Here is a 55597-nt window from a genome sequence, read left to right on the forward strand (position 1 = left end):
GGTCGTCAGCACATAGTGGTCGGCGGGTTTGAGATAGCGGTTGGCAATGGAAAATACCTCCATCGGCCCGGCCATATCGAGCAGGAGAAAGTCGGGGAACAGCACCATTGCCACGGTTTTCATGGGTTTGAATCATCATTGAAATCAAAGAAGGCCAGCGCATCGAACCCGCAGGAGCAAGTCCACAAGGTCGCGCCCGGCATTAAATATGTGTGCTGAGCATTATGGCCAAATTCCCGGCGAACGTCGGTGATTCATTTCGCAAAACTGTCAACCTGAGAGAGACAGTATTTCAATTTTCATCTACTTATTGCATCAGCGAGTAAATATTAACCTTCTCCTCACTCGGACGAATCAACGTCCCCACAGGAGATTTCATCATGCTGACCCTTCGCAAAGCCTCGGATCGCGGCGCCGCCAATCACGGTTGGTTGAAGTCGTTCCATACCTTTTCTTTCGCCAACTACCGCAACCCACGGGAGCAAGGCTTCTCCGACCTGCTGGTGATCAACGACGACCGCGTGGCGGCCGGCAAAGGCTTCGGCCAGCACCCGCACCGCGACATGGAGATTTTCTCCTATGTGCTCGAAGGCGCGCTGGAACACAAGGACACCCTGGGCACCGGTTCGGTGATCCGCCCCGGCGACGTGCAGCTGATGAGTGCCGGCAGCGGCGTGGCGCACAGTGAATTCAATCACTCGGACAGCCGGTCGGTGCACTTTCTGCAGATCTGGATCGTGCCGGACGTCAGCGGCGCCAAGCCACGCTACCAACAGGAGCACTTCAGCACGCAGAAAAAACGCGGTCGCCTGCAGCTGATCATCTCCCCCGACGGCGCACAGGGTTCATTGAAGGTGCGTCAGGATGCGCGGGTGTACGCAGGACTGATCGACGGCAAGGAAAGTGCGACCCTGGAACTGGCCGCCAACCGCTATGCCTACGTGCACGTGGCTCGGGGCAGTGTCGAACTTAACGGTTTGTCGTTGCAGGAAGGCGATGGCGTACGGGTTCGCGAGGAACAGCTGTTGACCTTGAGCAACGGCGTGGATGCCGAAGTCCTGGTGTTCGATCTGCGTCCGCAAGAGTTGCCAGAAATGCCTTGAACACCAACTGTAAGGCCAGGGAGCTTGCTCCCTGGCCTCCCTTTATTCCCCCGTCCCCGCAAACCCCGCGACAATCTCATCGATCACCGCCCGTACCCGGGCGGTATGCCGCAAGTCCGCGTGGGTCACCAGCCAGACGTCATAGGGCAGCGGCCGCGTCCGCTCCGGCCATAACCTGACCAGCCCGTCCCTCTCCCCCAAGTACACCGGAACTTCCCCCAGCCCGACGCCCGCCGCGATGGAGCGGCGCACCAACAGACTGGAACTCAGGCTGGCGACGATCCGCCCGCGCCCCAAGGGCTCGTTGACCAGGCTCATGTCTTTGCCGCCCTGCAAATATGGCTGATACACCACCAGATCATGCCCCTCGAAGGCCGCTCCCGGCTCCGGCACGCCGCGGGTGTCCACATAATCCTGTGAGGCGAACAGGCCCACGGGCCAGCGGGCGATTCGCCGGGCGATCAGGTCGGGGTTATCCGGCCGGGTATTGCGCACGGCGATGTCGGCTTCGCGTTTGGCCAGGCTGAGGATTTGTGTCGAGGCGTCCAGTTGCACCCGCACATCGGGATGCAATTGATGCAGGCGGGCGACAGCCGGAATCAGGAAGTCGATGGCCAGGGAATCGGTGGTGGTGACGCGCACGGTGCCGGTGAGCCGGTCATCGAGCCCCTGGATTCGGCGCTCCAGTTCCAGCGCCGAAAGCTCCATTTTCTCCACCGCGCGCATGGCCGCCTCACCCACCGCCGTCAGGGCATAGCCTTCGGAGGTACGCAGAAACAACGTTGCGCTCAAGGACTTCTCCAGCGCCGTGATCCGCCGCCCTACGGTGGCCTGATCCACCCCCAGCACCCGCGCGGCTCCGCGCAGCGTTGATTCGCGGCAGACCGCGAGAAATACCCGTGCGTCATCCCAGTTCATAAGGCCTCTCCCCGACTGATGCACATTCGCATCGCTGCAACGTGAAATCGCAGCATTATTGCATCATAAATCCCCGATATGCTGGCCTCCAGAGTAAACCCACAGGACAAAGCTCATGCTCAACGCCTCATCTCCCACCCCTGCCCCGCGCAGCGCAATCTGGATGCCGATCTTCGCCGGCCTTTGCGCCAGCCTGGTCAGCATCGGTCTGGCGCGTTTTGCCTACACGCCGTTGATTCCCTCGCTGATCCAGGCCCACTGGTTCAGCGCCAGTGACGTGGTATTTCTCGGCGCCGCCAATCTGGTGGGCTATCTGATCGGCGCGCTGATCGGTCACCCGCTGGCTCGACGCACCTCCAACAACACTGCACTGCGCCTGATGATGCTGGCGGTGACCCTGGCGTTTTTCGCCTGTGCCTTTCCGTTGTCGGTGAGCTGGTTTTTCGCTTGGCGCTTGCTGTCGGGCATTGCCGGTGGCGCGATCATGGTGCTGGTGGCGGCAACGGTGTTGCCGCATGTGCCGGCTTCGCGCAAAGGCCTGGCCAGTGGCGCGATCTTTCTCGGGATCGGCCTGGGCATCGCCGGGTCAGGGACGATCGTTCCACCCCTGCTGAGCCTGGGTCTGCAACAGACCTGGCTCGGTCTTGGCTTGCTGGCGCTGGTCCTGACTGCAGTCAGTTGGTTCGGCTGGCCATCGGCCACGCCCCATGCGCTGGCGACCACGCCGACCGATAGCGCGTCAACGACGACAAACCCGAGTGTCTACCTGTTGTTTGCCCAGTACGCGTTCATGGCGGCCGGGCTGGTGCCGGCCATGGTGTTCCTGGTGGACTACGTGGCCCGCGGGCTGGGGGCCGGGCAGCATGTCGGCGCGCTGATTTGGGTGATGTACGGCCTTGGGGCGATTGTCGGGCCGGTGAGCTACGGCTTTCTGGCCGACCAACTGGGGGCGAAGTCGGGCATTCGACTGGTGTTGGTGGTGCAAGCGATTGCCGTGGGTCTGCTGTCAATCTCCAGCGCTTTTTGGGCACTGGCCTTGCTGGCGGTGATCCTCGGTTCGTTCCCGCCCGGCATCGTGCCACTGGCTCTGGCGCGGGTTCACGAACTGATTCCCGGACATCACCAGCAGCAGATCGCCTGGAGTCGCGCCACCGTGTCCTTTGCCTCCTTCCAGGCCATCGCCGGTTTTGCCTACTCGGCGCTGTTCAACGCCAGTGGCGGCCATCACGCCCTGATGTTCGTGATCGCGGCCGGGGCCATCGTTGTCGCATTGCTGTTGGAGCTGGCGGTGCGTTTACTGGGTCAACCGAATGATGGCGCCTGCATCAAACCGACCGTTGCATGAACCAGACTGCCCCCATGCGGGACCGGGCTTGCCCGCGATGAGGTCGGCACCTTCAGCATTGATCGTGCCTGCCAAATTGCCATCGCGAGCAAACTCGCGCCTACAGTTATTCAAATGTTTCAATTCCTGAGAGGCAACAAACATGACCCTCCCCCAAACCATGACCCAGATTGAAATCACCCAGCCCGGTGCACCCGAAGTCCTGCAACCGCGCCAGGTGCCCTTGCCTGTGGCGGGCCCCGGCGAAGTACTGATCCACGTGCACGCCGCCGGGGTCAATCGTCCTGACGTGCTTCAACGCGCCGGCAAGTACCCGATGAAACCCGGCATGAACCCGATTCCGGGGCTGGAGGTGGCCGGTGAAGTGGTGGCCATCGGTTCAGGAGTCAGTGACTTCATGGTCGGCGACAAAGTCTGCGCACTGACCAACGGTGGCGGGTATGCCCAGTATTGCGCGGTCCCGGCCAGCCAGACGCTACCGATCCCCGAGGGCATGGACTGGGTGCAAGCGGCAGCGATCCCGGAAACCTACTTCACGGTATGGGCCAATCTGTTCGACATGGGCGGCGCCAGCAAAGGCCAGCGAGCGCTGATTCAGGGTGGCACCAGCGGCATCGGCACCACTGCACTCATGTTGTGCCGCGAGTTCGGCATCAAGGCATTTGCCACCGCGGGCAGCGAGGAAAAGTGTGCGGCGATCCGTCAACTGGGGGCCGAAGCGATCAACTACCGCGATCAGGACTTCGTCCAGGTCATTCAGGAAAAAACCGCCGGCCAGGGGGTTAATGTCGTCCTCGACATCATGGGCGGTTCGTACCTGAACCAGAACATCGCGGCATTGGGCATGGACGGCCGAGTGGTGATGCTCGGCTTTCTCGGTGGCGCTCATGCCAGGGACGTCGATCTGCTGGAGATCATGGGCAAGCGCGCGGTGATCACCGGCTCGCTGTTACGCGCACGCACCCGGGAAGAAAAAGCCTCGATCGCCGAACAATTGCATGAGTACGTCTGGCCCGTGCTCGCCGCCGGGCGGTGCCGGCCGATGATCGACCAGGTCTATGCGCTCAACGATGCGGCCCAAGCCCATACGCGCATGGAAGGTGGCGATCACATTGGCAAGATCGTGCTGCGTGTGGATTGATACCCGCGCAAATCCCTGTGGGCGCATGCCTGCTCCCGAAAGCGGCCTGGCAATTGACATGAATGTGGAATGTCACAGCCTCATCGCGAGCAAGCTCGACCCCACAAGTCGAAATTATTCCTGTTGCCGGCACACATCTGTTAAAACGCGCACTTCATGTCTGTGCCGGTAGACCACCCGATGCCCTCTGCTTTTCTCACCCGTTTGCGCCCACGCTGGCTGCCGCTGCTGTGCATGGCCGCGCTGCTTGTCGGCCTGCCGGTGAGTTGTGGCGCACTCAAGTACAAAGAGCGCGAGCTGCTGTTTCACATCGAACCGGGCACGGCCGGCTGGTATCGCGGCTTGCCGGGGGACGTTCAGGAGTTCGATATCAAGTCCGCGAGCTTCAAGGCCGGGCAGAACCTGCATGCCTGGTGGTGGCCGGCGGCGCGCCGCGATGCGCCGGCGATCCTCTATCTGCATGGCGTGCGCTGGAACCTGACCGGCCAGGCGTTTCGCATCGAGCAATTGCGCGCCATGGGGTATTCGGTGCTGGCCATCGATTACCGCGGGTTCGGCCAGAGCCACGGTGACCTGCCATCGGAAGCCAGCGTTTACGAAGACGCCCGGGCCGCGTGGGAGCGTTTCACGGCCATGCAGCCGGATGCCGGCAAGCGTCTGATCTACGGTCACTCACTGGGCGGTGCGGTGGCCATCGACCTCGCCGCCGACCTGGCCGCGCAGGCGAAAAAGGATCATGTTGCGGTGCCGGTGCGCGGCCTGGTGATCGAATCCACCTTCACCTCGCTGGGCGATGCGGTGGCGGAAGTCGCCGACAACAACCTGCCGGTCAACTGGCTGCCGGTGCGCTGGCTGCTGTCGCAGAAGTTCGACTCCATCGACAAGATCGTCGACATCGACATGCCGTTGTTGGTGGTCCATGGCCTGGCCGACCCGTTCATGCCGTCGCGATTCAGCCAGCAGTTGTTTAATGCGGCCAACGAACCCAAGCGCTTGTTGCTGATCCCCGGCGGCACGCACAACAACAGCATGAGCCTGGGCGGCAGGCAGTATCGCCAGGCACTCGACAGTTTGATGAAGGCCAGCTAAGCCTGTTACGCACCCGGCAAAGCGTTATGCGGATTCGCGTTGCCGGGCTTGATCCGTTAATCAGGCCTCGATGTGCAGCCCCTGTGTTCTCTCGATCGGCTCCTGTCTGGCTTTCTTACGTAGCTGATCCAGCCAGGAATCTGTTGATGTCAGTTCCAGCGCGCTTCTTTTAAACAACAATCCATAGTCAATCATCTTGTGGAAGTTATTCAGGTCCAACGTCACCTTGCCCTCGAACTGTTTTTTATCCAGTTCGACTAGCTCAACCACGGCCTTGGCGTGGTTGAACGTCAAGGATTGCAGGTCCTTTCTCTTGTTTAACAGGATGTTCAACGTGTCCTTTTCCCAGTCCGTCAGGACGTTCGGGGGCGCAGTGACTTGCAACTGGCCGTTATCGGCGACCGTGTAGCCGAATGGTTTTGCGGCCAATTGGGGCCATTTGCTGTGCAGATCTGCTTTGAAGTCGGAGTAGATTGCGTCGATTTCTTTGAGCGCATCGGCTGCGCGGGATTCTTTTGCCCAGAGGATTGTAAATCTAAAGCTGTCTATCCGACTGTATAGACCAACGTACCCGGCGCCTAAAGGGGATGTATCAATAAAAGCCTCCACTGCATCCAAGTCATCCATGGTGAGGCCTGTAATTGTAGGAGCCTGGAGTTTCTCGATGGCCAACCTCACTTTCTTATCAATCAGCGGCTTTTCTGCTTCGTCTGTCGGGTTTTGTTCAGTGGTTGCCTTCACCATTTTCGGGTTGGGCATTTGAGTTGATGCAGCGGCATTTATATTCATATCAACTTCTCGTCATGGGGATTCCATGTTGCATAACGGCCGAAACGGGAAATGGATGACCTGATAAATGCGTAGGACAAATCCGAACAACAAGTAGGTATTTTCGAGCAGCTCGTTGCTGACCAAGATAAAAGGCCTGCTGTAACGCCAGCGATAAATATGTACCGTCTTTTACAAAGAGGAGAACGTTTAAATACAGATGCCTGCTTGGGCACAACCGCTCCAGAACTTTTACTTCTGGCATCTGATTTAAATTATGAGAACGTCATCATGTGGATTACTTGTTTTAAAAGCACCGGGGCACGCTCGGTATTGTTGTTTTGGGGAATGTTCCTGGCGGCCGGCGTAGCACCGGCGATATCTTTTTTGAGCGCATCAGCTATTCCGGCCATTGCCTCTAAAATTCCGACGGCGACAACGGCACTGCCCGATAAACTGAATACCCTGGAGGACAGTCTGGCTGACGAAACGGATGTGAAGCATTACAGCTTCACAGCTGTACGAGGGCAAGATGTGTGGATTCATGCAAAACAGCAGAAAGGCTCGCCAGTGACTCTTGAATACAATCGCAATGGCACGTGGGTCGCTGTTCCTTGGGGGGCCCCCTTAACGATGTCCGACTTACAACCGAATCAGGAAATTCAGGTTCGCATTTCGAAGACGTCCTCCACTCCTTACGTGCCGGGCAGTACCTACAAAATTGAATTTGGTTCAGCGCCCTATTACGCCGACAGCCGCGTCGTCGGCGATGCCAGTGAGCTACCGCTCTACTGGGCGAACACCCAGGCCTATAAAGTCTTGAACTGGTCGGTCCGATTGGCGGATTCGACAGGACACCCGCTCGAAGGCGCCACGGCTACCTTGATATTGAACAAGGGGGCGGGCGAGACCAACACCCCTCTTATGACAGATAGCACAGGCAGTGCGGTGCAAGGCATTGAGTTGGGCAGTTGTCATGGCCGTCTGAAATCTGCCCCGTTCTGGACCAGCAGCGGCAAGTATTACTATCAATGGGAGGTTGAATACAACCTGGGCTATTGGCTGATCCAGATTCAAGGAAAAGAAGCCTCAGGGGTGGGAGGCCACAACGTGCCGAACGTTTCGTTCGCGCATATCTGTTATCAACGGATGTTGCATAACTAAGCATCAGAATTCCGAATAAGAAGCAGGTATTTTCCAGAGGGTTATTGTTGGCTGTTGCTCAGCGATAACCCCGCGCCTGCAGATCGAACAACTGCGCATAACGCCCGCCCTGGGCCAGCAGATGCTCATGATCGCCGCGCTCGAGCACCTTCCCCTGATCGAGGACGATGATGTGGTCGGCGTTGCGCACGCTGGAAAAACGGTGGGAAATCAGCAAGGTCATGCGGTCCTGGGTGTGCTGGCTGAAATGCTCGAACACCGCGGCTTCCGCCGCCGGATCGAGCGCCGAGGTCGGCTCGTCCAGAATCAGGATATCGGCATCGCGACGCATGTACGCGCGGGACAACGCGATCTTCTGCCACTGCCCGCCGGACAACTCCTGGCCACCGGCAAACCAGCGCCCCAGTTGCGTGGCATAGCCGCGATCCAGACGCTCGATAAAGGGCGCGGCCATGCCCTCGGCAGCGGCCTCCTGCCAGCGCTGTTGATCGTCGAACGCCAGGGTGTCGCCCACGCCGATGTTCTCGCCGACGGAGAACTGGTAGCGAATGTAATCCTGGAAAATCACGCCGATACGCCGACGCAATGCGTCTTCCTCCCAGGCCTGCAGGTCGCTGCCATCAAGCAGGATGCGCCCCTGATCGGGCCGGTATAAGCGGGTCAACAGTTTAATCAGGGTGGTCTTGCCCGAACCGTTCTCCCCCACCAGCGCCAGGCTGTGGCCGGGGACAAGGTGCAGATCGATGCCTTCCAGCGCCGCACGACTGGCGCCCGGGTAACGAAAACCGACGTTCTCGAAACGCAAGCCATCGCCGGGCACCGCACCGACGGTAAGGTGGCCCGTGTCGACCACCACGGGTTCGGCCAGATATTCGTAGAGGCTCGAGAGGTAGAGGCCATCTTCGTACAGACCGCTGATGGCGCTCAGGCTGCTGCTCACCGCCGTCTGACCCTGTTTGAACAACACCAGGTACATGGTCATCTGTCCGAGGCTGATGCTGCCGTGCACGGTATCGACCACCACCCAGGCATACGCCAGATAAAACGCCCCGGTGCCCAGCAAGCCGAGAACGAATCCCCAGCCATCGCGGCGCAGGGTCAGGCGCCGGTCTTCGGCGTAGAGACGGGCAAACGTATCGCGATAGCGCTGCAACAACAGCGGCGCGAAACCGAACAGTTTGACCTCCTTGATGTAGCCCTCGTGGGAGAGCAGCGTCTCGATGTAGGTCTGTTGCCGGCTCTCTGGCGCACGGCGGGTAAACAGGCGAAAGGCGTCTCCGGAAAAATGCGCCTCGGCAAAGAACACCGGCAGCGCACCGACCACCAACAGCACCAGCGCCCACGGCGAAAAATGCACCAGCAGCACGCCAAAACTGATCAATACGATCAGGTTCTGGATCAGCCCCAACGACTTCATCACCAGGGCCAACGGGCGGGTCGAGGCTTCGCGGCGTACCCGCACCAGCTTGTCGTAGAACTCGGAATTCTCGAACTGCACCAGCGACAATGTCTGGGCCTTTTCCAGAATCATCGTGTTGACCTTCTGCCCCAACTGCACGCGCAGCAGCGACTGCTGGACCGACAGCGCGCGCTGGGTGGCGGACAATAATGCCAACACACCCGCCTCCATCAGCACATAACGCACCACCGGCCACAACGGCGCACTGCCCTGTTGCGCATGCAACTGCATGGCGAACACCACGGCGTCGACGATGCGCTGCCCCAACCAGGCCGCGAGCGCTGGAAGAACGCCGGCAATCAGCGTCGCCAGTACCAGGCCGAGAAACAACCCGCGCGAGGTACCCCAGACCAGCAGCAGGGCTCGTCGGGCCTGGTCGAGCAGTGAGGTGAAGCGAATCAGTAAGGCGCTCACGCCTCGGACTCCACTGAAGTGCCGGCCCGCTCCCCCTGATACCGGGCCCGATAGCGCCCCGGGCTCTCCCCCGTCCACTTCTTGAACGCGCGGTGGAACGCACTCGGTTCCTGAAAACCCAGCTGTTCGGCGATGTCGCTGATGCTTGCCCGACTTTCACGCAATTGCTCGAACGCCACGGCACGCCGTACTTCGTCTTTGATCTCTTGATAGGAACACCCTTCACGCTCGAGTTTTCGGCGGAAGGTGCTGGGGCTCAAATGCTGTTCGAGGGCGAAGGCCTGCAGGGTCGGCCAATCACTGTAATGGCTGCTGCGCAAACGCTGATGCACCTGGGACGCCAGGCCATGCTGGTTGCGGAAGCGGATCACCAGCCATTGCGGCGCGGTGCGCAGGAACACTTTGAGCGAAGCCAGGTCCTGAACCACCGGCAGACGCAGATAGTGACTGGCGAATTCTATTTCGGTGCGCTCGGCGCCAAAGGTCAGATTCGGCCCCCAGAGCAGTCGGTCATCGCTCAGCGGCAGACGCTTGTGGCGAAAATCGGCACGGTCGATCGGAATGCGCCGGCCACCGAGCCAGCACAGCAGACTGATCATCAGCACCAGGTACGTTTCTTCGCCGAAGCGGCTGGCGTCTTGGGTGGCCGAATGGCTGTCAAGGCTGATGACCGCGCGTTTGCCGCGCACGGTCAGGGTGCCGCGAAAGTCGCGCAGGAACAGGCCGAAATTGACCAGGCACTGGCGCATGGCCTTGTGTAGGTCGGGCTCCTGAATCAATGCCCGGCAAATCAGGGCGAAAGCGCCCGGTGGCATGCCATGGGAGTCGAGCCCGAAAAACTCGTCGTTCAATTCGCGGATCTGGATCAGCCACAAAGCCGCAAACGCATTGGCCGGCACCCGCGCCATGGGCTGCCGGATCACCGCCGGATCGATGCCGGCCTGCTCAAGCACGGCCCGCACACGCTGCGGGTCGTCCCCTGTCCCGTGGAGCATTGCCTGTACGAAGTAGGCGGCCACTGAGTCCTTTTCCCGCATGTGAACGCTTCACTCCCCATCACCCGAAATGGCAAAAAACATCAGTGCCGTTGAACAGTTTCGGCATAGGACAACCGCCCCGCCAGCTCTAGACTCCGGGCCAATAGTACGCCTTCGGCCATCACGGCGGCCAAGGTATCGCAAGGTTTGACTCGAAGGACGGCAAGATGAATCTGCAAAACATTGGCGTGATCGGCGCCGGCACCATGGGTAACGGTATTGCGCAAGTCTGCGCCCTGGCCGGTTTCAACGTGACCTTGATCGATATCTCCGAGAGCGCGCTGCAAAAAGCCCTCGCCACTGTCGGCAAAAATCTCGATCGGCAGGTCGCCAAGGAAACCCTGACGCCGGAGCAAAAACTCGCCGCCCTCGACAAGATCCGCACCAGCACCGATTACGCCAGCCTGAAAGGCGCGCAACTGGTGATCGAAGCGGCGACCGAGAACCTCGATCTGAAACTGCGAGTGCTGCAACAGATCGCAGCCCAGGTCAGCACCGACTGTGCAATCGCCTCCAACACCTCGTCGCTGTCGATCACCCAACTCGCCGCCAGCGTCAGCCAGCCTGAGCGTTTCATCGGCCTGCACTTCTTCAATCCGGTGCCCGTGATGGGCCTGATCGAAGTCATCCGCGGCCTGCAGACCAGCGACACCACCCATGCCCTGGCACTGGAAATGGCGACCAGACTCGGCAAAACCGCGATCACCGCCGGCAACCGTCCGGGTTTTGTGGTGAACCGGATTCTGGTGCCGATGATCAACGAAGCCATCCTGGTATTGCAGGAAGGCCTGGCCAGCGCCGAGGACATCGACGCCGGCATGCGCTTGGGCTGCAACCAGCCGATCGGCCCACTGGCGCTGGCGGACCTGATCGGCCTGGACACCCTGCTGGCGATCATGGAAGCCTTTTACGAAGGCTTCAACGACAGCAAATACCGTCCGGCGCCGCTGCTCAAGGAAATGGTCGCCGCCGGTTATCTGGGACGCAAAACGGGGCGCGGCTTCCATGCCTATGCCTGAGCGTTGCTCGCGTTTCGCCGAATACCGGGACAAGGTGCTGGAGCTCTTTGCTAGCAAAGGTTTCGGTCAGGTCGGCATGCGTGAGCTCGCCACGTGCCTGGGGCTTTCCCCAGGCTCGTTGTATCACCATTACCCGAGCAAACAGCACTTGCTGCTCGATCTGATCGAGGAGTTCTACGAAGAGCTGTTGGCCACCCTCGGCCGTATCGAGAAAAAAGCCCCGGCCAGGCGTGATCGACTCAACAATGTGATCCGCGCGCACTTGAACCTGCATCGCGACATGCCATGGCATTTTCGTCTGGCAGAGCGCGACGGCGGCTGCCTGAATGAAGAGCAACAGGTACGGGTTCAGCATCTGCGCGAGCAATACGAGCGCAAGTTGCTGCTGATGCTCGGCGCGCGTTCGCGGTTCAGTGAGGCGGGCCAGTTGGCGGCCGGGCACGCCATTGCCGCGCTGCTCAACAGTGCGCCCACCTGGTTGACCTCGCACACACTCGATGAACGCGAGCACGACGAGCTTCTGGAAAACATGGTGAGCGGCGCCATCGAACGCCTGCTGGCGCCACGCCGCGCGAGCGAGGCAATAAGCCTGGCCTCGTCTATCGAGAAAACATCTAAAAAAACCCAGGTTCCCGCCACGATTTAGCGCTTTGCTTGCCGGGTCAATGCCATCGGAATTTTGCCGTCGAACGCAACGTCCAATCCGATGTGCACCTTCAATGACCGGGAGCCGAACCATGAAAATCAATCCCTACCTCATCTTCAATGGCGACTGTAAAGCCGCGTTCACCTTCTACGCCCAAAGCCTGCAAGGCCAGATCGAAGCCATGATGACTTTCGGTGAAACCCCTGCCGGCGAACACATGCCCAAAGACCTGCACAACCTGATCATTCACACCCGCCTGCTGGTGGGCGATCAAGTGCTCATGGGCTCGGACACCACGCCCGATCGCCCGGTGGACGACATGAGCGGTTGCTCGATTTCCCTCAACGTCGACAGCATCGCCGAGGCCGAGCGGGTCTTCGCCGCACTGTCGGAGGGCGGCAGTGTGCAAATGCCCCTGGATGCCACGTTTTGGGCGGCCCGTTTTGGCATGCTGGTGGACCGTTTTGGCGTGTCATGGATGGTCAACTGCGAAAAGGATCAGTGAGCACGCCTTGCTGATCGCGATGCTCAAGGCATGAAAAGCCCGACCGGCAGAGGTTGGGCTTGCTGGCAACTCTCGGGCCGTCTGCTACCGTCAAATAGTCACCCGCATAGCAGCGACCTTTCGGAGGATCCCCTATGCCAGTCCATGACCTGTCATGGTCCGCCCGGTTGAAACTGTCGCTTCTGGCTGGCGGGCTCATCGTCACCCTGCTGACTCTCGGCGGGTGCGCAACCGTCGACGCCCGAACGACCGCTTATGTCGGCGTCGAGCATCCCGCGCCAACACTGCCCAGTGAAGTGGTCGTACTGCGTACCGAACCGCTGCGCCCGCATGTTCGATTGGGTGAAATATTGATTGACGCCAGCGTCGATCCCGCGCCACCCATCACCCAGGTAGAAGAAAAACTGCGGGATGAGGCGGCCAAGCTCGGGGGCGATGCGGTGGTGGTGGTCTATGACCATATTCAAGCGGTGGGTGCTTATGTCAACGGGCCACTATGGGCTCGCGATGTACAGACCATTGAGGGACGCAAGCTTAAAGGGATCGTCATCAAGTACCGATAGTGTGATCCTGCGCCGCGTGGCCAAGGCAACCTTTCGTCGTAAATGAAAACGGAACGACAACTGGGCCCCTGTCTGGCTTAGGGTTTGCAAAGGCCCGACGTAGCACCCCAGAACGACATAATTCTGACGCGGCTGCGCCTCAATTCAACGCTTAAGGACGCCAGCGATACGCTTGGTCAGTCACCGGAGATGTAACGTGTCAACTCTCAATGAAATCGCAGCGAACCACGCGAGAATGGCCAAGGCAAAGGAAGAAGAGTCGACCGGACTGAGTGAGCGACAGCTCCATGTGGTGGGCAGTATCGAAATCCAGTCCGTGGATGCGCAGCAGCATGTGCCACTGCACCTGATCGCTGGCACGCAGGACAATAACCTTGGACAGGCGATCAGCTACTCGCTCTGACTGCGGTGAACGTTGCGCATGCCCGACAGTGTTCACACCGGGGCATGCGACGATGCCAGACATTCAGGGCGAGGAAATCAGCCCATCGCCCGGCAACGGACATACCTGACTTGCCCGAGGCAAACGCCAGTCGCAAACCGTCCGGCGTGAACGCTTTATCACGGTAACGGCTGGCGGCCGCTAGTCAAAGAACGGCTCAACCTCCGTCCGGCTGCCGACAAAGAAGCTGTCGGCCACCAGTCGCAGCGGCTGGAGGTCCAGGTCACTGGCTTTGTCGGCAATCAACTGCTGAAAATGTCGATACACCGCCGCGTACTCGCCCTCCTCCGACACGGCCTGGCGCACGCCATCAATACTCAAGCGCGCCCCCCCGTTGTCCAGTCGCAGGATACCTTCGGAGCAACGAATCTCGATGCTCCAGAGTTCGTCATGTCCGTGGTCGAAATCGAACTCCGCGCGAACATCGAGGTGGCGCGCGTCAGACATTTTGATGGAAGCGGCGATGGGCGACTGGCAGTTTGCGGGGACTCGCAGTTCGGCTGACTCAACGAACAGCGGCAGCGGCAGCAGATGGGTGGCAATCGACAAGGCGTTGATGCCCGGATCGAAGACGCCCAGGCCACCAGGTTGCCAGATCCATGCCTGGCCGGGGTGCCATTTGCGAACGTCTTCCTTCCAGTCGATCTGCACGCTTTGCAGGGTGCGGGTGGCCAGCCAGTCACGGGCGGCTTCGATGCCGGGCGCATAGCGTGAATGCCAGGCGAACAATCCGCTGACCCCTTGCTCCCCGGCCTGATCCACCAATGCCATCGCCTCGCCCAACGTGGCGCACGGCGGTTTTTCCACCAGCACGTGCTTGCCAGCGGCCAGCGCCTGTCGGACCAGGGCGAATCGCCCCTGGGGTGGCGTGCAAAACGCTATCGCATCGACATGCGGGCCGCGTTCGAGCAACTCGCTCAGGGACTGAAAATTCTCAACCCCGGCGCAGGGCCGCCCTTGCGTGGCGACCGACACTAACTGGAACGCGGGGTTGGCGTTGATGGCTGGAACGTGTTGATCCTGGGCAATCTTGCCGTAGCCCACCAGACCGAGACGAATCGGTTGCATCAATGACTCCTGTTTTTTTGTACTTATGGGTTGACCGGGATTGAACCACTGTTTGTCTCGGCCGGGTAATTTTCGGCGGCCTTGAAGGCCGGTTTTTTCTTCCTGACGCTCCCTTCGCCAGCGCTCAAATTGGCCCGTGACGGTTGCCTGGAGGTCGTGCCCGCCAGGCAATCGGCGCAGGCCGCTTATTTTTGCAAAACAACCAGCGGAGTGTCCTTCTTGACGATGTAGGTCGCCAGTTCCGAACCGGCGGTCGTGCCGATGTTCGTCGCGGTGTGGGCGGTTCCTTCCGGAATGTAAAGCGAGTCACCGGCGTTGAGCGTCACCGCTGGCTGCCCCTCGAGCTGATACTGAAAGGTGCCACTGATGACGTAAGCCACTTCCACACCGGGGTGCGAATGCCTGGGTGCTGCGACCCCCGGCTCGAAGTCAACGCGGACCTGGATCACTTCGCGGTCGGAAACGCCCAGATCACGTTTCACCAGATCCGTGCGATGCAGGCCTGTCTGCCAGCTTTTCGCCGCAGACGTCTCGTGAGCCGCTTCAGCCTGTGCCATCCCCGCGAATGCACAAAGGGACACGGCGGCGGCCAGGGCGGCAGCAAACCTGCCGAGAATCTTATGGGTGTTGAAACGAGGCATTGAATTTCTCCGGTCAGTGCACGGTAAACGCCGAGTCGGGTTTCGCTCATGCAGTGAGTCCATTTCGAGTCAACGGTGTATCTCCCACATGTCCGACTGACCGGTTTTTTGTATGCCGAGGTCGCTGGCGACACTGGAGATACACAGCAATACAAACCCACTGGGCGCATACGTTTTCCGGCTTTTTCCCCGCGATCCACACCTTCACGCATTCGCCTCGGTGCGGGGCCAACAGCTGCGCGCACTCCGATCTGCATCTATAGGCGAGACCTATGCAAAGGATTGCATATCGGTCTTGGACGCTATCGAACAAACGGCAGAGGATTGCTTCACACCCAAGCAACACCCAACCAGCAACCCCGACAGGAGATTCACCATGCAACAGTCTCACGCTTACAACGACACCAGCCTCGAACTGACCGCCAAAATCCTGGACGCCAAGGCTCGCAAAAACCTCTCCTTCGAGGACCTGGTTGAAGGCACCGGCCTTGGTCTGGCTTACGTCACCGCCGCTCTGCTCGGTCAGCACCCGCTGCCAGAAAACGCAGCGAACGTGATCGGCAAGAAACTGGACCTGGACGCCGATTCGGTAGCCCGCCTGCAAATCATCCCGCTGCGCGGCAGCCTGTCGGGTGTGCCGACCGACCCGACCATCTACCGCTTCTACGAGATGATCCAGATCTACGGCACCACGTTGAAAGCCCTGGTTCACGAACAGTTCGGCGACGGCATCATCAGCGCAATCAACTTCAAACTGGACATGAAGAAAGTCGAAGACCCGGAAGGCGGCCACCGTGCAGTGATCACCCTCGACGGCAAGTTCCTGCCACTGCGTCCTTTCTAAGGACGCAACCGGACCTGTCATTCGGCCCGCAGCCTTTGCGGGCCCGCTTCAAAACCGACCGAACCCGCTTCTATCAATCAGCCCATTTGAAAGGAGGACGCGTCATGCAAAAAATTCTGTTTCTCGCCCTGTCCCTGACGGCCTCGCTGTCAGCCTACGCACAGGGACCGGTGGTCGCACCAGAAGCCGTTCCCTATGCCTACGGCATGCATCTGGATATCGCCAAGGTGATCAACATCACCCCGGCCGCGGATGTCTGCGGTCCGACGCCCGTGCAGATGACTTACAAGGACTCCCACGGCGATACCCGAACGCTGGAATACAACGTGATCGGTGCCGGCTGTACCAACTGATCGTCACTCAACCATCAAGCAATCAATGAAAGGTACGCATCATGAAAGCGCTCATCGAAGGTTTTTTGAAGTTCCAAAAGGAAGCGTTTCCACAACGGACGGACCTGTTCAAACACCTGGCCACCACGCAACACCCAGGCACGTTGTTCATCACATGTTCCGACAGCCGCGTGGTACCGGAGCTGCTGACCCAACAAGAACCCGGTGAGCTGTTCGTGATTCGTAACGCCGGCAACATTGTGCCGTCCTACAGCCCGCACCCGGGTGGCGTGTCGGCCACTGTCGAATACGCCGTGGCCGTGCTGGGCGTGACCGATATCGTGATCTGCGGCCATTCCGATTGCGGTGCCATGACCGCCGTCGCCAAGTGCACATGCATGGATCACCTGCCTGCCGTGGCCGGCTGGTTGCAACATTCCGAATCGGCCAAAGTCATCAACGAGTCACGCCCTCACGCAGATGAAGCCGCCAAAGTGAGTTCGATGGTGCGTGAAAATGTCATCGCTCAACTGGCCAACATCCAGACCCACCCGAGCGTGCGCCTGGCCCAGGAAAAAGGCCGGCTGAATCTGCATGGCTGGGTCTACGACATCGGGGCCGGTTCGATCGACGCCCTGGACGCCGATAACAAGACGTTCAAGTCCCTGGTCAAGCACCCGACGACCTGCGCCGTGCGGGCCCGTGCCGAAAAAGCCGTTGCCTGATCAGGCACTGACTCCAGCCGTATAGGCGGCAATGTCGGCGACCGTCGGCTTGTCACCGGCCAGGAATGGACGTTGGCCCAGCTCGTCTTCCATGACTTCAAGCAAGCCATGGGAGCGTTTGATGGCGTCTTCGGTGTCATAACCGGCGCCAGATATGGTGATCAACCGCGCGGTGGCAGGCCGAGTTCACCCAGCGTAATGATCGCTGTCGATATCTCGATGATGTGCACGGCTCTAATCGCCCACCGTGGTTCCTGACACCAACTCCATGAAGGCGACGGAAGCTGCGCTGTGGTAGTTGTTTTTGCGCCGCAGTAACGCCGCTCCGCGTCGAGGTCCGTTGTCCATCAACGCGAGCTTGCGCAGGGCGCGGTCCTGGGTAGCGATCGGCTCGGGAAGAATGGTGGCGATCGCCGTGTGCCGGATGACTTCCAGCAGTGTGTTGACCGAGTTGACCTCGATCGCCACCTTCGGCGTGATCCGCGCACTTGCAAAGTACTCATCGATACAGACGCGAGTGACGAAGTCCGGCGTCAACAGGGCAAACTCCAGTTGAGCAACCTGCTGGGCCGTCAATGGCGTCTTGCAGTCGTACAGCGGGTGATCGCGCCCGACCATCAGCCCCAGGGTTTCGATAAAAGCCGGAATCGATTCGATGTCCGCATTTCTCACTTGGTCAAATGCGATCGCGATATCCAGCGAATCCTCCGCCAACCCGGTTTCGATATCGTCCATCGACAATTCAAAGATTTCCAGATGGATGTTGGGATAGCGGTTTTTGTAGTCGCGTACCAGTGGCCCGACGAGATACGCCATGAACGTCGGTGTCATGGCCAGGCGCAAGGTGCCCCGGGACAAGTCCTTCACATCGTGCAGTGCGCGCTTGCCAGCGGCCAACTCCACCAGCACGCGACGCGCGCATTCGATGTAGGCCTGCCCCGCGTCGGTCGGTTTCACTGTCCGCGATGTTCGGTCGAACAGCACAACGCCGAGCGACTCTTCCAGTTGCCGGATCTGTTGGGACAAGGTCGGCTGGGAAACATGCAACGCCTCGGCAGCGCGGGTAAAGCCGCCGTTGTCCGCGACGGCCAGTAAATAGCGCAAATGTCGTAGCAGCATGCGGGTTCCCCTCGATAGGCTCTGCTTATGCGCTGCATTGTATTCGCTCCTGGACGCTATCGGTCAGTCGACAGCAGCAGGCTACAACCCCAGGGGCACGGCTTGGCGGGCATCGCCTGATCGTTCATGCCAGATCGCGGCCTGGATTGTTTCACCCAGCACAATTGAGTCATGACAACCCTGCTGGCTCTCTGATTGCGCCGGGATAGCGAGACTGGACACAGAAGCCATTGCCACTTTTGACGCACACGCGCTGTGCTGTCCTTGCAGGGAAACGAAATGACTTACGACTTTGATTTATTTGTAATCGGTACAGGTTCCGGCGGTCCCGACGCTGGCGACATCATTCGTCATAGAGTCACGGAGCTGACCTTCACATCGCCTCGGCATGCCTCGGTAACCCTATGGAGATCAGGGCTGCGAGCAACACGAATGCGCTCGATATCCACAAGCACGCACCCAGTCCATACACCTGATAAACCCAGCCGGAGAGCACCGTGCCTGCCAACCGTCCCATGGCGTTGGACATGTAGTAAAACCCGACATCCAGCGACACGCCGTCTTCCTTGGCGTATGACACGATCAGGTAGCTGTGCAGCGAAGAGTTCACCGCGAACAGCGCACCAAAGACCATCAATCCGCCGAGCAACACCCCCTGTTGCGACAGCCCGGTATCGAGCCCCAGAGCAATGGCCGCAGGCAGGCCCGCCAGCGCCAGCGCCCATAGAAACGCCGCACGACCATCGGGTACGTGCCCACGTTTCTTGCCGGTGATGGCGGGCGCAAGGGACTGGACGATGCCGTAGCCAATCACCCAGGCCGCCAGGAAGCCCCCGACCGCCCAGAAGTCCCAGCCGAACACGCTGCTCAGGTACACCGGCAAGGCCACCACGAACCAGACATCGCGGGCGCCGAACAGGAACATCCGCGCCGCCGAGAGGATGTTGATTGCCCGGCTCTTGGACAGGATGTCGCGAAACCTGGGCTTGGCTTTGGCCTTGCCCAAGTCCTTCTTCAACAGGATCAAGCTGCCGATCCAGATCAGCGCCAGGACACCCGCCATGGCCAGCAAGGCACCTTTGAAGCCGATCGATGCCAGCAGGGCCCCGCCCAGAAAGAAGCCGACACCCTTGAGTGCGTTCTTCGAGCCGGTGAGGATCGCCACCCACTGGTAGAGCTTGCCCTGCCGCCCATCCGGAACCAGAAGCTTGATGGAGCTTTTGGCGCTCATCTTGTTCAGGTCTTTGGCAATCCCCGACAGCGCCTGAGCCCCCATCACCCACGGGATGGTCAGCCAGGCGCCAGGCACCGTCAGCATCAGCAGCGCCGCGACCTGAAGACCCAGCCCGATGTTCATGGTCCGGTTAAGACCCAACCGGGCGCCGAGGTAACCCCCCACCAGGTTGGTAATCACGCCAAACAGCTCGTAGAACAAAAACAGGGCCGCGATTTGAAGGGGGCTGTAGCCCAACGCGTGGAAGTGCAGCACCACCAACATGCGCAAGGCGCCGTCGGTGAGGGTGAAGGCCCAGTAATTGCCCGTGACCAGCAAGTACTGCCGCACTTCCGGAGCGAGGGCTGACAACGCTTTCATGACCGCTCCTCAGACTGCCATTGCGACCATTCTGGCCAGTTCGACGGTGCGATTGGCATAGCCCCATTCGTTGTCGTACCAGGCATAGAGTTTGACCTGGGTGCCATTGATGACCATGGTCGACAGCGCATCGATGATCGACGAGCGCGGATCGGTACGGTAATCGATGGACACCAGTGGACGCTCCTCGAAACCGAGGATGTCTTTGAGCTCGTTCTCGGAGGCGTCCTTGAGAAGTTTATTCACCTCTTCGACCGTGGTGGCCCGCTCGACCTCAAAGACACAGTCCGTCAGCGAAGCGTTGGCCAATGGCACACGTACGGCGTGCCCATTCAGGCGCCCACGCAGCTCCGGGAAAATTTCCGCAATCGCGGTGGCCGAGCCGGTGCTGGTCGGAATCAAACTCATCCCCGAGGCACGCGCTCGGCGCAGGTCCTTGTGCGGCTGATCGAGAATGCTCTGGGTGTTGGTCAGGTCGTGGATGGTGGTGATCGAACCGTGGCGAATGCCCAGTTTCTCGTGGATGACTTTCACCACCGGCGCCAGGCAGTTGGTCGTGCATGAAGCGGCGGTGACGATGCGATGTTCCGCCGGTTTGAATAGCTGATGGTTGACGCCCATGACAATGTTCAACGCGCCCTTCTCTTTCACTGGCGCACTGACCACCACGCGCTTCACGCCTTGGTCCAGGTAAGACTGGAGGACCGCAACCGTCTTCATTTTGCCGCTGGCTTCGATCACCAGATCACAGCCCGACCAATCGGTGTCGGCAATCGTCTTATTGGCCGATACCTTGATTCGTTTGCCGTCGATGACGATGCTGTCGCCCTCGGAATCAGCCTGGAAATGCCAACGACCATGCACCGAGTCGAAATTAAGCAGGTGCGCATGAGTCGCCGCGTCCCCTGCTGGATCGTTGATCTGCACGAACTCAAACTCTGGCCAGCTCCAGGCGGCTCGCAGCGCGAGGCGACCGATCCGGCCGAAACCATTGATGCCAACTTTGATCGTCATGTTGTGGTGCTCCGTATCTGCTGTCAGTGGGCGTTCGACGGGATATCGAACCGGGCGATGTTTTCAATAGGGGCAGGATGCTGAATCGCTTGTGGACGCAACGACCAATCCTGTACGGGCGCCCTTCTTCCCTGGGCACGGGGCAGTACGGAATATGGGTGTTGTGGCACGGTGAAAAAGCCTCAGATGGAGCGCTGATTAACACGCTTCATGAGTTCTTCCGCCGACTCCTTGCGTTCGGAATAACGATCAACCAGATAGTCCTGACGGTCGCGAAGCAGCAGCGTGAATTTCACCAACTCTTCCATCACATCAACGACACGGTCGTAGAACGGAGAAGGTTTCATCCGGCCGTTATCGTCGAATTCCATATAGGCCTTCGGCACGGAGGATTGGTTAGGGATGGTGAACATGCGCATCCAACGTCCCAGCACTCGCAGCTGATTGACCACGTTGAACGACTGCGAGCCACCGCACACCTGCATGACGGCGAGGGTTTTACCCTGGGTCGGGCGTACCGCGCCCATCGCCAGTGGCACCCAATCGATCTGCGCCTTGAAAACCGCGCTCATGGAACCGTGACGTTCTGGAGAGCACCAAACCTGCCCCTCGGACCACAGCATCAGCTCGCGCAGCTCCTTCACACGTGGGTGATCGTCCGGTGCGTCATCGGGCAGCGGCAAACCTGACGGATTGAAAATCCGCGCCTCGGCGCCGAAGTGCTCCAGCAGTCGAGCGGCCTCCTCGACCAACAAGCGACTGAAGGAGCGCTCACGGGTCGATCCGTAGAGCAGCAATATGCGTGGCTTATGGATAGAGGTCTTCTCGATGCCCAGCTTGTCAGTCGATGGGAAATCAACCAGTTCGGTATCGAGTTGGGGGATTTGGTCATCAAACATAGTCTTTGTCCTGCGCAATGGCGCTCTTGGATTCATCGAACCAGCGGCGTTTCAGCCAAAGGGCCACACCGACCAGAGATATCAGTACCGGCACTTCCACCAATGGGCCAATCACCGTGGCAAACGCAGAGGAACAGGATTTTCATCGAGCAGTCTCGCAGTCGAAGGCGCAATCAGGCGATTTTGCTTGCACAGCACACGGCTGCCCGTTCAGGACGGTCACCCATTTCATCAAGGCGTTTGGCATCAGGGCTCAGCCAATGCCTGTTGCTTTCCAGCACGGTGGTCAGCACTTGATGAACCCAGTCAGGGAGGTTCGGGTGCAGGCGGTAGTACACCCATTGACCTTGGCGACGGTCCGACAACAAGCCACACGTACGCAATTGCGCCAGGTGCCTGGAGATTTTTGGCTGGCTTTCGTTCAAGGCGCAGGTCAGCTCGCACACACAAAGCTCTCCTTCACGGGTAATGAGCAGCATGGTGCGGACACGGGTGTCATCAGCCAGACATTTGAAAACAGTGGTCGGTGTCAGATGGTCGGCCATATCGATGCTCAGCGTTTGGTTTCACCAGGATGAATATCTTGATGCGCTCATGAATGTCGTAAAGGGTGCCGGTGCTTGCGGGTCACTGCGAAATCTCGATTCATATACGATTTAACGAATATATGTTTTTACGCATATAAGGTAAATGAAAAGAAACGAAATATTTCCTCAAGGCGCCTGTTCCTGAGGATCACAGTCAGCTCAAAGCCTTGATCTTAAGGCGAGCAGCAGGCTGGCACCTGGCGAAATGCTTTGGATATATGGGGGAAATTGAATATTAGAAAGCTGTAATGAGTCAGGCGCTCACACAGAAACAGTCTCACGCCTGTTCGCATCGGCCAATGATGCCTGCGCGAGTGCGCCCAATGTACCCACCGGCCGAACACGGCAGGTGGGTACAGATCCGATCGACACGAACAAGGTTGAGCGACCGATAGTGGGCAAAACATGGGCGATGAACTGATCCGGTCGCACCAGTACCATTGCGCCCCGCTCACGATCAATGCCGCGTAACGCGAATACATCCAGACGACTGTCCGCAGCCCGCTCACAAACCGTCATAGTCCAAGCGTGATGACTGGCTGCGCAGCACAGGTATTCATTTTTCCAGCTCGGTGAGTACGCCGACCACCAGGTGCAGGCTTTTACCCGCACTCTCGGTGCGTCGCACGTTTTCCTGATTGCTCGCAGAAATCACCACCAATTCGCTGAGGTTGCGTGAAATATCTTCGGTGACCAGCGTCTGCTCTTCGGCCGCAACGGCGATCTGCTGGTTCATGTCGCAGATGGTCTGCACCGCGTCGGTGACGCCACCCAGAATCTTGCCGGCGAGCTGGACCTGATCAATGCCGCTCTCGATGCTGCGCTTCCCACTCTCGATGGCTTGTACCGCACTTTCTGCGCCCTTTTGCACGGTGGCGATGATGGTGTTGATTTCAGCCGTGGACTGGGCAGTACGTTGTGCCAGGTTGCGTACTTCGTCGGCCACGACGGCAAAGCCTCGCCCCTGCTCGCCGGCCCTGGCAGCTTCAATGGCGGCGTTCAGCGCCAGCAGATTGGTTTGTTCTGCAATGCTGTGGATGACCGCCAGCACCTCACCGATTCGCCCACTGTCATCTGCCAGGCGATGGATGACTTTAGCCGTGTTGGTGATTTCATCGCGGATGTCGTTGATGCCGTTGACCATGCCTACCATGGCTTTTTCGCCTTGCTGGGTCGCGTTTTCGGCATCATCGGCGGCGCGTGCAGCTCGCGTGGCATGGCTTGCAACTTCTTGCGCGGTGCTGGCCATTTCTTCCATTGCAGTAGCGACCTGATCCAGGCGCAGACTCTGGTCTTGTATGCCTTGACCCAACTCGATTGCGATCGAATTCAGCTCGCCACTGGCCGCATCCAGCTGGCGGGTGCTTTGTTCCAGGCGCATGGAAGTTTCCAGGCGCACATCACGCAAGGTATCCGTGGCCCATTGCAGGCTACCCGCCTGGTCTATCCGGGCATTGTTTGCCCGTTCAGCGCCATGGCTTCTATCCAACCGCTCAATGCATTCGAGCAAATGCCCCAGTGGCGCGAATAACACACGGTTGAACAACCTCAGAGCCAGTAACCACGCCAGCCCACCAACGGCCAGAAGTGCCAGGGCTCCCGTGAACCATGTCGGTTCAGACAGGACGTTAGTGAAAAAATAGACACAGAGCGGCACCGATAGCATGACCAACAACAGGCTGGCCCCTATCGACGTCAGCACCTGTGTGCGTATCGAACGCTTAAACAACATGAACGCGGTCCTCGGTAAACGAAGGGTGTAAATCGAGAAGCGATTAATGGCCCAATGGTGCCTGTCCACTTTGTGTCAGCGGAGTTTGCGCGGTATCGCTCTGCACCCGCGCCGACGTTGCAACCTGAGGCTGCGCCTCGTCGTCGCTGCTCATCGAGCGGCGAAAACCCTTGATCGTCTCGCCCAAGTCGGATCCCAGGCTCTTCAGGCGTTTACCTCCGAACAGCACCGCCACTACGAGCAAGAGCACCAGCCAGTGTTTCCAGTCGAACAGGCCCATCTCCACCTCCTTATTTATGATTTAACGCCCACCACTTGACGGTGGGCGCGGTAGAAGTGGATTACTCGATGTCTTCGTAGGGCAGGCCCACGTAGTTCTCTGCGATGTTGACCAGACCGGCGTGTGAGTTGAAATAATATTCACGGTCGGCTTGCTGCATCTTCTGGTCCCACGCGTCCTTGTGATCGCCGAAGTCGTGCAGCAGGTTGGTCATGAACCAGCTGAAACGCTCCCCCTTCCAGACACGGCGCAGTGCCAATTCGGAGTATTTCTCCAACAAGTCCGTACGCCCTTCCTTGTAGACCTTGACCAGGATGCGATACAGGTAGCACACGTCCGAGGCGGCCAGGTTCAAGCCCTTGGCACCGGTTGGCGGCACGATATGGGCGGCGTCGCCGAGCAGAAACAACTTGCCGTACTGCATTGGCTCGACGACGTAGCTGCGCAACGGCGCGATGCTCTTTTCCAGCGAAGGACCGGTCTCCAGCTTTTGCGCAACGTCCTGTGGCAGACGTGCCTTGAGCTCATCCCAGAAGCGTTCGTCGGACCACTCCTCGACCTTGTCGGTCAGCGGTACTTGCAGGTAGTAACGGCTGCGGGTCAGCGAGCGCTGACTGCACAACACGAAGCCACGGTCGTGGTGGGCATAGATCAACTCGTGGTTGACCGGCGGGGTGTCGGACAGCAGTCCCAGCCAGCCGAATGGATACACGCGCTCGTAGTGGGTGAGCACCTCTGCGGGAATGCTCTGTCGGGCAACCCCGTGGAATCCGTCGCAACCGGCAATGTAGTCGCAATCGATCCGATGAGTCTGGCCATCCTTTTCGTAGGTGAGATAGGGACTTTCGCCCTTCATTTCGTGCGGTTGCACATTCGCGGCTGAGTAGATGACTGGAGCGCCACTGGCGGTGCGGGCGTCCATCAAATCCCGGGTCACCTCGGTCTGGCCATAGACCATTACCGTCTTGCCGCCAGTCAGCCCCTTCAGGTCAACACGCACGCGCTTGCCGGAAACCAGCAACTCAACGCCGTCGTGGACCAGGCCTTCGGCATCCATGCGTTCGTGGACACCGGCTTCGCGCAGCATGTCGACAGTGCCTTGCTCCAGCACCCCGGCACGAATACGGTTGAGGATGTATTCAGGCGTTTGACGTTCGACAATGACATTGTCGATACCGGCCTTGTGCAGCAATTGGCCCAACAGAAGACCGGAAGGACCAGCACCAATGATAGCGATCTGAGTTTTCATTATTTTGGCTTCTCGTAAGCACTCCAGCCGATGCGGAACAGCGGCCGGATGTTTTAGATTTATTCTTCCCTTGCATTTTTACTGACAAATTTTCGAAAAACAGGGGATAAAACCCACGAGAAATTGCACTTTTAGTAATTCGGTTCGATTATCGGTTAACGCACTACCTCCTCTTATTAGCTCCCGGCAGGTCGGTTGAACAATGAAAACAGGTCTCACTAACATCCCTGTATTTAAGTTGTACGGAGAAAGCCAGACGTGGCCAACGTCTGACTTGCTGCACTGTGAGTCCATTCCCAAACGTAGCAGCCTGCATCATTGGGAGATCAAGCCACACCGCCATGCCGACCTGTTTCAGCTGCTATATGTCCAGCGCGGCCAGGCCGTGGTCGAGATCGAGGGCAAGCGCAGTGATGTGCTGGAAGCGGCCATTCAGGTCGTCCCGCCCATGACGGTGCATGGCTTTCATTTCTCGGAAAACATCGAAGGCTACGTCCTGACCCTGAGTGCTCCCCTGGTCGCCCGGCTGGAGGAGCAAATGGGCGCCCCCCTGACTGTTTTAGCCTCAACGGGTTGTTACCCGGTCGGACGCGAGCGCCGCTATCTGACGCCCCTGTTCACCGCACTCCACCACGAATACCTGAACAGCGCGCCGTCCCGTGACCTGCAACTGCACTCGTTGGTCAGCGTACTGATGGTCTGGATCAGTCGACAACGACAAATGAAGACCTCACCACGCAACCTTGGCGAGCGCAATCAGCACATGCTTGGCCACTTCATCAGGTTGATAGAGCAGCATTACCGCGAGCACCTTTGCGTCGATACCTTTGCTCATCGCATCGGGCTCTCCAATGTGCATCTCAATACCTTGTGCCGGGAACTGACAGGGCAAACGGCGCTGCAAATGATTCACCAGCGTGTGATGCTGGAAGCCAAACGAAGCTTGATTTATACCAACATGAGTATCAGCCATCTGTCCGATCATCTCGGCTTCAGCGACCCCACCTACTTCTCGCGCTTTTTTCGCCGCCTCAGTGGCCAGACTCCGAATGCCTTCCGCCATGCGGCCAGGCATGGCGACAGCGAGACCTGAACATTCGAACTTTCCGCGGCCAGCCGAATTCTCTTAACAAAAACCGCCGACAGCGCCGCAAGAAGAGATTTCAATTGCCCTAATTAATTATCAAGTCATTGATTTTAAACGAAATAATTAATAATTTGAGTTGGCACGATAGTTGAGAAGCGACCTTGCGGGAATTCATATCCCGCATCGTTCACAACAATAAAAAGGCTGGACTTCTCATGCGTCAAACTCTCACTCACTGCACTTCCCTTGCCCTCAGCGCTGGCCTGCTCCTGGCCGACAGCACATCACTGGTTCAGGCTACCGAAGGCGGTGTCTCCTCCTGGCCAATGGGTATCGAAATCTACGGCATGGGGGTTCTGCCGCCACCGGGCACCTACGGGCAGCTGTTCGTCGGCAACTATATGGCCGACACCTTGCGCGATAACGCGGGCGACAAAGTGGCCGACATCGACCTGCGCGTCACGACGCTCGTGCCACGGTTTGTCTGGGTCACCGAGCAGCAAGTACTCGGTGGCAACCTCGGCTTCCACGCACTGCTACCGCTCAATGACATACGGCTGAACATCAAGAACGGTCCGCACGAACACAAGCGCGGCCTGGGCGACGCTCACCTGGGTCCGGTGATCGGGTTCCACCACAGCGACAAGTTCCACACCGCCATGGGTGTCGACTTCGTGGTGCCTACCGGCGGCGAGTATGACAAGAACGACTTGGTCAACCTCGGCACTAACTACTACACCGTACAAGCGGTATATGCCATGACCTACATGGACCCCACGGGTTTCAACGCCGATGTGCGCCTGATGTACGATTACAACTTCGAAAACCAGGACACCCACTACCAGTCCGGCCGCGAGCTTCATGCCGACTACACCCTTGGTTGGGGCCTGGGCAATGGCTGGGTACTGGGCATCGGTGGCCACGCCTATAAACAAGTGAGCGATGACCAGTGCAGCGCCGCTCATTGCGCCGCCGCAGCCGCTGTCGAGGCCGCTGACGGCAACCGCGGCAGTTCCTTTTCCGTCGGCCCGGCCATTCAATACGCCAGCAAGGATGGCTGGTTTCTCAGCGCCAAATGGCAAGATGAATCCGGCGTCCGCAACCGTGCCGATGGCCAGACCTACTGGCTGAAGTTCACGATCCCGCTCTGAGCCTACCCCGACGCCACCCATGACAACGCCCCATGACCATCAGATCATGGGGCGTTGCATGGCCCGCTTGCCGGTTTCGGCCCTAGCTCCCCTTGAGGCGATAACTGACCTGCGCGCGACTCATGCCGAGCATTTGTGCCGCCGCCGTGATGTTCCCCCCCGAGCGCTCGAGCGCCAGGCGCACCAGGCGCAGCTCGATTTCTTCCAGGGACATATTCAACACCCGTTGGCGCCCGGAAACGAAGGCCTGCAAACTCTCCAGAACGGGCTCGCGAAGTGCGTCTGCACCTCCCTCTTCTTCCGTTGATTGCGCAGGTGTCGGCACCTTATCCGCCGCCTCATGCTGAACGGCAGACAAACGCCCTTGAGGGGTCAGGCCAATGGCCGTCGCCATCAACGGCGCTCCAGCTTCGGCCAGATGCACCATGTCGATCACCTCACCGTCACCGGCGGCAATCACACCGCGTTCGATCAGGTTCTGCAGCTCACGAATATTGCCGGGAAACCGATAAGTGAGCAGCGCGTTGACCAGCCGCGTGCTGAACCCCGCCAGCTTACGCCCATGGCGCAAGCTGAAATGGCGCAGAAAATAACTCATCAGCAACGGGATATCTTCGCGACGTTCCCGCAACGGTGGCAGATGAATGGGAAAAACATTCAGTCGGTAGAACAGGTCTTCACGAAAACGCCCGGCCTCAACCTCGCGACGCAGATCCAGGTTAGTCGCCGCGATAATCCGTACATCCACGCGGATCGGCGCCGTACCACCGACTCGCTCGATCTCACCTTCCTGCAGGGCTCGCAAAATCTTGCTCTGCGCACTGAGGCTCAAGGTCGCAATTTCGTCGAGGAACAACGTCCCGCCATGGGCTCGCTCGAAACGCCCGGGCCGCGAACGCTCGGCGCCAGTGAAGCCCCCCCGCTCGACACCGAACAATTCGGCCTCCACCAGATTCTCCGGCAGGGCCGCGCAGTTGAGCGCCACAAGCGGCATGTGCTGCCGGGAACTCGATTGGTACAGCGTTCGGGCGAATAGCTCTTTTCCGACGCCCGACTCCCCGATCAACAACACCGTCGCCTGCGTCGGCGCGACACGTTGCAGCAATTGGCTGGCCGCGACAAACGCAGCCGAAATACCCACCAACGGTTTGCCGTCTACAGGCTCTTCCAGTTTGGCAACGGTGGTCTCAACGCCCGAGGTGTAAGTGCTGCGACTGAGAAAGTCACTCGGATCCAGATACGCCAGGTCAACGTCGATATCGTCCCACTGTTCGGCCGGCTTGCCGACGATGCGACAGGCTTTATGCCCCATCGAACGGCATTCCAGCTCGCGAAACACCACCAGTCGACCGAGCAGTGACGACGCATAACCACTCGCATAACCGATCTCCATCCAGCAAGCCGGTTCGCCCCCCAGGCCGTAGGCGGCAATGTGTTCGTCGTCTTCGAGCGAGTTGTGCCAAAGAAATTCGGAATAGAAGTGCCCGATACCCGAGTCGATCTCGAAGCGCACCACCTCGACATTGACCATGCCTTCGAGCATGTGCAGTCGTGGGCCGGCGCTGTACAGACTGGCGTGATCACCTTCCGGCCATTGTTCGCTGACCTGGGCGGCGTCGCGTGCTCCAGCCTGCCAACCAATGCGGGTCAACTGGCCGCGTGCCTTGTCGAAGCCCAGCGCATCAATCAGTTCGCGGCGAATGGCACCGAAGGCAGAGCCCTGCAGCAGCATCACCCGTTGGCCACATAACCAGATGCTTCCGTCCTGGGGGGCGAAAGCCACCGTTTCAGCCAATTGCTCGGCCGAAGGCAGGCCGCTGGCACCAAACTGGCTGGCCCGGTCAACGATATAGCGCTTTTGTCTGCCGAGCATCTGCTTGAGGAATTCCTCATCGGCAGGACGGCTATTGTTATTAGGAGTCATAGGGTCAACAGGCGGCAGGGAAGTAAAGTTTCAAGTATGCCCGGACAACCCGCACGGTCAATCCGTCAGTGACTGACCACCTGCCATGCGCCCCCACATTTGTCCGATAACCGCACAGATAAAACCGAAAAAAAACCGGGCGTTGAGCTTTCAGCGGCCTGCAGCATCCTCTTCATAAAATTCCGCGCTGGCGACTATAACGTCGACCCATGAACGTTCCACGGCCATCACAAATACGACTAAATTCTTGATTTTATTGAGTATTTTTCATCTAGCCGAGGCTTGGCACGATAGTTGTTATCCGCAGGTGATGAGCCAGGCCGCCTGCTCGCCCCAGCCCCATGGCTGAGCCGGAGCATCCCCGGGTTCCTGCCACGATAAACCGCAAAAAGTCTTCGATCATCGGTGGCGCCCCTGATCGATGCCCTTTCGCACCAATAAGAGAGAAAACTCCATGAACGTTACTCGTCTTGCCTATCAAAACCTTGAACTGCAGCCCCTCGCCGGACAATGGCGCGCCGGCAGCGCCGGTCGTCCGCTGGACGTATTCGACCCCTTCACTCAGAAAAGCTTGTTGCAGATCACACTGGCCAATCGCGATGACCTCGACGAAGCCTATCGCAAGGCACGCGAGACCCAGGCCCATTGGGCTGCCAAGGGGCCGGCCGAGCGTGGCCAGGTGCTGCTCAACGCGGTGAAGATCTTCGACGAGCGTCGTGAAGAAATCATCGACTGGATCATCCGCGAGTCCGGCAGTACGCGCATCAAGGCGCAAATCGAATGGGGCGCCGCCCGCGCCATCACCCTGGAGTCGGCCAGCCTGCCAAGCCGCGTGCATGGCCGTATTATTGCGTCCAACATCCCGGGCAAGGAAAGCCGCGTTTACCGTAAGCCGCTGGGCGTGATCGGCGTGATCAGCCCGTGGAACTTCCCCCTGCACCTGACCGCCCGCTCCCTGGCACCCGCCCTGGCGCTGGGTAATGCCGTGGTGGTCAAACCGGCCAGTGACACCCCCGTCACCGGCGGCCTGTTGCTCGCGCGCATCTTCGAGGAAGCCGGCCTGCCAGCAGGCGTACTCAGCGTGGTGGTCGGTTCCGGCGCGGAAATCGGCGACGCCTTCGTCGAGCACCCGGTACCGGCGTTCATTTCCTTCACCGGCTCGACCCAGGTCGGACGCAATATCGGCCGAATCGCCAGCGGCGGCGAGTACCTCAAGCATGTCGCCCTCGAGTTGGGTGGCAACAGCCCGTTCGTGGTCCTGGCCGATGCCGACATCGAGCAAGCCGTTAACGCCGCCGTGGTCGGCAAGTTCCTTCACCAGGGCCAGATCTGCATGGCGATCAACCGCATCATCGTTGAGCAGCCGCTGCTGGAAACCTTCACCCAGCGCTTTGTCGAACGCGTCAAAGCCCTGCCTTACGGCGACCCGAGCAAAGCCGAGACCGTGATCGGCCCGGTGATCAACAGCAAGCAACTGGCTGGCCTCCAAGGGAAGATCGCCACCGCCAAGGCCGAAGGCGCCACGTTGCTGGTTGGCGGGGAAGCCCAGGGCAACGTCTTGCCGCCTCACGTGTTCGGCCAGGTTACTGCCGACATGGAGATCGCCCGTGAAGAAATCTTTGGCCCTCTGGTCGGGATTCAATCCGCCCGCGATTCCGAGCATGCCCTGGAACTGGCCAATCGCAGCGAATATGGACTGTCGAGCGCTGTGTTCACCTCCAGCCTGGAGCGCGGCGTGCAACTCGCCCAACGCATTCACGCCGGCATGACCCACGTCAACGACATCCCGGTCAACGACGAACCCAACGCACCTTTCGGCGGTGAGAAGAATTCCGGCCTTGGCCGCTTCAACGGCGACTGGGCCATTGACGAGTTCACCACCGACCACTGGATCACCCTGCAACACGCCCCAAGGCCGTATCCGTTCTGACCCGAATCCGGCCTTCCATGAACCAACCTACCAATAAGAATATGGAGTACGAAATGCACTCACTCCTCAACAGCCCTGCTGTGAAACGGACCCTTGTTGCCTGCTTTACCCTGCCGTTTATCGTGCTGGCTGGTCATGCCGCTGCCGATGGCGACGGCGTCTGGAAAGGCGGCGAAAACGTCTATGCCAAGGTGTGTGGCCACTGCCACGAAAACAAGGTCGGCCCACAAATCACCGGTCGCCAACTGCCACCGCAATACATCACTGCGATCGTACGCCACGGCTTCCGTGCCATGCCGGCCTTCCCCGCCTCGTTCATCGACGACAACTCGCTGCAACAAGTGGCCGAATACATTTCCAAAACCTCCGCCCCCGCGGCCAAACCTTGAGGAGTCAGGCATGAACATAGAACGTCGTGTACTGCTCAAGGGCATGGCCTTGGGCGGCCTGGCCGGCGTGGCCATGAGCAGTTCGGGTCTGACCATGGCCAATCGTGTCATGGGCAGTCAGGCCCATCCGGTTCTGCCGACCCTGGCCCTGGTCAGCGGCGAAGTCGCCGAGTCGGCCTTCCTTCAGGGAATTAGCGCCAGCCCGGCAGGCGGGCAAGTCAAGGTTCAGCGTACCGACCTCGGTCTGAGCTTCATGCTCGGCCTGGATAAACGCCTGCGCAGTGGTCAACCACAACGCATCATCGGCCTGGTCGACGATGCCAGTGCCGCACTGATCATTGACCTGGCGCGCAGCGCTGGCGCTCGCGTGCAGTGGATCGGCCAGCACCGCGCCACGACCCATGCCTCGCAGCACCACCTGCTCAGCGCCGAGGCCGCCAGTGGCTGCGCCCCGCAACTGGGCCTGAATTTGAACGCCTGCGGCACGGGCTTCAGCCTCAGCGAATACCGCCTGCATGGCCAACAGGCCCCGCTGCAAGTGTCCGCGGCCGCACGCAGCACTGCCGGTTCCGAGCAATGGGCAGCCACGCTGGGCTACACCCTTGCCGCCCTGGGCACCGCCAACACAGGCCAAGCGCCACTGATCGCCAGCCGCCCATCGCCGCTGACCGGTAATTTCGTTTCGTTTTCGATCGAGGCTTGAAGGAGCTAACCAAATGACTGAGAAAAACAACAAGCCCCTGCTCCCGCGCGGCGTCAACAGCGCAAACTTCGAGCAAGCAATCGCCAAGTTTCGCAAATTGCTGGGCGATGAAAACGTCCTGACCAAAGATGATCAACTGATCCCGTACAGCAAGATCATGATCGCCGTGGACAATGCCGAGCACACGCCGTCTGCCGCCGTCACCGCCACCACCGTCGAACAGGTGCAAGGGGTGGTGAAGATCTGCAACGAACACAAAATCCCGGTGTGGACCATCTCCACGGGTCGTAACTTCGGTTACGGCTCGGCCGCGCCAGGCCAGCGAGGTCAAGTCATACTTGACCTGAAGAAAATGAACAAAATCCTCCACGTCGACCCGGAACTGTGTACCGCCCTGGTAGAGCCGGGGGTGACCTATCAGCAGCTGTACGACTACATCCAGGAACACCAACTGCCGTTGATGCTGTCGTTCTCTGCACCGTCGGCTATCGCCGGACCACTGGGCAACACCATGGATCGTGGCGTGGGTTACACACCCTATGGCGAACACTTTCTGATGCAGTGCGGCATGGAAGTGGTGCTGGCTAACGGCGATGTGTACCGAACCGGCATGGGCGGAGTGAAAGGTGACAATGCCTGGCAAGTATTCAAGTGGGGCTATGGCCCGACGCTGGACGGAATGTTCACCCAAGCCAACTATGGTATCTGCACGAAAATGGGTTTCTGGCTGATGCCGAAACCGCCGGTATTCAAACCGTTCGAGATCAAGTTCGAGAACGAGTCGGACATCGCCGAAATCGTCGAATTCATCCGCCCACTGCGCATCGCCCAGGTCATTCCGAACTCGGTCGTCATTGCAGGCGTACTCTGGGAGGCATCCACCTGCAACACCCGCCGCTCCGACTACACCACCGAGCCGGGCGCGACCTCTGACGCGATCCTCAAGCAAATTCAGAAAGACAAGAATCTCGGCGCCTGGAACGTCTATGCCGCGCTGTACGGCACCCAGGAGCAGGTCGACGTCAACTGGAATATTGTCACTGAAGCCCTGAAGCAACTGGGCAAGGGGCGCATCGTCACCCAGGAAGAGGCCGGCGACACTCAGCCGTTCAAGTACCGAGCCCAGTTGATGTCCGGGGTGCCTAACCTGCAGGAATTTGGCCTGTACAACTGGCGTGGCGGCGGCGGCTCGATGTGGTTCGCACCGGTGAGCCAGGCCCGAGGCAGCGAGTGCGACAAGCAGCAGGCGCTGGCCAAGAAGACCCTCAACAAGCACGGTCTGGACTATGTCGGCGAGTTCATCGTCGGCTGGCGCGACATGCACCACGTCATCGACGTGTTGTATGACCGCTCCAACCCGGAAGAGACCAAACGCGCTAACGCCTGCTTTGCCGAGCTGCTCGATGTATTCGAGAAGGAAGGCTACGCCGTCTACCGCGTCAACACAGCATTCCAGGATCGAGTTGCGCAGAGCTACGGCCCTGTGAAACGCAAACTTGAACATGCCATCAAACGTGCGCTGGACCCGAACAACATTCTGGCACCAGGCAAGTCGGGCATCGACCTCGCCAATTCATTCTGATTGCTCTTGAGGCCCCGCCAGGTCTGTCTTGGCGGGGCTTTGCTATTTGTAGGAAACGAAATGACCCACGTACAACTGCTCGTTGCCAGCGCCCTGTTGCTGGCAGCCCCTTTCACGCAAGCCCAGGGCGACGTCGCTCAGGGCCAGGCCCTTTTCAGTACGCAATGCGGTTTCTGTCACAGCCCCGAAGCGGGTAAGAACCTGATGGGGCCGAGCCTGCACGGCGTGTTCAATCGCGCCAGCGCCCAGGCACCGGCTTTTACCTATTCCGCCGCCCTGCAAGGCGCCAAGCTGCAGTGGAATGACGCCAACCTGGACAAGTGGCTGACAAGCCCTGCCAGCTTGCTGCCTGGCAACATGATGATGTTCCCGGGGCAGCCCGATGCGCAGAGTCGTCAGCACCTCATCGCTTATCTCAAGAGTTTGAAGTAAGCACATTATTGAACCGGCCTTTGGCCACCGACACCGCCTGCCAGCACCACAAGTCAGCGGAAGAGCCTCTCGGCCAGACCTGTCGATAGTTTGGCCGGACACCTAAAAACGGCGAAGCCGCAAACGCTGACCGTCCTCTGGCCGAGGCTTGCCTGTCGGGATGGCAATGCCGAACTACAACGCCCTTTTATCAGGGACCTTTACCCGGCACTCGACAACACGTCAGTCAGTGGTGTGCCCGAGCATGATGTTCGGGCACCGTGGTCGATCGCGGTGCCCACCGTCAAGCCATCCGCTTTTTCGCCGACCTTACCCAGATATTCGACGGGGCCAGAAAACGCCAGCCGTCCGACTTTGGGTAGGGAGCGCGGTGCCAGGCCTTCCCGGTCGGGCAGAAGCCGATGGAAAACCGCAGCCAATACCTGTTCGTTAACTGCGGCAACTCACCTCGAATAATAAGACTAAAGTCTTACGCCGTTCGTCGATGATGGCGTGTTGATATACGTACACGACGCATGGAAATAAGTATCATCCGCCCCGCCTTTTCTTCCACCCCACTACAAACACCCCGAATAACGAGCTTTAAGTCTCCGCATGCACAAGCAAGGAATCATGGATGTTCGCTCCAGCTAACGGCACACGCTCAACAAATCTCAGCATGATCCATCTGTCATCATCAGAGTTCTGCTGCATCGAGCGCTTCATCACTCAATACATTCAGACCAGAGATATTGAGCCAACTGAAGGCGCCAGGCAGCGCTTGCTTGCCGCTCTGGAGGACTACCCTCGCGCGGTGCGTGTGGCCCTTTACGAATTGAATGCGTGGCTGGATAACCGCCTCCAATTGAGGGCCTTCCACCCGCAATGCGCGCGCGCCATTGACGAATGGGTCAACCAGAGGCTTAGAGGGATTTGGGAAATCGCAGGCACAAAGAACCCCGCGTGATGGCGGGGCTTGGCAAGAAAAGACTTAATGAAAGTGCTTGAACTCGTACCTGGCGACGTTCGCTCTCATATCATCCAGCAGGTCATGGCCTCGCCATGTCAGCGAGATCAAAGTCTCGACGCCTGAGGCGTCCACGGTGCTCTCCACGAATGCTTCCTTGACGATGAGCTGGAGTGCATGGGTCGCCTGCTCCTTTTTGGCTGGGTCATGAATGTCGTGACCAAGCGCTACGTTCAGAGCATGCTCTTGAAGAATTCCCTTTCTATTGGCCTGTTCGACTTGCTCAAGAAGTGCCTTGATGTAATTCCAATTGCGCTTCATATGTAAATTCACTCTGCCATTTCAGGTCAAATGAGAATAGTCAGGGAATGGAGCCTCCATAAAAAACCCGACGCAGTGGCCGGGCTTCTTTCACGCATGACTATTTATTTGCACTTTCTGGCCACAACTCGCCAAATTTTCAACAAAGTCAAAGCCATTAATGTGCCGACCACTCCTGCGAAAACACCAGGCTGAAGAGAGGCTGAGGGAGTGACTTTTCCCTATCAAAATCAATAGCCTATCCATACGGGCAATACAGATCCAAAAACAGCTATCAACACGAATAAAACTCATTTTTATAAATTTTTTTTAGAAAAAGACACTAACCTTGTTCTCGTACTAGTCGATGGCCTCTCAAAGGAACCAAGGAGCAAGTCGGAATGAGAAATAATCAGCCTGTCACACAGCGTGAGATTTCACTCGCACCTCAGCAGAAGCTTATTTCGACGACAGATGTTCGAGGTGTCATTACGTACTGCAATGACGCTTTCGTAGAGATCAGTGGTTTTGATAAAGCCGATCTGATTGGTGCCCCGCAAAATATCGTCCGTCATCCTGACGTCCCCCCTGCCGTATTTGCCCATATGTGGGGTGCGCTCAAGCAAGGCCGCCCGTGGATGGGTATCGTCAAAAATCGCTCCAGAAATGGCGATCACTACTGGGTCAACGCCTACGTCACTCCAGTATTTGAAGGCAGCCAGGTCGTCGGCTTTGAATCGGTCAGGGTCAAGCCGACGGCTGATCAGGTCCGCCGTGCTGAATCCCTCTATAAGCGCATCAGTCAGGGAAAGCCGGCCATCCCTCGGCAGGACAGCTGGCTGCCCGCTCTATCGGGCTCTTTGCCCTATGTCGCCATGGGTTTGGTGGGTTCCTTGAGCGGTTTGTTCTTCAGCGCTCCCGTGGCAATAGCCGTGGCCACAGGCATTGCCGTGCCGATCGGTTTGCTCGCTTCGCGCTGGCATACTCGGGGAACCCTGCGCCTGTTACAGATGGCCGAGCCCTCGACCTCCGACGCACTGATCGCTCGGATGTACAGCGATGCGCGCGGACCACAAGCCCGTCTGGAGACAGCCTTCGTCAGTCAGGCCGCGCGACTGAAGACTTGCCTGACGCGCCTGCAAGACACCGCCGAGCAACTCAGTGCGCTGGCTGGACAATCTGACCTGCTGGCCACTGACAGCTCAACCGGCCTTGATCGCCAGCGCGTCGAAACCGAGCAAGTATCTGCCGCCGTCAACCAGATGGCAGCGACCACCCAGGAAGTCGCCAGCCACGTCCAGCGCACGGCGGATGCCACCCAACAAGCCAATTTGCTCACGGGTCGCGGCCGCGATGTGGCCCGAGACACCCGCGAGGCCATCGAACGCCTCTCCACTGTCGTCGGTGAAACCGGGCTGACGGTTGCGCAATTGGCCAAGGACAGCAACGAAATCGGGACCGTCGTTGACGTGATCAAAGGCATCGCCGATCAGACCAACCTGTTGGCACTCAATGCCGCCATCGAGGCGGCACGTGCCGGCGACATGGGCCGGGGATTCGCCGTAGTGGCCGATGAAGTTCGTCAGCTGGCACAGCGCACCTCGCAATCCACCACCCAGATCCATGACCTGATTACCAAGCTCCAGACGTCGTCCAATAACGCTGTGCAATCCATGGAGCGTGGTCAGCGTCAGGCCGAAGAAGGCGTGACGTGGGTGCTTGAGGCAGACAAGGCCTTGGTGGGTATCAGTGAAGCGGTTGCTCACATCACCGAGATGACCACGCAGATTGCCGGCGCCACTGAAGAGCAAACCGCCGTTGCCGAGGAAATCAGCCGCAATATCACAACCATCGCCCACCTGGCCGATCAAACCTCGGAACAAGCGCACCAGTCAGCGGACTTGAGCAAAGAACTGACCAGAACTGCGTCCACCCAGCACTCATTGGTCGAGCGCTTCAATCGATAACCAACCCGACCCCGTCATCAAAAAGCCCGTACCGGCGGCGGGCTTCTCACATCCGCCCTGTCACGCCTTCGTCACATCGACCCCGCACAATGCAGGCAGCCAAAGGGATTTGGCCCATCTACAAAGAGCCCGACCAAGTGTCGGGCTTTTTTCATTTCGGCAACGTGCTTTTCACGAAACGCTCACAGAATGGAGCGCAGATTGAGCATACAAAAGGATTTGACCCCAAACAGTAAAGCCCGACCTCGTGCCGGGCTTTTCTTTGCCTGCGATCCACTCAAGCACCCGCCTCCTGGACTGTGGTTTCACTCGCTGTGGAGCAAAGCCATGCCTCTGCCAGACGATCCTGACCCTGCTCCCTCAAGTCATCTGTCATAGGTTCCTGCGCATCAATCCAGGCGTTTCAGGAAGTGATGGCAGGAAATCTGGTAGTGGCGTTGCATGTAGAGACGATGAGCAGCCGCTCTGTCCATACCGACCCCGGAGTCAAGATGCACTGCCGCGCAACCCTGACGCGCAGCTTCCTCTTCAGCCCAAGCCACCAATCGCGAGGCGTAACCCTTGCCGCGACTTTGAGGCAGGGTTGCAATGTCCACGATGTAGAGCGACTTCCCCAGCCACAGTGAATATTGAATCCTGTAGCCCAATACGCAAACTGCCGACGCCTGGCCTTCTTCCCACAAGCCGATCAGATGGTAGCCATTGGGGCGAAGCATCTCGTCGATCCTGGAGGTAATCTCCGCCGGTGAGTATTTCGGCCACAACTCACACAACGCTGCAGCTGCCTGATGGGTGTCAGCAGCACCCACCGGCTTGATGATCGAAGACATACCGTTCCCTCTGGCAATTTGCGTTGGGCCACATGTTACCCCGAAACAGCGTCGCCCAAATGCCCAGGGCCACACCGCAAACCTGCGTTCAACGCCCCAGGTCCTGGCCGGTATTACGCTCGAAAATCGCCCCCTCGATACCCAGCACTTCACGCGTGTCGGCATAGATCCCCACGCCCTTTTCCCAGACGTGCTTGATCGACTGATCGGCGCAACGAATCCGGTAGTTGAGTTCGAATGGTTCTTGCCGCGACAGGGCATATTGCACCTCACGCCAGACGTAATCGGCATCCTGCGCCAGGATCAGGCTGTTGTAGGTGAACTCATGGTTGTCCACCAGCCGCTCCGGTGGATACCCGGTCAGTTGCAAGCAACCGGCACTGACGAATTCCATGGTCCAATCGCGATTGTTGCGGCCGCGATAGATCAGCCCCGGCATGCTGTCCAGCAAACTCATACTGCTGCGCTGACTGGCCTGCAAGGCAACTTCGCGGCGTTTGTGCGCGGTAATGTCCCCGGCCACAAGATAAAAACCCTGAGTCTCGCGCTTGAGGCTGACGTCAAACCAACGCAGCTCCCCCGAGGGGTGAACAAAGCGCAACCGCTGGCTGAAGGAAGTCTCGGGACGCCGACGCAGTTCATGCAAGGCCTGACGCCACAACGAACGGTCCTCATGGTGCACATAGTCGATGAGGTTGCGCTCCGGGCCCGGCCTGTCCATCAGCTCGACCCACGCCAGGTTGAAGTGGGCGATCTGCCCGTTGTCGCGCAGTTCAAGCAACGCCGCCGGAAAGCGATCCATCAGGTGCAAGGACGGTGCCTGCACAAATGCCTCTGGCCGTTCCATCATCTAATGCCGCTCCTCGTGTCTCACCGACGCGCCGTTGTGTACCCACGCCGCCAGCTCCAGACGCGAGTGCTGGCCGAGCTTTTGCAACAGATTGCGCACATAGATCTTGACCGTGCCATCGCTGATCCCCAGTTCCCGACCGATCTGTTTGTTGCTCATGCCGGCGACAATCAGGGCCAGGGTCTGGCCCTCGCGTTCGGTAAGGTTGCCGGTGTCCAGAGGATCGGCATCCTGCGCGGGGCGGTGCAACGATTCGTCCTGATCGGCCAACAGGGCAATCAGGGTCGAATCCAGGACAATCGCGCCCTTGTGACAATTGCGCATGTAGGCCAGCAAGGCATCGGGCTCGGTTTCCTTGAGCACATAACCGCTGGCCCCCAGGCGCAGGGCAGTCAACAACTCGGCGCGATCCATCGACGCAGTGAGCACCACCACCTGGCAATCGAGGCGCAACTGACGCAGTTCATCGAGCACCTGCAAACCGCTCAAGCCAGGCATGTGCAGATCCAGCAAGACCTGCTGCGGTGCCAGGCTCACCGCCAGGTTGATGCCTTCGCGGCCGCTGGCGGCCTGCCCCACCACCTCAAAGTCGTCACTGGCGCCGAACAGCTGCGCCAGCCCCTTGCGAAACAGCGGGTGATCATCGATCAGTAATAAGGTCGTGCAGTCCATCGAAACTCCCCTGTGGCAGGTCTTGTTGATGGCAAAGGCCCAGGTGTACGCGGACCCCGTGCGGGCGGATCGCCTCAATGCTCAGCCGGGCGCCGATGCTCGCGGCGCGTTCACGAATAATCGCCAGGCCGAAATGGTTGTCGTCCCCCGATGCCGGGCTCAGGCCGATGCCGTCGTCCTCCACCGTCACCGAGACATCGCCATCCTGGTTTTGCCGCAACTCGATGCGCACATGCCGCGCATGGGAATGGCGCACCGCGTTGGCCAGTGCCTCGCGAATGATCTGCAGAATCTGCAATTCGGTTTCCGGGCCCAAAGCGTCATCGGTCAGGCGATTGTCCAGTTCGAAAACGATGATGCAGCGCCGCGAGAACTCGGCGACAGAGTCGGCCAATGCCTGGCGCAGCGATCGCCCATCCATGGTCAGACGAGCGCTGGTGATCAGCTCGCGCACCTGGCGCTGCAGCTGACTCAAGCCGCCGCACAGTTCCTGCAACGCGGCGAAGGCCTGCGCAGGCTCGCCCAACTTCGATTGCAGCCAACGCGCCTGATACGACAGGTAACCCAACTGCTGAGCCACCGAGTCGTGCAGCTCACGGGCCAGGGCGCCGTGCCGGGACGTAGCCTGTTTGCGCTGTTGCTCACGGGTGTAGCAGCGCAAGCGTACGGTGACGCCGACCGCCTGCGCCGCCTCTTCCAGCAATTGGCGCCAGCTTGCGTGGACCGGTTGTGGGGTATCGAGCAACAACACCCCTTTGCTCGAATCGTCGCTGTGCGGCAAGGCACACAGCAGGCGATGTACGCCCCGTTGCCGGCAAGGGCCACAGGCCTGAGCCACATCAGGCAGTGCCGAGTCACGCCAAGGGCAACGCGCAACGTCCTGACAGCCCTCGAGCAATCCGCGCCGTGCCGGCCCCAGGTCTTCGCCGCCCAGGAGCAGATTCAGTTTGCAGGTCGGCAACAATGCTTCGAAACGATCCAGAAAACCCGACAAGGCACCGTCACCGTGCACCTGGCACAAGGGCAATCCGGCCAGCAGTTTGCGCACGCTGCGTGCCTGTTCGGGGCGAATACGCCCCAGCCAGAGCGGCCACCACTGCGGTCGTGTTCGCACCATTGATAACTCCCCGTCCGGTTACTCAGCCCTGAGCGAAGACCAGCAACTTCCATGCCCCGAACGGGCGTTGCGCAAGGCTTATCTCCAAAGGCATAGCCCTTTTTCCGGATTGAGAAGATTTTCCCCATAGGAAAGTATCTTCCCCACCAGGAAACAAATTCCCGGTCCAACGCCACCTTTCTCGCCCTTCGACAGGCGCGGAACAGCCAGGAAAGCCCACATGACGGATAGACACAGCGCCGCCCCGGACCGACTTCACAGCCTCCCGCGCTATCGCCCGCCGCTGCCTCGTTCAAGCGTCACCCGACACATCGTGGTGATGCAATCGGCGGCCGCCTGTTCGTCCGTTGTCGGGGAACTGGAACAGCCCTTGGTGCTGAATGGCGAGAACGCCGACTTTTCCCGGCGCCTGCAACAGGTGCTGGTCAGCGCCACGGTCGGCAGCCATCTCTACATCATGGGCGACGAGGCCTTTATCTGGCGCATCCATGGCGAGGCCCGCAGCGCCGGAATGGAAAATGACGAGATCGACATCACCCGCACGATTACCGGTGCGCGCCTGGTGTATTGCGTGCACTGCGGCCTGACCCAGGCCACCGGGCCGGAGTCGCTGCTGATCTGCATCGGTTGCGATGTCGGGCTGGAAGTCCGGGAGCACTTTTCCCGCCGCCTGGGGGCGTACCTCGGCGTTTGCACCAACCCCGACCAGCCTTATGCCGGAGCCCGGTCATGAGTGCCGTCATCGAAGTGCGGGTCAGCGCGGCGAGAATGCTGACCCCAGTGGTGCGCGAATTCACCCTGCAAGCGTGCTCCGGTCCCCTGCCGCCGTTCTCCCCCGGCAGTCATGTGCAGGTTCACCTGCCACTGGCCGAGGGCAAGCTGCGCAATGCCTATTCACTCACCAGCGACCCGGCGGACAACCAGTCTTACCGCATCGCCGTACGCCTGCAGGAGACCTCCCGCGGCGGCTCGCAGTACCTGCATCGGCAGGTCCGGGTCGGGGACACGCTGCAGATTTCGCCACCGGCCAATCTGTTCGCCCTGCACTCGACCGCCAGCCTGCACATCCTGATCGCCGGCGGCATCGGCATCACGCCGTTCATGGCCTACATCGCGTCCCTGGAACAACGCAAGGCCGACTTCGAATTGCACTACCTCTGTCGTCCGGGCCTGAGCGATGCCTATGTCGAGGCATTGCAACAGCGGCTGGGATCGCGCCTGCACACCTACGCCAGCCGCCCGGACCTGCGCCGGATCCTGCGTGATCGACCGCTGGGCAGCCACCTTTACACCTGCGGCCCGCAACCGTTGCTCGACGCGGTTCGGCAACAGGCCCAGGCACTCGGCTGGCCGCCCGGCCGGGTGCACTGGGAAGCTTTCAATGCCGCACAACCGGGCCAACCCTTCAATCTGGAACTGCTGCGCAGCGGCCGGCGCCTGCGGGTCGGCGCCGAACAAAGCCTGCTTGAAGCCCTGGAATCCGCCGGGCTACAGATCCCCAACCTGTGCCGCGGCGGGGTCTGCGGCCAGTGCATGACCCGTCACGTGGGCGGCGACATCGAACACCGCGACAGTTTCCTGAGCCCCGCCGAGCAGGCTGACTTCCTCATGCCCTGTGTCTCCCGCGGCGGCCCTTGCGTTTCGCTGGATCTTTAGGAGTCGACCATGACCATTCAATCAAGCCCCGTGCAGAGCTATCGAGACGATTTCAGCTTTCGCAACAGCCCTGCCGCCATCCGGCGTTTTCCTTTTCCCTTCACCGAGGACAGCTACCTGTATTCGGTGAACATCGAACCGGCGACCTCCCGGGATCCCGGCTCGGTTTACCAGCACGGGTTCGACATTGACGAACACTACCGCTCGGAAATGGCCGAACGCGCCCTGGTGCTGGACAAGGATCCGCGCCGCTACCTGGTGCTGCCGCACATGCAAGTGGCGGCCTGGGATGCGCTGCAGATGCTCATGGAGCATCTGGCTGCGGATTATCCGCAGTGGTTCTCCCTGGAGCGTGAAGGTGATCACTGGCATTGGCGCAACACGCTGCTGAACATCGATCAGCACTTTGTGTTCGGTGATGCCAGCAGCCTGCCCTGCGAACCGCTGGAGTTCATCGGCCGACAGGTGCAGGGGGATTTCGCCTTGCTCGATCAACGCGACGGCGATCTGTACATGGACGCCGGCCTGGTCACCAGCCCGGCCGACTGGTCCCTGGCCTTCGACGCCGGCATGAGTTTCAAGCAGTGGCATTCCCCGGTACCCATGGCCCACCAAATGGGCATCTTCGACCGCGCGCTGAAATACCTGCTCAACCTGCAAACGGGGCAGCCGGTGCGGCGTCTGAACTGGACGCTGACCATCAACCCGCGCCTGGATTCCTCCCCCGAGACGTTCCATGAATGGGGCGCCGACCGCGGTCGCATCACCGCCGAGAACGTCGGGCAACAGGTTCACCTGCGTGTCGAGCTGCAAGTGATGGCCCGCCTGCCGCGCAGCAACGCGGTGATGTTCAGCATCCGCACCTACCTGATCAGCCTGCAGGAGCTGGTCACCCAGCCCGGCTGGGGCTGCCGCCTGCACCGTGTGCTGCGCGACCTGCCCGAGCCGATCGCCGAGTACAAGGGCATGAGCCGCTACCGACAGACCCTGGTCGAGTGGCTGAGCCGCTTCGACCAGGCCTGAACCCTGACCCACATTCACCGACAAGGATCTTCACATGACGCATTCATGGCGTATTTCTGCACTGGCCGAACGGCACCGCGCACTCGGCTCGAACCTCGAAGACTGGAACGGCATGGGCACTGCCTGGACCTACGACAGCGACCTGGCCGATCACCATCAGGCGATCCGCACCCGGGCCGGACTGATGGATGTGTCCGGGCTGAAAAAAGTCCATTACGTCGGCCCCCACGCCGAGAGCCTGCTGCAATGGGCCACCACCCGCGACATCGCCAAGCTCTACCCCGGCAAGTCGGTGTACGCCTCGATGCTCGACGAGGACGGCAAGTTCGTCGATGACTGCATCGTCTACCGCACCGGACCCAACGCGTTCATGGTGGTGCACGGTGCCGGCAACGGCCACGAAATGCTGGTACGCTCGTCCCAGGGCCGGCAAGTGGCGGTGCTGTTCGATGACGACCTGCACGATCTGTCGCTGCAAGGGCCGCTGGCGGTGGACTTTCTCGCCGAGCACGTCCCCGGGATCCGTCAGCTGCCTTACTTCCATCACCTGCAAACCCGCCTGTTCGATCGCCCGGTGATGATCTCCCGCACCGGCTATACCGGCGAACGCGGCTACGAGATTTTCTGCAAGGCCGCCGATGCCCCGGCGCTGTGGGACACGATCCTCGAACAGGGCGCGGGCCTGGGCATCATCCCTTGCGCCTTCACCGCCCTGGACTGGTTGCGGGTGGAAAGCTCGCTGATGTTTTTCCCCTACGACAACTCGCAGATGTACCCCTTCGCCGATCAGAAGGCGGGCGACACGCTGTGGGAAATGGGCCTGGATTTCACCGTTTCCCCGGACAAACGCGAATTCCGTGGTGCCGACGAACACTTCCGGTTGCGCGGTCAGGAGCGCTTCAAGATCACCGGCGTGTTACTCGAAGGCGTCCGCCCCGCTGAAGCCGGCGACACCCTGTGGCAAGGCAACCAGCAAGTCGGGGTGATCACCTGCGGCATGTATTCGCGCCTGAGCAAACGCTCCATGGCCATCGCCCGCATGAGCGTGGCCTGCTCGAATCCAGGCATTGCCCTGCAGGTGCGCGGCAGCCAGGAAAGCGCCGCTGTGACCCACGCCCTGCCCTTCGACGACCCGGAAAAAACCAAGCGCACAGCCAAGGGCTGAGCCTCCAACCACTGTCTCCAGGGGACTCTCGATGGACACTACCAACGAACATTACATTCTCAAGATCAATTGCCCGGCAGCGTCCGGCATCGTTGCCGCGATCACCACCTGCCTGGCCGGACAGCAGTGCTACATCAGCGAGCTGGCGCAATTCGACGACGAGTTCACCGGGCAATTTTTCATGCGCGCGGTGTTCCGCTTCAACACCGGTGTGAAGGGCGATATCGGTGCCCTGCGCGAGGATCTGGGCGACCTGGCCTGCGGCTTCGACATGAGGTGGCAGCTGTTCTGCAGCAGTCAGCCGACCCGGGTGCTGCTGATGGTCAGCAAGTTCGACCACTGCCTGACTGACCTGCTGTACCGCCACCGCAAAGGCGAGATGGACATGCACATCACCGCTGTGGTTTCCAACCACCTGGACCTGCGAGCCATGGCCGAACGCGAAGGCATTCGCTTCATCTACCTGCCAATCACCAGGGACAGCAAGGCCAGCCAGGAAGCCGAGTTGATGCGCATCGTCGAGGACACTCAGACCGACCTGGTGGTGCTCGCCCGCTACATGCAGATTCTGTCCGACGGCCTGTGCCAGCAGCTGTCCGGCCGGGCTATCAACATCCATCACTCGTTCCTGCCCGGTTTCAAGGGTGCCAAGCCCTATCACCAGGCCTACGACCGTGGCGTGAAGCTGATCGGCGCCACCGCCCACTACGTCACCAGCGACCTCGACGAGGGGCCAATCATCGAGCAGGAAATCCAGCGGGTCGATCATACCTACCTGCCCGATGCGCTGGTCGCCATCGGCCGCGACACCGAAACCGTAGCGCTTTCCAAAGCCCTGAAATACCACCTGGAACACCGGGTGTTCATCAACCAGGACAAAACGGTGATTTTTCGCTGAGCGAGCCCTTTTCCCGATCAACAGCCAGGAGATACGACCATGACCACACGCGTTGCAATCATCGGCGCCGGCCCTTGCGGCATGGCTCAACTGCGGGCATTTCAATCGGCCAGGGACCAGGGAACGCCCATCCCGGAACTGGTCTGTTATGAAAAACAGCAAGACTGGGGTGGCATGTGGAATTACACCTGGCGCACCGGCCTGGACGAGAACGGCGAACCGGTGCATGGCAGCATGTACCGCTACCTGTGGTCGAACGGCCCGAAGGAATGCCTGGAGTTCGCCGACTACACCTTCGAAGAACATTTTGGCCGCCCCATCGGCTCCTACCCACCACGGGAAGTGCTGTGGGACTACATCAAGGGCCGCGTCGAAAAAGCCGGGGTTCGCGACTACATCCGTTTCAACCATGTGGTGCGCCAGGTCACTTTTGACGAAGAGACTCGCCGCTTCACGGTGGTCGCCCACGACCACGGCAGCGATACCCGGACCTCGGAACAGTTCGATTACGTGATCAACGCCTGCGGGCACTTTTCGACGCCGAAGGTGCCGTACTTCCCCGGATTCGAGCAGTTCGGCGGGCGCATCCTGCACGCCCATGATTTCCGCGAGGCGCTGGAGTTCAAGGGCAAGGATCTGCTGATCATCGGCAGCAGCTATTCCGCTGAAGACATCGGTTCACAGTGCTACAAGTACGGCGCCCGCAGCATCACCAGCTGCTATCGCACCGCGCCCATGGGCTATGACTGGCCCGCCAACTGGGAAGAAAAACCGCTGTTGCAGCGCCTGGAAAAAAACCGCGCGTACTTTATCGACGGCACCCACAAACACATCGATGCAGTGATCCTCTGCACCGGCTACCAACATCACTTCCCCTTCCTGCCCGACGAACTGCGCCTCAAGACCGACAATCGGCTATGGCCGATGAACCTCTACAAAGGCATTTTCTGGGAACCCAACCCGCAACTGATCTACCTCGGCATGCAGGATCAGTGGTACTCGTTCAACATGTTCGACGCCCAGGCCTGGTACGCCCGCGACGTGATCCTGCAACGCATCGCCCTACCCGACCAGGCACAAAGAGCCGCCGATAGCCAGCAATGGCATGCCCGTGAACAGCAGCTTGAAACCAACCAGCAGATGTTCGAATACCAGGGGGCCTATATCCAGCACCTGGTGGATGCCACCGACTACCCGAACTTCGATATCGCCGCCGTCAACGACACCTTCATGCACTGGAAGCACGACAAGGCCCACGACATCATGGGTTACCGTGACAAGTCCTACCGATCGCTGATGACCGGCACCCAATCGCCCCCCCACCACACGCCCTGGCTGCATGCCCTTGACGACTCCATGGCGGCGTACCTCGCTGAGCCGCCGATGTCCGTCAAGTCGATCGGTTGACCCGGGAGCCTCACCATGAACGCACCTCGTGTTTCCCGCCCGCGGGAACCCGGACTCTTTGCCCGGGCCCCGGCCCTGGAGCGCTATCGGGTGGCTGCCGGTGGCCTGACCCTTGTCGCGTTGCAGCCTGGCGACAGCCTGCAAGTGATCGACCTCGAAGGCCGGCAACCTTGCCAATTGCTGGTCGTGGATAGGCTCGGTCGCAGCGCCCTGGCGGCCTGGGCACTGAGCGGTTCGACGACCTGCGGGTTCATCAGCGCGCAGCTCGCCAAACAGACCTTGCAGTCGCGGCGCATTGGCCAGGCGCTGATCCGGCGCGCGATGGATCCCCAACACCTGCCCAGCGCCGCCTCACTCTGGGACGAGGACAGCCCTGCCGACTTCAGCCGCCGCTTCGTCGCCAGCGATGAGCTACTGGTGATCGTCGCGGCCCCCGACGGACCGACCGCCGTTGACCGACAATACCGGCCCAGCGAGCTGCGGCTGCTGGTGACTCGGGCCAATCCCTCGCCGCTGCTGCTCCCCGCGTTGCCCGAACCCTTGGGCGAGTTGCTCGACGAGTTCACCCTCGGCGCCGGCACCGCCCACAGTTACACCGTTGGCAAAGGTCAGTATGTGCAGGTGCTGGATGTCGCCGGTCGCCAGTGCTCGGACTTCGTCGCTCTGGATCGACGGGCACTGGATCGCGGTCTGGAACTGGACCTGGACCAGACCGTGACCCGCACCCTGAACGGCAGCGCCTACCCGGCACCGGGACTGTTCTCAAAGTTTTTCGACCGGCAGATGCAACCGATGCTGGAGGTGGTGCGCGACACCGTCGGCCGCCATGACGCCTTCGCCCTGGCCTGTGCCGCGCGCTATTACGAGAGCCATGGCTACTTCGGGCACGACAACTGCAGTGACAACCTCAGCCGCGTGCTCGCGTCCCATGGGGTCAAGGCCCGCAATGGCTGGCCAGCGATCAATTTTTTCTTCAATACCGGGATCGACGCACACCAGCAGATGACCCTGGATGAACCCTGGTCGCGTCCCGGCGACTACGTGCTGCTGCGCGCCATGACCGACTTGGTGTGCGGCAGTACTTCGTGCCCGGATGACATCGACCCGGCCAATGGCTGGAACCCAACCGATATCCATGTCCGCCTCTACAGCGAAAAGGAGCGTTTTTCCATCGCCATGAGCACTCGATCCACGGCTGATGCCGACCCGATTCTTACCCGTGAGTCCGCGTTCCACTCACGCACCAGCGCCTTGACCGGAAGCTTCACCGACTACCGCAACTGGTGGCTGCCGCTGCGCTATGACGGCTATGGCGCGATCGAGGAATACCTCGGTTGCCGCGAACGAGTGGCGGTGATGGACCTGACCGCCCTGCGCAAATTCGAAATCATCGGCCCCGACGCCGAAGCCTTGTTGCAGTACTGCCTGACCCGCGACGTGCGGCGTCTGGCGGTGGGTCAAGTGGTGTACTCGGCGATGTGCCACGAACACGGCGGCATGCTCGACGACGGTACCCTGCTGCGCCTGGGCCCGGACAATTTCCGCTGGATCTGCGGCGAAGACTACGCCGGGGTGTGGCTGCGCGAGCAGGCGCAAAAACTCGGCATGAAGGTCTGGATCAAGTCCGCCAGCGAGCAGATCCATAACCTGGCGGTACAAGGCCCGATGAGCCGCGAGTTGCTCAAACAGATGGTCTGGACCGCGCCCAACCAGCCGAGTCTGGAGACACTGGGCTGGTTCCGTTTTCTTGTAGGCCGCCTGGACGGTTACGACGGTTGCCCGCTGATGGTCTCGCGCACTGGCTACACCGGCGAACTGGGCTACGAAGTCTGGTGCCAACCCGAGGATGCCGAACGGGTCTGGGACCGGATCTGGGCTCTGGGCCAGCCCTTGGGCCTGGTGCCACTGGGTCTGGAGGCCCTGGACATGCTGCGCATCGAAGCCGGGCTGATTTTTGCCGGCTACGAGTTCAGCGACCAGACCGACCCCTTTGAAGCGGGCATCGGTTTTAGTGTGCCGTTAAAAAGCAAAACCGATGACTTCATCGGTCGCGACGCCCTGTTACGGCGCAGTACCTATCCCGCTCACAAACTGGTGGGCCTGCAACTGAGCGGTAACGAAGGCGCCCACCACGGCGACCCGGTGTACCGCGGCCGGGCCCAGGTCGGCGTAGTCACCAGTGCCTGCCGCTCACCGCTGCTGGGCAGCAACATCGCGCTGTGCCGGGTCGACGTGGCCTGCGCCGATGTCGGCACAGCGTTGGAAATCGGCAAAATCGATGGCCTGCAGAAGCGCATCAGCGCCACGGTCACCGCCGCGATTTTCTACGACCCGGACAAGAGCCGGGTGCGCAATTGATCGACCTTTTGACTGCCCATACACACCTGTAGGAGCGAGCCTGCTCGCGATGAACGTCAACGATAACGCGGGTTGCCTGACTGTTCGCGGTGCCCGGTTGTCCATCGCGAGCAGGCTCGCTCCTACAGGGTCCTGCTTTTTTTCAGACATGGGAATACGAAGATGGAAGCGACTACGTTCGAGGCCGTACCGCAGGCCGCCGGTTCAGTGGGCAGCCTGCAGCGCAAGATCGATTGGCGCGGGGCGTTCTGGGTTGCCAGTGGCGTGCCCGCCCTGGTGCTGTTCTCTATCGGCGCGATCGCCGCCACGGTCGGCAAACCGGCCTGGATCGTCTGGATCGTGTCGATCCTGTTCGGGTTTATCCAGGCCTTTACCTATGCCGAAATTGCCGGATTGTTCCCGCACAAGTCCGGCGGTGCCTCCGTCTACGGCGCGGTGGCCTTGGTGCGCTACAGCAAACTGATCGCACCGGTCTCGGTGTGGTGCAACTGGCTGGCCTGGTCTCCGGTTTTGTCCATTGGCTCTGGGCTGGCAGCCGGTTACATCCTCACCGCCTTGTTCCCCGCTGATGCGCTGATCAATACCTGGCAACTGACCCTGCTTGACCTGGGTTGGGTCAAGAGCGGCCTGTCGCTACGGATCAACGCGACATTCGCCATCGGCCTGTTGATTTTACTGACGGTGTTCGCCGTGCAGCATGGCGGCATCTTGCGCTCGGCACGCCTGACGCTGGTGCTTGGGGTGACCTCGCTGATTCCTCTGTTGCTGGTGGGTGTGGTGCCGTTGTTCACCGGGGACGCGGCCCAGGCCAACTTCCTGCCCCTGTACCCGCTGGCCCATGACGCGGCCGGGCAAGTGATCGACGGGCCTTGGGACATGTCCGGTTGGTCGTTAATGGCCGGCGGCCTGTTCATGGCCGCATGGTCCACTTACGGCTTCGAAACCGCCGTGTGCTACACCCGGGAATTCAAGGACCCCAAGCGTGACACCTTCAAGGCGATCTTCTACGCCGGCCTGCTGTGCATTCTGGTGTTCACCCTGGTGCCCCTGGCATTCCAGGGCAGCCTCGGTCTCGGGCAACTGGTAACCCCGGCGGTGCTCGATGCCAGCGGCGCGGTGGTCACACCGGCGGTCTACAGCGGTCTGCTGTCACCCGCGATCTACAGCGGCATGGGCGTCGGGCAGGTCATGGCGGACAGCATCGGCGGCGGCAAGCTGGTGGCCAACATCGTGCTGATCATGTTGGTCCTGGCCACGCTGCTGGCAATCATGACCTCGATGTCCGGCTCCTCGCGTACCCTGTATCAAGCGTCAGTCGATGGCTGGCTGCCGAAATACCTGGGCCGCACCAACGAACACGGCGCGCCTACCGCAGCGATGTGGACCGACTTGTCGTTCAACCTGCTGCTGTTGCTGATGTCCGATTATGTGTTCGTGCTGGCCGCGTCCAACGTCAGCTACATCATCTTCAACTTCCTCAACCTCAATGCCGGCTGGATCCATCGCCTGGACCGTCCCGACTGGATACGCCCCTACAAGGCCCCGACCGTGCTCTTGGCCGCGGGTGGCGTACTGAGCTTCGTCAACCTGGCGTGCATGGGGCTGGGAGCCGATATCTGGGGCGCCGGCACCCTGGTGACCGGCCTGTTGCTGGCGCTGTTGATTCTTCCGGTGTTCTGCTACCGCCACTACGTGCAGGACAAAGGGCGCTTCCCGGAAGCGATGCTCAGCGACCTGTACATTCAGGCCGATGCCGGTCAAAAACGCGCCGGCTGGTTGCCTTATGCCACGCTGATCGCGGGTGTACTGGTGGTGTACGGTTGCCATCAACTGGTAGCCTGAACGCCCTTGCCTGCAGGTCTCTGATGGATCATCGGGGCGCAACGACGCCTCGATGATCATTTCGCCCCCCTATCAATCAAGACGACGGTGACTATTTTGCTCAGCACCACCCCCGCTCTTGCCCGCGTTATCGACGGCAAAGCCATCTCTGCCCAGGTTCTCGACGAAGTTCGAGAAGAGGTTCTGATCCTGGCCGGACAGCAGATTTACCCCGCCCTGGCCGTGCTGCTGATCGGTGAAGACCCGGCCAGCGAGGTCTACGTGCGCAACAAACTGCTGCGGGCCAAGGACGTAGGGATCCGCTCTCTTGAATACCGTCTGCCGGAAACCGCCAGCCAGGCGCAAGTACTGGAACTGATTGCGCAACTGAATGCCGATGCCACGGTGAACGGCATCCTGGTGCAGCTGCCATTGCCGGTCCATATCGACGAAGGAGCGGTGATTCATGCCATTGATCCGATCAAGGACGTGGACGGCTTCCATCGGGAAAACGTCGGCGGCCTGGTGCAAGGCATCGAAGTCCTGACCCCCTGCACCCCCAGCGGCTGCATGCGCCTGCTGCACGAAACCTGCGGTGACTTGAGCGGCATGCACGCGGTAGTCATCGGCCGCTCGAACATTGTCGGCAAACCCATGGCGACCTTGCTGTTGCAGGCCAACTGCTCGGTCAGCGTGGTCCACTCGCGCAGCGTCGATGCCCCGGCGCTGTGTCGACTGGCGGACATCGTCGTTGCAGCGGTGGGTCGGCCACAGCTGATCGATGCGAGCTGGCTCAAACCCGGAGCGGTGGTGATCGATGTCGGCATCAATCGCATCACCGACGAACGCGGCAATCATTTGGTGGGCGATGTCGACTACGCCAGCGCGCGCACTGTTGCCAGTGCGATCACGCCGGTTCCGGGAGGTGTGGGGCCGATGACCATTGCGTATCTGCTGAAGAACACCCTGATCGCCAGTCAATTGCAGCGTGCCGCCCAAGCGCGCTAGCAAAAGTCGATCAGCGATGCAGCGTTGAGCTGAGCACCACGAAAACGGCCCACTCAAAGGTGGGCCGTGTCGTTCAATCGCAACGATCAGTGGTTGTAGGCACTCTCGTTGTGTTCAGCCAGATCCAGCCCCATGTCTTCCACCGATTCATCGGCACGCAAGCCGATGACGGCGTTGATCACCTTGAGAATGATCCAGCTGATGGCGAAGCAGTACACCGTCGTCAGCAACACGCCCTTGATCTGCGCCACGACCTGAGCGCCCATGCTCACGCCTTCCACCAACCCGCCCAGGGACGGCACGCAGAACACGCCGGTCAATACCGCGCCAATCATGCCGCCGATGCCGTGCAAGCCAAACACGTCGAGGCTGTCGTCATAACCGAAGCGGCGTTTCAGCACAGTGACGCTCAGGTAGCAGAACACCCCGCACAGCAGACCGATGGCCAATGCGCCGCCTACGCCCACATACGCACACGCCGGGGTAATGCCGACCAAACCGGCCAAGGCACCGCTGGCCAGGCCCAAGGCACTCGGCTTGCCGACCTTGAACCACTCCGTGAACATCCAGCCGAGAATCCCCGCGCAGGCGCCCAGTTGGGTGTTGAGCATGACAATGCCCGAAGTGCCATTGAGACCGCCGCCGGAACCGATATTGAAGCCGAACCAGCCCACCCAGAGCATCGCCGCACCGGTCATGGTCAGGCTCAGGTTGTGGGCCGGCATCGGCGCATTCTGGTAGCCCTTGCGCTTGCCGAGAATCAGGCACGCGGCCAAAGCCGCAACGCCGGCATTGATATGCACCGCCGTGCCGCCGGCAAAATCGAGAACGCCCCAGTTATGCATCAAGGCGCCCGAACCACCCCAGACCATGTGGGCGACGGGCGCATAAACCAGGGTGAACCACAGCGCCATGAACCACAGCGCTGCCGAGAACTTCATGCGTTCGGCGAATGCACCGGCAATCAGCGCCGGGGTAATGATCGCGAAGGTCATCTGGAAGGTGACAAACACGCCTTCCGGGATGTCACCGACCAGGCTATTCGGGGTCATGCCGGCCAGAAAGGCCCGGCTCAAGCCACCGACAAAACTGTTGAACGTCACCTGCCCCTCGACCATGCCGGTACTGTCGACCACCATGCTGTAGCCATAGATCACCCACAGCACGCCGACCAGGCCGGCGATGCCGAAGCACTGGGTAAACAGCGAGAGCATGTTTTTCGCCCGCACCAGACCGCCATAAAACAATGCGAGACCTGGCAGACACATGAACAGCACCAGCACCGTGGCGGTCACCATCCAGGCGGTGCTGCCGGTGTTCAAGGTGGGTGCGTCGGCCGCCTGGGCGAGCGGCGCGAGTGCACCGGCCGCCAGTACGCCGAGAAGGGTTTTGCCGAGAAGACGATTGATCATGTTCAAAGCTCCTGCAAAAGAATGGAAAGTGTCTGGCAGCGAGCAATAAAGAATGAGACACGGGCCTTTTCGGCCTCTCGAATATAAGTGCCATGAACAGGACTTGTGGGAGCGAGCCTGCTCGCGATGGGGTTGGTTCAGCAGCCTTTTAGCTGACTGATACACCGCTATCGCGAGCAGGCTCGCTCCCACAGGTTTCGTCTCAGTACCCAGAGCCCGGAACCCAGTTGGTCCCCGCCAGCGGCACCCGCGCCATGGCCGCCGACTCCACCGTCAACGCCACCAGATCCTCGGGATCGAGGTTGTGCAGGTGCGACTTGCCGCAGGCCCGGGCCATGGTCTGTGCCTCCAGCACCATGACGCGCAGGTAGTTGGCCAGACGGCGACCACCTTCCACCGGGTCCAGACGCTTGGACAGTTCCGGGTCCTGCGTGGTAATACCGGCCGGGTCGCGGCCGTTCTGCCAGTCATCGTAGAAACCGGCGGCCGAGCCGATTTTCTTCAGTTCCTCGTCCAGGCGTGGATGGTTATCGCCCAAGGCAATCAGCGCCGCCGTCCCGATGGCCACCGCATCCGCACCGAGCGCCATCGCCTTGGCGACGTCGGCACCGTTGCGAATCCCTCCGGAAACGATCAGCTGAACCTTGCGATGCATGCCCATCTCTTGCAAAGCCTGTACCGCTTGTGGGATGGCCGACAAAATCGGGATCCCGACGTGTTCGATGAACACTTCCTGAGTGGCTGCAGTGCCGCCTTGCATGCCGTCGAGCACAATCACGTCAGCCCCGGCTTTTACCGCCAACTTGACGTCGTAGTACGGTCGGCTCGCGCCGATCTTCACGTAGATCGGTTTTTCCCAATCGGTGATTTCCCGGATCTCGGCGATCTTGATCGCCAGGTCATCCGGCCCGGTCCAGTCCGGGTGACGGCAGGCGCTGCGCTGGTCGACACCGATCGGCAAGGTGCGCATGCCGGCCACGCGTTCGGTGACTTTCATGCCCAGCAACATACCGCCGCCACCGGGTTTGGCGCCCTGCCCCAGGACGATTTCAATGGCGTCGGCCTTGCGCAGATCGTCCGGGTTCATGCCATAGCGCGATGGCAAATACTGATAGACCAAATGCTGCGACTGGCCGCGTTCTTCCGGGGTCATGCCGCCGTCACCGGTGGTGGTGCTGGTGCCCGCGATGGTCGCGCCACGGCCCAAGGCTTCCTTGGCATTGGCCGACAAAGCACCGAAGCTCATGCCGGCGATGGTCACCGGAATCTTCA

General features: G+C 60.0%; 57 protein-coding genes and 2 pseudogenes (2 of these 59 cut by a window edge). 32 read left to right on the plus strand and 27 right to left on the minus strand.

Translation table 11 applies throughout. The features are described 5' to 3' along the window. On the minus strand, nt 1-123 hold the start of the coding sequence (locus tag AC1Q6D_RS05410; protein ID WP_103406804.1) for a GlxA family transcriptional regulator. 828 nt of this gene lie to the left of the window's left edge; only the first 123 of its 951 coding nucleotides appear in the window; its start codon is at nt 121-123; its stop codon lies beyond the left edge, outside the window. A 257-nt stretch (nt 124-380) separates the two neighbouring features. Here AC1Q6D_RS05410 and AC1Q6D_RS05415 point away from each other — a divergent pair, with 257 nt between their 5' ends. Beyond that, a complete protein-coding gene (locus tag AC1Q6D_RS05415; protein ID WP_103406803.1) occupies nt 381-1103 on the plus strand; it encodes a pirin family protein in 723 nt (240 codons plus the stop codon). Nucleotides 1104-1145: 42 nt separating this feature from the next. Here the strand turns inward: AC1Q6D_RS05415 and AC1Q6D_RS05420 are convergent, their stop codons facing one another. Beyond that, on the minus strand, nt 1146-2021 hold the full coding sequence (locus AC1Q6D_RS05420) for a LysR family transcriptional regulator (RefSeq protein ID WP_458959872.1): 876 nt from the start codon (nt 2019-2021) through the stop codon (nt 1146-1148). A 115-nt stretch (nt 2022-2136) separates the two neighbouring features. Here AC1Q6D_RS05420 and AC1Q6D_RS05425 point away from each other — a divergent pair, with 115 nt between their 5' ends. The 3 genes from AC1Q6D_RS05425 (at nt 2137) to AC1Q6D_RS05435 (ending at nt 5596) form a co-directional block, all read left to right on the plus strand. After that, nucleotides 2137-3366: a YbfB/YjiJ family MFS transporter gene (locus AC1Q6D_RS05425; protein ID WP_103405539.1), complete on the plus strand. Its 1230-nt coding sequence runs from the start codon at nt 2137-2139 to the stop codon at nt 3364-3366. A 142-nt stretch (nt 3367-3508) separates the two neighbouring features. Further along, a complete protein-coding gene (locus tag AC1Q6D_RS05430) occupies nt 3509-4507 on the plus strand; it encodes an NAD(P)H-quinone oxidoreductase (protein WP_103405540.1) in 999 nt (332 codons plus the stop codon). 180 nt (nt 4508-4687) lie between these two features. Continuing rightward, nucleotides 4688-5596, plus strand: a complete 909-nt coding sequence (locus AC1Q6D_RS05435; RefSeq protein ID WP_103405541.1) for an alpha/beta hydrolase — start codon at nt 4688-4690, stop codon at nt 5594-5596. Between the two features lie 60 nt (nt 5597-5656). Here AC1Q6D_RS05435 and AC1Q6D_RS05440 read toward each other — a convergent pair whose 3' ends face one another. After that, nucleotides 5657-6385 carry a hypothetical protein gene (locus AC1Q6D_RS05440; RefSeq protein ID WP_103405542.1) on the minus strand — a complete coding sequence of 243 codons (729 nt, stop codon included), beginning with the start codon at nt 6383-6385 and terminating at the stop codon, nt 5657-5659. Nucleotides 6386-6544: 159 nt separating this feature from the next. Between AC1Q6D_RS05440 and AC1Q6D_RS05445 the strand changes: the two genes are divergently transcribed. Continuing rightward, complete coding sequence (locus AC1Q6D_RS05445; protein ID WP_146041512.1) at nt 6545-7528, plus strand: hypothetical protein; 984 nt, start codon at nt 6545-6547, stop codon at nt 7526-7528. A gap of 58 nt (nt 7529-7586) precedes the next feature. On the opposite strand, the gene AC1Q6D_RS05450 is transcribed toward AC1Q6D_RS05445, so the two are convergent. Together AC1Q6D_RS05450 and AC1Q6D_RS05455 are read right to left on the minus strand one after the other, a co-directional pair. Continuing rightward, complete coding sequence (locus tag AC1Q6D_RS05450) at nt 7587-9401, minus strand: ABC transporter ATP-binding protein (RefSeq protein ID WP_103405544.1); 1815 nt, start codon at nt 9399-9401, stop codon at nt 7587-7589. Then, entirely contained in the window at nt 9398-10438 is a 1041-nt protein-coding gene (locus AC1Q6D_RS05455; RefSeq protein WP_103405545.1) for an AraC family transcriptional regulator, read from the minus strand. Before AC1Q6D_RS05455 ends, AC1Q6D_RS05450 begins: the two co-directional genes overlap by 4 nt. A 167-nt stretch (nt 10439-10605) precedes the next feature. Here AC1Q6D_RS05455 and AC1Q6D_RS05460 point away from each other — a divergent pair, with 167 nt between their 5' ends. From AC1Q6D_RS05460 to AC1Q6D_RS05480, 5 genes are all read left to right on the plus strand, one after another. Continuing rightward, complete coding sequence (locus AC1Q6D_RS05460; protein WP_103405546.1) at nt 10606-11457, plus strand: 3-hydroxybutyryl-CoA dehydrogenase; 852 nt, start codon at nt 10606-10608, stop codon at nt 11455-11457. After that, complete coding sequence (locus AC1Q6D_RS05465; RefSeq protein ID WP_103405547.1) at nt 11444-12103, plus strand: TetR/AcrR family transcriptional regulator; 660 nt, start codon at nt 11444-11446, stop codon at nt 12101-12103. Before AC1Q6D_RS05460 ends, AC1Q6D_RS05465 begins: the two co-directional genes overlap by 14 nt. Nucleotides 12104-12194: 91 nt before the next feature. Then, on the plus strand, nt 12195-12608 hold the full coding sequence (locus AC1Q6D_RS05470; protein WP_103405548.1) for a VOC family protein: 414 nt from the start codon (nt 12195-12197) through the stop codon (nt 12606-12608). A 134-nt stretch (nt 12609-12742) separates the two neighbouring features. Continuing rightward, nucleotides 12743-13171 (plus strand): hypothetical protein, encoded by a 429-nt coding sequence (locus AC1Q6D_RS05475; RefSeq protein ID WP_103405549.1) that lies wholly within the window; start codon nt 12743-12745, stop codon nt 13169-13171. 196 nt (nt 13172-13367) lie between these two features. Then, nucleotides 13368-13574, plus strand: coding sequence for a hypothetical protein (locus tag AC1Q6D_RS05480; protein ID WP_047530768.1), 207 nt, complete (start codon nt 13368-13370; stop codon nt 13572-13574). A 180-nt stretch (nt 13575-13754) separates the two neighbouring features. Here AC1Q6D_RS05480 and AC1Q6D_RS05485 read toward each other — a convergent pair whose 3' ends face one another. Further along, nucleotides 13755-14681 (minus strand): Gfo/Idh/MocA family protein, encoded by a 927-nt coding sequence (locus AC1Q6D_RS05485; RefSeq protein ID WP_103405550.1) that lies wholly within the window; start codon nt 14679-14681, stop codon nt 13755-13757. A 185-nt stretch (nt 14682-14866) separates the two neighbouring features. Then, nucleotides 14867-15322, minus strand: a complete 456-nt coding sequence (locus AC1Q6D_RS05490) for a cupin domain-containing protein (RefSeq protein ID WP_103405551.1) — start codon at nt 15320-15322, stop codon at nt 14867-14869. A 376-nt stretch (nt 15323-15698) separates the two neighbouring features. Between AC1Q6D_RS05490 and cynS the strand changes: the two genes are divergently transcribed. The 3 genes from cynS (at nt 15699) to AC1Q6D_RS05505 (ending at nt 17223) form a co-directional block, all read left to right on the plus strand. Then, on the plus strand, nt 15699-16166 hold the full coding sequence (gene cynS / locus AC1Q6D_RS05495; RefSeq protein ID WP_047530774.1) for a cyanase: 468 nt from the start codon (nt 15699-15701) through the stop codon (nt 16164-16166). A 104-nt stretch (nt 16167-16270) separates the two neighbouring features. Continuing rightward, a complete protein-coding gene (locus AC1Q6D_RS05500; RefSeq protein ID WP_047530776.1) occupies nt 16271-16519 on the plus strand; it encodes a DUF2790 domain-containing protein in 249 nt (82 codons plus the stop codon). Nucleotides 16520-16560: 41 nt separating this feature from the next. Further along, the gene (locus AC1Q6D_RS05505) at nt 16561-17223 is read left to right on the plus strand and encodes a carbonic anhydrase (protein WP_103405552.1); all 663 of its coding nucleotides are present in this window, start codon (nt 16561-16563) and stop codon (nt 17221-17223) included. On the opposite strand, the gene AC1Q6D_RS05510 is transcribed toward AC1Q6D_RS05505, so the two are convergent. The 11 genes and pseudogenes from AC1Q6D_RS05510 to pobA form a co-directional block, all read right to left on the minus strand. Beyond that, nucleotides 17224-17388, minus strand: coding sequence for a glutathione S-transferase C-terminal domain-containing protein (locus AC1Q6D_RS05510; protein ID WP_103405553.1), 165 nt, complete (start codon nt 17386-17388; stop codon nt 17224-17226). Nucleotides 17389-17457: 69 nt separating this feature from the next. Beyond that, entirely contained in the window at nt 17458-18342 is an 885-nt protein-coding gene (gene cynR, locus AC1Q6D_RS05515; protein ID WP_090463194.1) for a transcriptional regulator CynR, read from the minus strand. A 373-nt stretch (nt 18343-18715) separates the two neighbouring features. Then, entirely contained in the window at nt 18716-19936 is a 1221-nt protein-coding gene (gene arsJ, locus AC1Q6D_RS05520; protein WP_103405554.1) for an organoarsenical effux MFS transporter ArsJ, read from the minus strand. 9 nt (nt 19937-19945) lie between these two features. Then, the gene (locus AC1Q6D_RS05525; RefSeq protein ID WP_103405555.1) at nt 19946-20950 is read right to left on the minus strand and encodes an ArsJ-associated glyceraldehyde-3-phosphate dehydrogenase; all 1005 of its coding nucleotides are present in this window, start codon (nt 20948-20950) and stop codon (nt 19946-19948) included. 182 nt (nt 20951-21132) lie between these two features. After that, a complete protein-coding gene (gene arsH, locus AC1Q6D_RS05530) occupies nt 21133-21849 on the minus strand; it encodes an arsenical resistance protein ArsH (protein WP_103405556.1) in 717 nt (238 codons plus the stop codon). Then, a pseudogene (locus tag AC1Q6D_RS05535) lies at nt 21842-21976 on the minus strand (arsenical-resistance protein); the annotation flags it as partial. The pseudogene AC1Q6D_RS05535 and the gene arsH, both read right to left, overlap by 8 nt. A gap of 46 nt (nt 21977-22022) precedes the next feature. Then, nucleotides 22023-22394, minus strand: coding sequence for a metalloregulator ArsR/SmtB family transcription factor (locus AC1Q6D_RS05540; RefSeq protein WP_103405557.1), 372 nt, complete (start codon nt 22392-22394; stop codon nt 22023-22025). 303 nt (nt 22395-22697) lie between these two features. Further along, the gene (locus AC1Q6D_RS05545; protein WP_103405558.1) at nt 22698-22955 is read right to left on the minus strand and encodes a hypothetical protein; all 258 of its coding nucleotides are present in this window, start codon (nt 22953-22955) and stop codon (nt 22698-22700) included. A 37-nt stretch (nt 22956-22992) separates the two neighbouring features. Next, a complete protein-coding gene (locus AC1Q6D_RS05550) occupies nt 22993-24168 on the minus strand; it encodes a methyl-accepting chemotaxis protein (protein ID WP_103405559.1) in 1176 nt (391 codons plus the stop codon). A 43-nt stretch (nt 24169-24211) separates the two neighbouring features. Then, entirely contained in the window at nt 24212-24448 is a 237-nt protein-coding gene (gene tatA / locus AC1Q6D_RS05555; protein WP_047530796.1) for a twin-arginine translocase TatA/TatE family subunit, read from the minus strand. 61 nt (nt 24449-24509) lie between these two features. Further along, nucleotides 24510-25697, minus strand: a complete 1188-nt coding sequence (gene pobA, locus AC1Q6D_RS05560) for a 4-hydroxybenzoate 3-monooxygenase (protein ID WP_103405560.1) — start codon at nt 25695-25697, stop codon at nt 24510-24512. A gap of 202 nt (nt 25698-25899) precedes the next feature. Between pobA and AC1Q6D_RS05565 the strand changes: the two genes are divergently transcribed. Further along, nucleotides 25900-26790, plus strand: coding sequence for a helix-turn-helix domain-containing protein (locus AC1Q6D_RS05565; RefSeq protein ID WP_103405561.1), 891 nt, complete (start codon nt 25900-25902; stop codon nt 26788-26790). A 209-nt stretch (nt 26791-26999) separates the two neighbouring features. Further along, nucleotides 27000-27935, plus strand: coding sequence for a SphA family protein (locus tag AC1Q6D_RS05570; protein ID WP_103405562.1), 936 nt, complete (start codon nt 27000-27002; stop codon nt 27933-27935). A gap of 82 nt (nt 27936-28017) precedes the next feature. On the opposite strand, the gene AC1Q6D_RS05575 is transcribed toward AC1Q6D_RS05570, so the two are convergent. Further along, entirely contained in the window at nt 28018-29859 is a 1842-nt protein-coding gene (locus AC1Q6D_RS05575) for a sigma-54-dependent Fis family transcriptional regulator (protein ID WP_103405563.1), read from the minus strand. Nucleotides 29860-30313: 454 nt separating this feature from the next. Here AC1Q6D_RS05575 and pchA point away from each other — a divergent pair, with 454 nt between their 5' ends. Genes pchA through AC1Q6D_RS05600 form a run of 5 tightly spaced genes read left to right on the plus strand, consistent with a single transcriptional unit; the run spans nt 30314 to nt 34895 of the window. Next, nucleotides 30314-31789, plus strand: coding sequence for a 4-hydroxybenzaldehyde dehydrogenase (gene pchA, locus AC1Q6D_RS05580; RefSeq protein WP_103405564.1), 1476 nt, complete (start codon nt 30314-30316; stop codon nt 31787-31789). Nucleotides 31790-31842: 53 nt separating this feature from the next. Further along, nucleotides 31843-32178, plus strand: coding sequence for a c-type cytochrome (locus AC1Q6D_RS05585; protein WP_047530808.1), 336 nt, complete (start codon nt 31843-31845; stop codon nt 32176-32178). Nucleotides 32179-32188: 10 nt separating this feature from the next. Next, entirely contained in the window at nt 32189-32881 is a 693-nt protein-coding gene (locus AC1Q6D_RS05590) for a hypothetical protein (RefSeq protein WP_103405565.1), read from the plus strand. Nucleotides 32882-32894: 13 nt separating this feature from the next. Next, a complete protein-coding gene (locus tag AC1Q6D_RS05595) occupies nt 32895-34463 on the plus strand; it encodes an FAD-binding oxidoreductase (protein WP_103405566.1) in 1569 nt (522 codons plus the stop codon). 60 nt (nt 34464-34523) lie between these two features. After that, nucleotides 34524-34895 carry a c-type cytochrome gene (locus tag AC1Q6D_RS05600; protein ID WP_103405567.1) on the plus strand — a complete coding sequence of 124 codons (372 nt, stop codon included), beginning with the start codon at nt 34524-34526 and terminating at the stop codon, nt 34893-34895. Nucleotides 34896-35095: 200 nt separating this feature from the next. Here the strand turns inward: AC1Q6D_RS05600 and AC1Q6D_RS05605 are convergent, their stop codons facing one another. Beyond that, nucleotides 35096-35314 (minus strand): hypothetical protein, encoded by a 219-nt coding sequence (locus AC1Q6D_RS05605; RefSeq protein ID WP_158249404.1) that lies wholly within the window; start codon nt 35312-35314, stop codon nt 35096-35098. Between the two features lie 197 nt (nt 35315-35511). Between AC1Q6D_RS05605 and AC1Q6D_RS05610 the strand changes: the two genes are divergently transcribed. Then, a complete protein-coding gene (locus tag AC1Q6D_RS05610) occupies nt 35512-35841 on the plus strand; it encodes a hypothetical protein (RefSeq protein WP_103405568.1) in 330 nt (109 codons plus the stop codon). Nucleotides 35842-35865: 24 nt separating this feature from the next. On the opposite strand, the gene AC1Q6D_RS05615 is transcribed toward AC1Q6D_RS05610, so the two are convergent. After that, on the minus strand, nt 35866-36162 hold the full coding sequence (locus tag AC1Q6D_RS05615) for a DUF2513 domain-containing protein (protein ID WP_103405569.1): 297 nt from the start codon (nt 36160-36162) through the stop codon (nt 35866-35868). Nucleotides 36163-36542: 380 nt separating this feature from the next. Here AC1Q6D_RS05615 and AC1Q6D_RS05620 point away from each other — a divergent pair. Together AC1Q6D_RS05620 and AC1Q6D_RS05625 are read left to right on the plus strand one after the other, a co-directional pair. Continuing rightward, nucleotides 36543-36818, plus strand: a pseudogene (locus AC1Q6D_RS05620) (PAS domain-containing protein); the annotation flags it as partial. 198 nt (nt 36819-37016) lie between these two features. After that, the gene (locus AC1Q6D_RS05625; RefSeq protein WP_492573994.1) at nt 37017-38108 is read left to right on the plus strand and encodes a methyl-accepting chemotaxis protein; all 1092 of its coding nucleotides are present in this window, start codon (nt 37017-37019) and stop codon (nt 38106-38108) included. A 389-nt stretch (nt 38109-38497) separates the two neighbouring features. On the opposite strand, the gene AC1Q6D_RS05630 is transcribed toward AC1Q6D_RS05625, so the two are convergent. The 4 genes from AC1Q6D_RS05630 to AC1Q6D_RS05645 form a co-directional block, all read right to left on the minus strand. Beyond that, a complete protein-coding gene (locus AC1Q6D_RS05630; protein WP_103405571.1) occupies nt 38498-38938 on the minus strand; it encodes a GNAT family N-acetyltransferase in 441 nt (146 codons plus the stop codon). An 88-nt stretch (nt 38939-39026) separates the two neighbouring features. Then, nucleotides 39027-39788, minus strand: a complete 762-nt coding sequence (locus tag AC1Q6D_RS05635) for a PAS domain-containing protein (RefSeq protein ID WP_047530821.1) — start codon at nt 39786-39788, stop codon at nt 39027-39029. Continuing rightward, on the minus strand, nt 39789-40460 hold the full coding sequence (locus AC1Q6D_RS05640; RefSeq protein WP_047530823.1) for a response regulator: 672 nt from the start codon (nt 40458-40460) through the stop codon (nt 39789-39791). Beyond that, nucleotides 40429-41577 carry a sensor histidine kinase gene (locus AC1Q6D_RS05645; RefSeq protein ID WP_219739092.1) on the minus strand — a complete coding sequence of 383 codons (1149 nt, stop codon included), beginning with the start codon at nt 41575-41577 and terminating at the stop codon, nt 40429-40431. The genes AC1Q6D_RS05640 and AC1Q6D_RS05645 overlap by 32 nt, the downstream gene beginning before the upstream one ends. A gap of 220 nt (nt 41578-41797) precedes the next feature. On the opposite strand from AC1Q6D_RS05645, the gene AC1Q6D_RS05650 reads away from it, so the two are divergent. From AC1Q6D_RS05650 to AC1Q6D_RS05690, 9 genes are all read left to right on the plus strand, one after another. After that, nucleotides 41798-42310 carry a dimethylamine monooxygenase subunit DmmA family protein gene (locus AC1Q6D_RS05650; RefSeq protein WP_103405572.1) on the plus strand — a complete coding sequence of 171 codons (513 nt, stop codon included), beginning with the start codon at nt 41798-41800 and terminating at the stop codon, nt 42308-42310. Continuing rightward, nucleotides 42307-43233 carry a PDR/VanB family oxidoreductase gene (locus AC1Q6D_RS05655; RefSeq protein WP_103405573.1) on the plus strand — a complete coding sequence of 309 codons (927 nt, stop codon included), beginning with the start codon at nt 42307-42309 and terminating at the stop codon, nt 43231-43233. Before AC1Q6D_RS05650 ends, AC1Q6D_RS05655 begins: the two co-directional genes overlap by 4 nt. A 9-nt stretch (nt 43234-43242) precedes the next feature. Beyond that, nucleotides 43243-44256, plus strand: a complete 1014-nt coding sequence (locus AC1Q6D_RS05660) for a heme-dependent oxidative N-demethylase family protein (RefSeq protein WP_103405574.1) — start codon at nt 43243-43245, stop codon at nt 44254-44256. A 34-nt stretch (nt 44257-44290) separates the two neighbouring features. Next, the gene (locus AC1Q6D_RS05665) at nt 44291-45421 is read left to right on the plus strand and encodes an aminomethyl transferase family protein (protein ID WP_103405575.1); all 1131 of its coding nucleotides are present in this window, start codon (nt 44291-44293) and stop codon (nt 45419-45421) included. A 31-nt stretch (nt 45422-45452) separates the two neighbouring features. Next, nucleotides 45453-46319, plus strand: coding sequence for a formyltetrahydrofolate deformylase (gene purU / locus AC1Q6D_RS05670; protein ID WP_103405576.1), 867 nt, complete (start codon nt 45453-45455; stop codon nt 46317-46319). A 39-nt stretch (nt 46320-46358) separates the two neighbouring features. Next, nucleotides 46359-47726, plus strand: a complete 1368-nt coding sequence (locus AC1Q6D_RS05675; RefSeq protein ID WP_103405577.1) for a trimethylamine monooxygenase — start codon at nt 46359-46361, stop codon at nt 47724-47726. Between the two features lie 15 nt (nt 47727-47741). Beyond that, nucleotides 47742-50084: a trimethylamine N-oxide demethylase gene (locus tag AC1Q6D_RS05680; protein ID WP_103405578.1), complete on the plus strand. Its 2343-nt coding sequence runs from the start codon at nt 47742-47744 to the stop codon at nt 50082-50084. 162 nt (nt 50085-50246) lie between these two features. Continuing rightward, nucleotides 50247-51926, plus strand: a complete 1680-nt coding sequence (locus AC1Q6D_RS05685; RefSeq protein WP_103405579.1) for an APC family permease — start codon at nt 50247-50249, stop codon at nt 51924-51926. A gap of 96 nt (nt 51927-52022) precedes the next feature. Continuing rightward, nucleotides 52023-52913: a bifunctional 5,10-methylenetetrahydrofolate dehydrogenase/5,10-methenyltetrahydrofolate cyclohydrolase gene (locus tag AC1Q6D_RS05690; protein WP_178083145.1), complete on the plus strand. Its 891-nt coding sequence runs from the start codon at nt 52023-52025 to the stop codon at nt 52911-52913. An 86-nt stretch (nt 52914-52999) separates the two neighbouring features. Here AC1Q6D_RS05690 and AC1Q6D_RS05695 read toward each other — a convergent pair whose 3' ends face one another. Together AC1Q6D_RS05695 and AC1Q6D_RS05700 are read right to left on the minus strand one after the other, a co-directional pair. Beyond that, nucleotides 53000-54325, minus strand: a complete 1326-nt coding sequence (locus tag AC1Q6D_RS05695; RefSeq protein WP_103405581.1) for an ammonium transporter — start codon at nt 54323-54325, stop codon at nt 53000-53002. Between the two features lie 202 nt (nt 54326-54527). After that, a protein-coding gene (locus AC1Q6D_RS05700; protein ID WP_047530843.1) for an FMN-binding glutamate synthase family protein crosses the window boundary here: on the minus strand, nt 54528-55597 show its 3' portion. 253 nt of this gene lie beyond the right edge of the window; only the last 1070 of its 1323 coding nucleotides appear in the window; its start codon lies off the right edge, out of view; the stop codon is at nt 54528-54530.

The organism is Pseudomonas sp. MT92, from assembly GCF_058792515.1.

Excerpts from the sequence above, each read along its gene's own strand:
- AC1Q6D_RS05550 (WP_103405559.1), bottom strand. The coding sequence starts at position 24,168 with ATGTTGTTTAAGCGTTCGATACGCACACAGGTGCTGACGTCGATAGGG.
- AC1Q6D_RS05640 (WP_047530823.1), bottom strand. The coding sequence starts at position 40,460 with ATGGACTGCACGACCTTATTACTGATCGATGATCACCCGCTGTTTCGC.
- AC1Q6D_RS05615 (WP_103405569.1), bottom strand. The coding sequence starts at position 36,162 with ATGAAGCGCAATTGGAATTACATCAAGGCACTTCTTGAGCAAGTCGAA.
- AC1Q6D_RS05695 (WP_103405581.1), bottom strand. The coding sequence starts at position 54,325 with ATGATCAATCGTCTTCTCGGCAAAACCCTTCTCGGCGTACTGGCGGCC.
- AC1Q6D_RS05665 (WP_103405575.1), top strand. The coding sequence starts at position 44,291 with ATGACGCATTCATGGCGTATTTCTGCACTGGCCGAACGGCACCGCGCA.
- AC1Q6D_RS05645 (WP_219739092.1), bottom strand. The coding sequence starts at position 41,577 with ATGGTGCGAACACGACCGCAGTGGTGGCCGCTCTGGCTGGGGCGTATT.
- AC1Q6D_RS05635 (WP_047530821.1), bottom strand. The coding sequence starts at position 39,788 with ATGATGGAACGGCCAGAGGCATTTGTGCAGGCACCGTCCTTGCACCTG.
- AC1Q6D_RS05485 (WP_103405550.1), bottom strand. The coding sequence starts at position 14,681 with ATGCAACCGATTCGTCTCGGTCTGGTGGGCTACGGCAAGATTGCCCAG.
- tatA (WP_047530796.1), bottom strand. The coding sequence starts at position 24,448 with ATGGGCCTGTTCGACTGGAAACACTGGCTGGTGCTCTTGCTCGTAGTG.
- AC1Q6D_RS05655 (WP_103405573.1), top strand. The coding sequence starts at position 42,307 with ATGAGTGCCGTCATCGAAGTGCGGGTCAGCGCGGCGAGAATGCTGACC.
- AC1Q6D_RS05540 (WP_103405557.1), bottom strand. The coding sequence starts at position 22,394 with ATGGCCGACCATCTGACACCGACCACTGTTTTCAAATGTCTGGCTGAT.
- AC1Q6D_RS05575 (WP_103405563.1), bottom strand. The coding sequence starts at position 29,859 with ATGACTCCTAATAACAATAGCCGTCCTGCCGATGAGGAATTCCTCAAG.
- AC1Q6D_RS05465 (WP_103405547.1), top strand. The coding sequence starts at position 11,444 with ATGCCTATGCCTGAGCGTTGCTCGCGTTTCGCCGAATACCGGGACAAG.
- arsH (WP_103405556.1), bottom strand. The coding sequence starts at position 21,849 with ATGTTTGATGACCAAATCCCCCAACTCGATACCGAACTGGTTGATTTC.
- AC1Q6D_RS05630 (WP_103405571.1), bottom strand. The coding sequence starts at position 38,938 with ATGTCTTCGATCATCAAGCCGGTGGGTGCTGCTGACACCCATCAGGCA.
- AC1Q6D_RS05600 (WP_103405567.1), top strand. The coding sequence starts at position 34,524 with ATGACCCACGTACAACTGCTCGTTGCCAGCGCCCTGTTGCTGGCAGCC.
- AC1Q6D_RS05675 (WP_103405577.1), top strand. The coding sequence starts at position 46,359 with ATGACCACACGCGTTGCAATCATCGGCGCCGGCCCTTGCGGCATGGCT.
- AC1Q6D_RS05595 (WP_103405566.1), top strand. The coding sequence starts at position 32,895 with ATGACTGAGAAAAACAACAAGCCCCTGCTCCCGCGCGGCGTCAACAGC.
- AC1Q6D_RS05435 (WP_103405541.1), top strand. The coding sequence starts at position 4,688 with ATGCCCTCTGCTTTTCTCACCCGTTTGCGCCCACGCTGGCTGCCGCTG.
- AC1Q6D_RS05585 (WP_047530808.1), top strand. The coding sequence starts at position 31,843 with ATGCACTCACTCCTCAACAGCCCTGCTGTGAAACGGACCCTTGTTGCC.
- AC1Q6D_RS05660 (WP_103405574.1), top strand. The coding sequence starts at position 43,243 with ATGACCATTCAATCAAGCCCCGTGCAGAGCTATCGAGACGATTTCAGC.
- AC1Q6D_RS05490 (WP_103405551.1), bottom strand. The coding sequence starts at position 15,322 with ATGCCTCGTTTCAACACCCATAAGATTCTCGGCAGGTTTGCTGCCGCC.
- AC1Q6D_RS05610 (WP_103405568.1), top strand. The coding sequence starts at position 35,512 with ATGTTCGCTCCAGCTAACGGCACACGCTCAACAAATCTCAGCATGATC.
- pobA (WP_103405560.1), bottom strand. The coding sequence starts at position 25,697 with ATGAAAACTCAGATCGCTATCATTGGTGCTGGTCCTTCCGGTCTTCTG.
- AC1Q6D_RS05445 (WP_146041512.1), top strand. The coding sequence starts at position 6,545 with ATGTACCGTCTTTTACAAAGAGGAGAACGTTTAAATACAGATGCCTGC.
- AC1Q6D_RS05455 (WP_103405545.1), bottom strand. The coding sequence starts at position 10,438 with ATGCGGGAAAAGGACTCAGTGGCCGCCTACTTCGTACAGGCAATGCTC.
- AC1Q6D_RS05505 (WP_103405552.1), top strand. The coding sequence starts at position 16,561 with ATGAAAGCGCTCATCGAAGGTTTTTTGAAGTTCCAAAAGGAAGCGTTT.
- purU (WP_103405576.1), top strand. The coding sequence starts at position 45,453 with ATGGACACTACCAACGAACATTACATTCTCAAGATCAATTGCCCGGCA.
- cynS (WP_047530774.1), top strand. The coding sequence starts at position 15,699 with ATGCAACAGTCTCACGCTTACAACGACACCAGCCTCGAACTGACCGCC.
- AC1Q6D_RS05440 (WP_103405542.1), bottom strand. The coding sequence starts at position 6,385 with ATGAATATAAATGCCGCTGCATCAACTCAAATGCCCAACCCGAAAATG.
- AC1Q6D_RS05650 (WP_103405572.1), top strand. The coding sequence starts at position 41,798 with ATGACGGATAGACACAGCGCCGCCCCGGACCGACTTCACAGCCTCCCG.
- AC1Q6D_RS05460 (WP_103405546.1), top strand. The coding sequence starts at position 10,606 with ATGAATCTGCAAAACATTGGCGTGATCGGCGCCGGCACCATGGGTAAC.
- AC1Q6D_RS05545 (WP_103405558.1), bottom strand. The coding sequence starts at position 22,955 with ATGACGGTTTGTGAGCGGGCTGCGGACAGTCGTCTGGATGTATTCGCG.
- AC1Q6D_RS05415 (WP_103406803.1), top strand. The coding sequence starts at position 381 with ATGCTGACCCTTCGCAAAGCCTCGGATCGCGGCGCCGCCAATCACGGT.
- AC1Q6D_RS05475 (WP_103405549.1), top strand. The coding sequence starts at position 12,743 with ATGCCAGTCCATGACCTGTCATGGTCCGCCCGGTTGAAACTGTCGCTT.
- AC1Q6D_RS05430 (WP_103405540.1), top strand. The coding sequence starts at position 3,509 with ATGACCCTCCCCCAAACCATGACCCAGATTGAAATCACCCAGCCCGGT.
- AC1Q6D_RS05425 (WP_103405539.1), top strand. The coding sequence starts at position 2,137 with ATGCTCAACGCCTCATCTCCCACCCCTGCCCCGCGCAGCGCAATCTGG.
- AC1Q6D_RS05525 (WP_103405555.1), bottom strand. The coding sequence starts at position 20,950 with ATGACGATCAAAGTTGGCATCAATGGTTTCGGCCGGATCGGTCGCCTC.
- AC1Q6D_RS05625 (WP_492573994.1), top strand. The coding sequence starts at position 37,017 with ATGGGTTTGGTGGGTTCCTTGAGCGGTTTGTTCTTCAGCGCTCCCGTG.
- AC1Q6D_RS05680 (WP_103405578.1), top strand. The coding sequence starts at position 47,742 with ATGAACGCACCTCGTGTTTCCCGCCCGCGGGAACCCGGACTCTTTGCC.
- AC1Q6D_RS05500 (WP_047530776.1), top strand. The coding sequence starts at position 16,271 with ATGCAAAAAATTCTGTTTCTCGCCCTGTCCCTGACGGCCTCGCTGTCA.
- AC1Q6D_RS05685 (WP_103405579.1), top strand. The coding sequence starts at position 50,247 with ATGGAAGCGACTACGTTCGAGGCCGTACCGCAGGCCGCCGGTTCAGTG.
- AC1Q6D_RS05420 (WP_458959872.1), bottom strand. The coding sequence starts at position 2,021 with ATGAACTGGGATGACGCACGGGTATTTCTCGCGGTCTGCCGCGAATCA.
- pchA (WP_103405564.1), top strand. The coding sequence starts at position 30,314 with ATGAACGTTACTCGTCTTGCCTATCAAAACCTTGAACTGCAGCCCCTC.
- AC1Q6D_RS05570 (WP_103405562.1), top strand. The coding sequence starts at position 27,000 with ATGCGTCAAACTCTCACTCACTGCACTTCCCTTGCCCTCAGCGCTGGC.
- AC1Q6D_RS05590 (WP_103405565.1), top strand. The coding sequence starts at position 32,189 with ATGAACATAGAACGTCGTGTACTGCTCAAGGGCATGGCCTTGGGCGGC.
- AC1Q6D_RS05565 (WP_103405561.1), top strand. The coding sequence starts at position 25,900 with ATGAAAACAGGTCTCACTAACATCCCTGTATTTAAGTTGTACGGAGAA.
- arsJ (WP_103405554.1), bottom strand. The coding sequence starts at position 19,936 with ATGAAAGCGTTGTCAGCCCTCGCTCCGGAAGTGCGGCAGTACTTGCTG.
- AC1Q6D_RS05470 (WP_103405548.1), top strand. The coding sequence starts at position 12,195 with ATGAAAATCAATCCCTACCTCATCTTCAATGGCGACTGTAAAGCCGCG.
- cynR (WP_090463194.1), bottom strand. The coding sequence starts at position 18,342 with ATGCTGCTACGACATTTGCGCTATTTACTGGCCGTCGCGGACAACGGC.